At 71.3% G+C, this 55,812-nt stretch carries 55 protein-coding genes and 1 riboswitch (1 of these 56 only partly in view); of the genes, 23 read left to right on the plus strand and 32 right to left on the minus strand.

What is annotated here, in order from left to right; translation table 11 throughout:
* Both ABEA34_RS21700 and ABEA34_RS21705 read left to right on the plus strand, forming a co-directional pair.
* Positions 1-1,855 (plus strand): SbcC/MukB-like Walker B domain-containing protein (locus ABEA34_RS21700; RefSeq protein WP_345523780.1); only part of this gene is annotated, 1,855 nt, incomplete at its 5' end.
* A 9-nt stretch (positions 1,856-1,864) separates the two neighbouring features.
* On the plus strand, positions 1,865-2,623 hold the full coding sequence (locus tag ABEA34_RS21705; protein WP_345523781.1) for a class I SAM-dependent methyltransferase: 759 nt from the start codon (positions 1,865-1,867) through the stop codon (positions 2,621-2,623).
* Here the strand turns inward: ABEA34_RS21705 and ABEA34_RS21710 are convergent, their stop codons facing one another.
* On the minus strand, positions 2,624-3,100 hold the full coding sequence (locus tag ABEA34_RS21710) for a pyridoxamine 5'-phosphate oxidase family protein (protein ID WP_345523782.1): 477 nt from the start codon (positions 3,098-3,100) through the stop codon (positions 2,624-2,626).
* 35 nt (positions 3,101-3,135) lie between these two features.
* On the opposite strand from ABEA34_RS21710, the gene ABEA34_RS21715 reads away from it, so the two are divergent.
* The 5 genes from ABEA34_RS21715 (at position 3,136) to ABEA34_RS21735 (ending at position 8,448) form a co-directional block, all read left to right on the plus strand.
* Positions 3,136-4,656 carry a TldD/PmbA family protein gene (locus ABEA34_RS21715; protein ID WP_345523783.1) on the plus strand — a complete coding sequence of 507 codons (1,521 nt, stop codon included), beginning with the start codon at positions 3,136-3,138 and terminating at the stop codon, positions 4,654-4,656.
* 1 nt (position 4,657) lies between these two features.
* On the plus strand, positions 4,658-6,046 hold the full coding sequence (locus tag ABEA34_RS21720; protein ID WP_345523785.1) for a metallopeptidase TldD-related protein: 1,389 nt from the start codon (positions 4,658-4,660) through the stop codon (positions 6,044-6,046).
* A 280-nt stretch (positions 6,047-6,326) separates the two neighbouring features.
* Positions 6,327-6,869, plus strand: a complete 543-nt coding sequence (locus tag ABEA34_RS21725; protein WP_345523787.1) for a hypothetical protein — start codon at positions 6,327-6,329, stop codon at positions 6,867-6,869.
* Between the two features lie 77 nt (positions 6,870-6,946).
* The gene (locus ABEA34_RS21730) at positions 6,947-7,723 is read left to right on the plus strand and encodes an Ig-like domain-containing protein (RefSeq protein WP_345523789.1); all 777 of its coding nucleotides are present in this window, start codon (positions 6,947-6,949) and stop codon (positions 7,721-7,723) included.
* A 5-nt stretch (positions 7,724-7,728) separates the two neighbouring features.
* The gene (locus ABEA34_RS21735; RefSeq protein ID WP_345523790.1) at positions 7,729-8,448 is read left to right on the plus strand and encodes an Ig-like domain-containing protein; all 720 of its coding nucleotides are present in this window, start codon (positions 7,729-7,731) and stop codon (positions 8,446-8,448) included.
* On the opposite strand, the gene ABEA34_RS21740 is transcribed toward ABEA34_RS21735, so the two are convergent.
* From ABEA34_RS21740 to ABEA34_RS21800, 13 genes are all read right to left on the minus strand, one after another.
* Entirely contained in the window at positions 8,433-9,791 is a 1,359-nt protein-coding gene (locus ABEA34_RS21740; RefSeq protein ID WP_345523791.1) for a serine hydrolase domain-containing protein, read from the minus strand. The genes ABEA34_RS21735 and ABEA34_RS21740 overlap by 16 nt on opposite strands.
* Entirely contained in the window at positions 9,788-12,670 is a 2,883-nt protein-coding gene (gene gcvP / locus ABEA34_RS21745) for an aminomethyl-transferring glycine dehydrogenase (protein ID WP_345523792.1), read from the minus strand. The genes ABEA34_RS21740 and gcvP overlap by 4 nt, the downstream gene beginning before the upstream one ends.
* A gap of 70 nt (positions 12,671-12,740) precedes the next feature.
* A riboswitch (glycine riboswitch) is annotated at positions 12,741-12,840 on the minus strand.
* An 83-nt stretch (positions 12,841-12,923) separates the two neighbouring features.
* The gene (locus tag ABEA34_RS21750; RefSeq protein WP_345523793.1) at positions 12,924-13,514 is read right to left on the minus strand and encodes a MerR family transcriptional regulator; all 591 of its coding nucleotides are present in this window, start codon (positions 13,512-13,514) and stop codon (positions 12,924-12,926) included.
* Positions 13,515-13,691: 177 nt separating this feature from the next.
* Entirely contained in the window at positions 13,692-14,165 is a 474-nt protein-coding gene (locus tag ABEA34_RS21755) for a bifunctional nuclease family protein (protein ID WP_345523794.1), read from the minus strand.
* A 44-nt stretch (positions 14,166-14,209) separates the two neighbouring features.
* Positions 14,210-14,956, minus strand: a complete 747-nt coding sequence (ftsR, locus tag ABEA34_RS21760; RefSeq protein ID WP_345523795.1) for a transcriptional regulator FtsR — start codon at positions 14,954-14,956, stop codon at positions 14,210-14,212.
* A gap of 39 nt (positions 14,957-14,995) precedes the next feature.
* Complete coding sequence (locus ABEA34_RS21765; protein ID WP_345523796.1) at positions 14,996-15,514, minus strand: zinc-ribbon and FHA domain-containing protein; 519 nt, start codon at positions 15,512-15,514, stop codon at positions 14,996-14,998.
* A 109-nt stretch (positions 15,515-15,623) separates the two neighbouring features.
* The gene (gene gcvH, locus ABEA34_RS21770; RefSeq protein ID WP_345523797.1) at positions 15,624-16,010 is read right to left on the minus strand and encodes a glycine cleavage system protein GcvH; all 387 of its coding nucleotides are present in this window, start codon (positions 16,008-16,010) and stop codon (positions 15,624-15,626) included.
* A gap of 42 nt (positions 16,011-16,052) precedes the next feature.
* The gene (locus tag ABEA34_RS21775; RefSeq protein ID WP_345523798.1) at positions 16,053-16,817 is read right to left on the minus strand and encodes a DUF881 domain-containing protein; all 765 of its coding nucleotides are present in this window, start codon (positions 16,815-16,817) and stop codon (positions 16,053-16,055) included.
* Complete coding sequence (locus ABEA34_RS21780; protein ID WP_345523799.1) at positions 16,810-17,142, minus strand: small basic family protein; 333 nt, start codon at positions 17,140-17,142, stop codon at positions 16,810-16,812. Before ABEA34_RS21780 ends, ABEA34_RS21775 begins: the two co-directional genes overlap by 8 nt.
* Positions 17,139-18,008: a DUF881 domain-containing protein gene (locus ABEA34_RS21785; RefSeq protein ID WP_345523800.1), complete on the minus strand. Its 870-nt coding sequence runs from the start codon at positions 18,006-18,008 to the stop codon at positions 17,139-17,141. Before ABEA34_RS21785 ends, ABEA34_RS21780 begins: the two co-directional genes overlap by 4 nt.
* Positions 18,001-18,600, minus strand: coding sequence for a cardiolipin synthase ClsA (gene clsA / locus ABEA34_RS21790; protein ID WP_345523801.1), 600 nt, complete (start codon positions 18,598-18,600; stop codon positions 18,001-18,003). Before clsA ends, ABEA34_RS21785 begins: the two co-directional genes overlap by 8 nt.
* A gap of 85 nt (positions 18,601-18,685) precedes the next feature.
* Positions 18,686-19,738: a hemolysin family protein gene (locus ABEA34_RS21795; RefSeq protein ID WP_345523802.1), complete on the minus strand. Its 1,053-nt coding sequence runs from the start codon at positions 19,736-19,738 to the stop codon at positions 18,686-18,688.
* A complete protein-coding gene (locus ABEA34_RS21800; RefSeq protein WP_345523803.1) occupies positions 19,735-21,099 on the minus strand; it encodes a hemolysin family protein in 1,365 nt (454 codons plus the stop codon). Before ABEA34_RS21800 ends, ABEA34_RS21795 begins: the two co-directional genes overlap by 4 nt.
* Before the next feature lie 261 nt (positions 21,100-21,360).
* Between ABEA34_RS21800 and ABEA34_RS21805 the strand changes: the two genes are divergently transcribed.
* From ABEA34_RS21805 to ABEA34_RS21825, 5 genes are all read left to right on the plus strand, one after another.
* Positions 21,361-22,800 carry a DUF1800 domain-containing protein gene (locus ABEA34_RS21805; RefSeq protein WP_345523805.1) on the plus strand — a complete coding sequence of 480 codons (1,440 nt, stop codon included), beginning with the start codon at positions 21,361-21,363 and terminating at the stop codon, positions 22,798-22,800.
* A gap of 5 nt (positions 22,801-22,805) precedes the next feature.
* Positions 22,806-24,065 (plus strand): DUF1501 domain-containing protein, encoded by a 1,260-nt coding sequence (locus tag ABEA34_RS21810; RefSeq protein WP_345523806.1) that lies wholly within the window; start codon positions 22,806-22,808, stop codon positions 24,063-24,065.
* Positions 24,066-24,124: 59 nt separating this feature from the next.
* Complete coding sequence (locus ABEA34_RS21815) at positions 24,125-25,174, plus strand: NAD(P)H-dependent amine dehydrogenase family protein (protein WP_345523808.1); 1,050 nt, start codon at positions 24,125-24,127, stop codon at positions 25,172-25,174.
* Positions 25,175-25,662: 488 nt separating this feature from the next.
* Positions 25,663-26,919 carry an HNH endonuclease signature motif containing protein gene (locus ABEA34_RS21820; protein WP_345523810.1) on the plus strand — a complete coding sequence of 419 codons (1,257 nt, stop codon included), beginning with the start codon at positions 25,663-25,665 and terminating at the stop codon, positions 26,917-26,919.
* A gap of 52 nt (positions 26,920-26,971) precedes the next feature.
* Positions 26,972-27,148: a hypothetical protein gene (locus ABEA34_RS21825; protein WP_345523813.1), complete on the plus strand. Its 177-nt coding sequence runs from the start codon at positions 26,972-26,974 to the stop codon at positions 27,146-27,148.
* Here ABEA34_RS21825 and ABEA34_RS21830 read toward each other — a convergent pair.
* Together ABEA34_RS21830 and ABEA34_RS21835 are read right to left on the minus strand one after the other, a co-directional pair.
* A complete protein-coding gene (locus ABEA34_RS21830) occupies positions 27,145-28,251 on the minus strand; it encodes an NAD(P)H-dependent flavin oxidoreductase (protein ID WP_345523814.1) in 1,107 nt (368 codons plus the stop codon). The two genes, ABEA34_RS21825 and ABEA34_RS21830, sit on opposite strands and share 4 nt — an antisense overlap.
* Before the next feature lie 18 nt (positions 28,252-28,269).
* Positions 28,270-29,931: an acyl-CoA synthetase gene (locus ABEA34_RS21835; RefSeq protein WP_345523815.1), complete on the minus strand. Its 1,662-nt coding sequence runs from the start codon at positions 29,929-29,931 to the stop codon at positions 28,270-28,272.
* A 46-nt stretch (positions 29,932-29,977) separates the two neighbouring features.
* Here ABEA34_RS21835 and ABEA34_RS21840 point away from each other — a divergent pair, with 46 nt between their 5' ends.
* Entirely contained in the window at positions 29,978-30,781 is an 804-nt protein-coding gene (locus ABEA34_RS21840; protein WP_345523816.1) for a crotonase/enoyl-CoA hydratase family protein, read from the plus strand.
* Here the strand turns inward: ABEA34_RS21840 and ABEA34_RS21845 are convergent.
* Genes ABEA34_RS21845 through ABEA34_RS21870 form a run of 6 tightly spaced genes read right to left on the minus strand, consistent with a single transcriptional unit; the run spans position 30,778 to position 38,216 of the window.
* Entirely contained in the window at positions 30,778-31,740 is a 963-nt protein-coding gene (locus ABEA34_RS21845; RefSeq protein ID WP_345523817.1) for an acetylxylan esterase, read from the minus strand. The two genes, ABEA34_RS21840 and ABEA34_RS21845, sit on opposite strands and share 4 nt — an antisense overlap.
* Entirely contained in the window at positions 31,740-34,028 is a 2,289-nt protein-coding gene (locus ABEA34_RS21850) for a beta-glucosidase family protein (RefSeq protein ID WP_345523818.1), read from the minus strand. The genes ABEA34_RS21845 and ABEA34_RS21850 overlap by 1 nt, the downstream gene beginning before the upstream one ends.
* Complete coding sequence (locus tag ABEA34_RS21855; RefSeq protein ID WP_345523820.1) at positions 34,025-35,086, minus strand: LacI family DNA-binding transcriptional regulator; 1,062 nt, start codon at positions 35,084-35,086, stop codon at positions 34,025-34,027. The genes ABEA34_RS21850 and ABEA34_RS21855 overlap by 4 nt, the downstream gene beginning before the upstream one ends.
* A complete protein-coding gene (locus tag ABEA34_RS21860) occupies positions 35,083-35,919 on the minus strand; it encodes a carbohydrate ABC transporter permease (protein ID WP_345523822.1) in 837 nt (278 codons plus the stop codon). Before ABEA34_RS21860 ends, ABEA34_RS21855 begins: the two co-directional genes overlap by 4 nt.
* A 7-nt stretch (positions 35,920-35,926) precedes the next feature.
* Positions 35,927-36,907, minus strand: coding sequence for a carbohydrate ABC transporter permease (locus tag ABEA34_RS21865; protein ID WP_345523823.1), 981 nt, complete (start codon positions 36,905-36,907; stop codon positions 35,927-35,929).
* A gap of 19 nt (positions 36,908-36,926) precedes the next feature.
* Complete coding sequence (locus tag ABEA34_RS21870) at positions 36,927-38,216, minus strand: ABC transporter substrate-binding protein (protein ID WP_345523824.1); 1,290 nt, start codon at positions 38,214-38,216, stop codon at positions 36,927-36,929.
* A gap of 273 nt (positions 38,217-38,489) precedes the next feature.
* Between ABEA34_RS21870 and ABEA34_RS21875 the strand changes: the two genes are divergently transcribed.
* Positions 38,490-39,338 carry a phosphatase PAP2 family protein gene (locus tag ABEA34_RS21875; RefSeq protein WP_345523825.1) on the plus strand — a complete coding sequence of 283 codons (849 nt, stop codon included), beginning with the start codon at positions 38,490-38,492 and terminating at the stop codon, positions 39,336-39,338.
* Here the strand turns inward: ABEA34_RS21875 and fadD8 are convergent.
* The 3 genes from fadD8 to ABEA34_RS21890 are packed head-to-tail and all read right to left on the minus strand — an operon-like array spanning position 39,255 to position 42,722.
* Positions 39,255-40,859, minus strand: a complete 1,605-nt coding sequence (fadD8, locus tag ABEA34_RS21880; RefSeq protein ID WP_345523826.1) for a fatty-acid--CoA ligase FadD8 — start codon at positions 40,857-40,859, stop codon at positions 39,255-39,257. The genes ABEA34_RS21875 and fadD8 overlap by 84 nt on opposite strands.
* 36 nt (positions 40,860-40,895) lie before the next feature.
* Positions 40,896-41,666, minus strand: coding sequence for an NAD(P)-binding domain-containing protein (locus ABEA34_RS21885; RefSeq protein ID WP_345523827.1), 771 nt, complete (start codon positions 41,664-41,666; stop codon positions 40,896-40,898).
* A gap of 12 nt (positions 41,667-41,678) precedes the next feature.
* Positions 41,679-42,722, minus strand: coding sequence for an LLM class F420-dependent oxidoreductase (locus tag ABEA34_RS21890; RefSeq protein WP_345523828.1), 1,044 nt, complete (start codon positions 42,720-42,722; stop codon positions 41,679-41,681).
* Between the two features lie 58 nt (positions 42,723-42,780).
* Between ABEA34_RS21890 and ABEA34_RS21895 the strand changes: the two genes are divergently transcribed.
* The 5 genes from ABEA34_RS21895 to ABEA34_RS21915 all read left to right on the plus strand — a co-directional run bounded on the left by ABEA34_RS21895 (position 42,781) and on the right by ABEA34_RS21915 (position 46,929).
* Positions 42,781-43,734 (plus strand): Zn-ribbon domain-containing OB-fold protein, encoded by a 954-nt coding sequence (locus ABEA34_RS21895; protein ID WP_345523829.1) that lies wholly within the window; start codon positions 42,781-42,783, stop codon positions 43,732-43,734.
* Between the two features lie 10 nt (positions 43,735-43,744).
* On the plus strand, positions 43,745-44,797 hold the full coding sequence (locus ABEA34_RS21900) for a thiolase domain-containing protein (protein WP_345523830.1): 1,053 nt from the start codon (positions 43,745-43,747) through the stop codon (positions 44,795-44,797).
* 1 nt (position 44,798) lies between these two features.
* A complete protein-coding gene (locus ABEA34_RS21905; protein ID WP_345523831.1) occupies positions 44,799-45,962 on the plus strand; it encodes a thiolase domain-containing protein in 1,164 nt (387 codons plus the stop codon).
* A gap of 145 nt (positions 45,963-46,107) precedes the next feature.
* Positions 46,108-46,578 (plus strand): DUF5994 family protein, encoded by a 471-nt coding sequence (locus tag ABEA34_RS21910; RefSeq protein WP_345523832.1) that lies wholly within the window; start codon positions 46,108-46,110, stop codon positions 46,576-46,578.
* A 60-nt stretch (positions 46,579-46,638) separates the two neighbouring features.
* A complete protein-coding gene (locus tag ABEA34_RS21915; protein ID WP_345523833.1) occupies positions 46,639-46,929 on the plus strand; it encodes a helix-turn-helix domain-containing protein in 291 nt (96 codons plus the stop codon).
* A gap of 3 nt (positions 46,930-46,932) precedes the next feature.
* Here ABEA34_RS21915 and ABEA34_RS21920 read toward each other — a convergent pair whose 3' ends face one another.
* The 4 genes from ABEA34_RS21920 to ABEA34_RS21935 all read right to left on the minus strand — a co-directional run bounded on the left by ABEA34_RS21920 (position 46,933) and on the right by ABEA34_RS21935 (position 49,910).
* Positions 46,933-47,709 (minus strand): maleylpyruvate isomerase family mycothiol-dependent enzyme, encoded by a 777-nt coding sequence (locus tag ABEA34_RS21920; RefSeq protein ID WP_345523834.1) that lies wholly within the window; start codon positions 47,707-47,709, stop codon positions 46,933-46,935.
* A 7-nt stretch (positions 47,710-47,716) separates the two neighbouring features.
* Positions 47,717-48,340, minus strand: coding sequence for a ClpP family protease (locus ABEA34_RS21925; protein WP_345523835.1), 624 nt, complete (start codon positions 48,338-48,340; stop codon positions 47,717-47,719).
* Positions 48,337-48,948: a ClpP family protease gene (locus ABEA34_RS21930; protein WP_345523837.1), complete on the minus strand. Its 612-nt coding sequence runs from the start codon at positions 48,946-48,948 to the stop codon at positions 48,337-48,339. Before ABEA34_RS21930 ends, ABEA34_RS21925 begins: the two co-directional genes overlap by 4 nt.
* A gap of 62 nt (positions 48,949-49,010) precedes the next feature.
* The gene (locus ABEA34_RS21935) at positions 49,011-49,910 is read right to left on the minus strand and encodes an aldo/keto reductase (RefSeq protein WP_345523839.1); all 900 of its coding nucleotides are present in this window, start codon (positions 49,908-49,910) and stop codon (positions 49,011-49,013) included.
* Positions 49,911-49,947: 37 nt separating this feature from the next.
* Here ABEA34_RS21935 and map point away from each other — a divergent pair, with 37 nt between their 5' ends.
* Positions 49,948-50,718: a type I methionyl aminopeptidase gene (map, locus tag ABEA34_RS21940; RefSeq protein ID WP_345523840.1), complete on the plus strand. Its 771-nt coding sequence runs from the start codon at positions 49,948-49,950 to the stop codon at positions 50,716-50,718.
* Between the two features lie 12 nt (positions 50,719-50,730).
* On the opposite strand, the gene ABEA34_RS21945 is transcribed toward map, so the two are convergent.
* The gene (locus tag ABEA34_RS21945) at positions 50,731-51,972 is read right to left on the minus strand and encodes a cytochrome P450 (RefSeq protein WP_345523841.1); all 1,242 of its coding nucleotides are present in this window, start codon (positions 51,970-51,972) and stop codon (positions 50,731-50,733) included.
* 105 nt (positions 51,973-52,077) lie between these two features.
* Here ABEA34_RS21945 and ABEA34_RS21950 point away from each other — a divergent pair, with 105 nt between their 5' ends.
* Positions 52,078-53,241 (plus strand): steroid 3-ketoacyl-CoA thiolase, encoded by a 1,164-nt coding sequence (locus ABEA34_RS21950; protein ID WP_345523842.1) that lies wholly within the window; start codon positions 52,078-52,080, stop codon positions 53,239-53,241.
* Positions 53,242-53,269: 28 nt separating this feature from the next.
* Here ABEA34_RS21950 and ABEA34_RS21955 read toward each other — a convergent pair whose 3' ends face one another.
* Together ABEA34_RS21955 and ABEA34_RS21960 are read right to left on the minus strand one after the other, a co-directional pair.
* Entirely contained in the window at positions 53,270-54,151 is an 882-nt protein-coding gene (locus tag ABEA34_RS21955; protein ID WP_345523843.1) for an SDR family oxidoreductase, read from the minus strand.
* On the minus strand, positions 54,151-54,897 hold the full coding sequence (locus tag ABEA34_RS21960) for an SDR family oxidoreductase (RefSeq protein ID WP_345523844.1): 747 nt from the start codon (positions 54,895-54,897) through the stop codon (positions 54,151-54,153). Before ABEA34_RS21960 ends, ABEA34_RS21955 begins: the two co-directional genes overlap by 1 nt.
* A gap of 41 nt (positions 54,898-54,938) precedes the next feature.
* Between ABEA34_RS21960 and ABEA34_RS21965 the strand changes: the two genes are divergently transcribed.
* Both ABEA34_RS21965 and ABEA34_RS21970 read left to right on the plus strand, forming a co-directional pair.
* Positions 54,939-55,694 (plus strand): enoyl-CoA hydratase family protein, encoded by a 756-nt coding sequence (locus ABEA34_RS21965; protein WP_345523845.1) that lies wholly within the window; start codon positions 54,939-54,941, stop codon positions 55,692-55,694.
* Positions 55,691-55,812 carry the beginning of a CoA transferase subunit A gene (locus tag ABEA34_RS21970; protein ID WP_345523846.1) on the plus strand. It continues 760 nt past the right edge of the window, so only the first 122 of its 882 coding nucleotides appear in the window; it begins with the start codon at positions 55,691-55,693; its stop codon lies off the right edge, out of view. The genes ABEA34_RS21965 and ABEA34_RS21970 overlap by 4 nt, the downstream gene beginning before the upstream one ends.

The following is a 55,812-nucleotide window of genomic DNA, read 5'->3' on the forward strand; positions in this document are numbered from 1 at the left end:
CGAGGCCGAGGCCGCCCGCACCCTGCACGAGCGGCGCGCCCGCCTGGACGCGGCGTCGGCCGAGCAGGCCCGGCTGGCCGCCGCCGCCGACCGGCACGCGGAGGCGGTCGGTCGCCTCGACGCCGCCCGTCGCGCCGCGGCCGTCGTCCCGCTCCACCAGGTCGCGGTCCGCGCCCAACGCGCGCGGTCGGCCGCGCACACGGTCGTCCAGCGCCTCGAGGTCGCCGACCGGGCCGCCTTGGAGGCATCGCTGCGCGCGGCCGTCGACGACGCCGCTCGGGCGCGTGCCCTCCAGCCTCGCGTCGACCGCCTCAAGGCCGTGCGCGCCGAGGAGTCGACCTTCCGATCCCGCCGCACCCGCCTCGCCGCCGCGGCCGAGCAGGCCCTCGCCGAAGCGCAGACCCTGGTCGTCACGCTCACCGAGCAGGTCGCCACGGCCCGCGTCGCCCACGACGTCGCCCGCGAGGCCACGCTGCAGGCGCGGACCCGTGCGCTCGACGTACGCGAGGCGCGCTTGCACGGGATGGCCGCCGAGATGGCCGGTGGCCTCGTGGTCGGAGGCTCCTGCCCGGTGTGCGGGTCGTGCGAGCACCCCCACAAGGCCTCCCCCTCGGACGGCGCGCCGGACGAGGCCGCCGAGCGGGCCGCCCAGAAGGACGCCGACGACGCCGCGTCGACCGAGCACCTGCGCGACGTCGAGCTGCGCACGCTGACAGCGGAGCTCACCGCAGCGCAGGCGCGCGTCGGCCAGGTCCCTCCGGAGATCGCCACCGCCACCGGCGCGGTGGAGGCCTCCCTGGCCGCGCTCGCCGCCGAGGCGACCGGCCTCGAGGCCGACCTCGTCGACCACGACGAGAGCCTGCTGACGACGTACGCCGATCGCGAGCGCGCGGCCCGCTCCGGCCTCTCGGCACTCGACACCCTCGCGGCCGCCGAGACCACGCTGGCCGACGCCGAGCAGTCGCTCGCCACCGCTGTCGCCGAGTCCGGCTTCGGTGGCGCCGAGGAGGCCGTGGCGGCAGCTCTCGACCGACGCGCGTACGACGACCTGGCGCGACGCGTCGCGGAGCACGAGCGCCGGACGGCGGCGGTCGCCGCCGTCCTCGGGGAGGTGGGCGCCGACGAGGTCGCCGCGGCCGAGCTGCCCGACCTGCCGGGACTGACCGCGGCCCACCAGGCGTCGCTACGCCACCTGGGTGACGCCCGGGCACAGGAGACCGCGTGGTCGGCCCGCGCCGAGCGCCTGGCCCGCCTCGTCGTCGACCTCGACGCGGCAACCGCGGCCTGGCGCCCGCTGCACGACGACCTCGAGGTGGTCACCCGGCTGTCGTCGTTCGTCGAGGGCAAGTCCGCCGACAACCAGCTGCAGATGCGGCTCTCGGCGTACGTCCTCGCCTACCGGCTCTCCCAGGTCGTGGCCGCGGCCAACGAGCGCCTCGACCGGATGAGCGACCGCCGCTACACCCTGGAGCACACGGGACGCCGCGGCGCCGGCGAGACCCGCGGCGGCCTGAGCCTGCTGGTCCGCGACGACTGGTCCGGGGAGGCCCGCGACCCGGCGACCCTGTCCGGCGGCGAGACCTTCGTGGTCTCGCTCGCCCTCGCCCTCGGCCTCGCCGACGTCGTCACCCAGGAGGCCGGCGGAGCCGACCTGGACACCCTCTTCGTGGACGAGGGCTTCGGCGCCCTCGACGCCGACACCCTCGACGACGTGATGGACACCCTCGACTCGCTGCGCGACGGCGGCCGCGTCGTCGGGGTCGTCAGCCACGTCGCCGAGATGCGCGACCGGATCCCCACCCAGCTGCTGGTGGCGAAGTCGCGGGTCGGGTCGACGGTGGCGATCAGCCGCTAGATTGCAGGGGTGACGTTCCACGTCCCTGCTGACGCCTACGCCCGCTTCATGGGCCGCTTCTCCGAGCCTCTGGGCGTGGCCTTCGCCGACTTCGCCGGCGTCGCACCGGGCATGACCGTCCTCGACGTCGGCTCCGGTCCCGGGGCCCTGACCACCGAGCTCGTGCGCCGGGTCGGCGCGGCCCACGTCGCGGCGGTCGACCCGTCACCACCCTTCGTGGCGGCGCTGCGCGACCGGCTGCCCGAGGTCGACGTACGCACCGCTGCCGCCGAGGCGCTCCCGTTCGGTGACGGCGACTTCGACGCCACGCTCGCGGAGCTCGTCGTGCACTTCATGAGCGACCCGGTCGCGGGGCTGCGCGAGATGGCCCGGGTGACCCGCCCCGGCGGGGTCGTCGCCGCATGCGTCTGGGACCACGACGGCGGCGGCAGCCCCTTGAGCACGTGCTGGGACGTCGCCCGTGACCTGGACCCCGACGTCGTGGACGAGTCCGGACTGGCCGGTGCCCGCGAGGGCCACCTGGAGCAGCTCGCCACCGAGGCCGGGCTGGCCGACGTCGTCGGGACGCTGCTCACCGTCGAGGTCGAGTTCGCGACGTTCGACGAGTGGTGGGAGCCGTACACGTTCGGCATCGGTCCGCTCGGCGACTACATCCGCGGGCTCGGCGACGAGCGCCGAGCGGCGTTGCGGGCCCGCTGCGCCGAGGTGCTGCCGGCGGCGCCGTTCCGGATCACGGGCTCCGCCTGGGCGGTCCGGGCACGGGCCTGATCAGAGGTCGACCGACCCGTGGTCGGCGTCGAACGTGGCACCGGTCAGCTTGGTCTTGGCGAAGCTGATCAGCGACGCCACCTTGCTTCCCGGGGTGTCCCAGTACTCACCGTGCTCGACGTCCACCCGGATGAGCGTCGCGTTCGGGTCCTCGGGGCCGCCGGGAAGCCAGGCCTCGGCGAAGGTGTTCCACAGCTCCTCGAGCTTGGCAGCGTCGTCGACGACGGTCGCGGTGCCCGTCACCGCCACCCAGGAGTCGCGGGCCGAGAAGGTCAGCGAGACGGTCGGGTTGTGCTGGATCGCCCGCGTGTGGGCGGTGTCGCGCGCCGAGATGAACCACATCTCGGCAGAGGGCTCCACCTCCTGGCGGGCCATCGGCAGGCTGCGCGGACCGTCGACGCCGTACGTCGTGAGCATGGCGATCGGCATGTCGGACATGAGGTCGACGAGCTTCTTCTGGTCTTCGTTGTCGGTCATGTCCGGGCGGTACCCCATCGGATAGGTTCGACGCCATGGGCGCCCGTGTGCTTGATCCGACGTTCACCTCCCTCCCCTACCGCAGCCTCGGCGACGCCGCCCTGGCCCGGGCCGCGGAGCTCGGGGCCGCGCATGCGGACTTCCGCTTCGAGCGGGTGCGCTACCAGGAGCTCGGCGTCCGCGACGGCGTCCTGCAGGGCGCCAGCGACACCGAGGACCTCGGCTTCGCCGTCCGCGTCGTGCACGGCGGCGCCTGGGGGTTCGCCGCCGGCGTCGTGCTGAGCGCCGACGAGGCCGTCCGGGTAGCCGAGACCGCCGTCGCCGTGGCCCGGGTGGCCGCCGAGATGACCAGCCGGCCGGTCGAGCTCGCCGCGGAGCCGACGTACGCCGACGTCGAGTGGGTCTCCGCCTACGAGATCGACCCCTTCGACGTCTCCGTGGCCGAGAAGGCCGCGGTGCTCATCGACTGGACCACCCGGCTGCGCACCGGGGCGGCCGTCGACCACGCCTCCGCCCACCTGCTGCAGGTGCACGAGTGCAAGTACTACGCCGACCTCAGCGGCACCCGCACGACGCAGCAACGCGTCCGGCTGCACCCCGGGTTCGAGGCGATGGGCGCCGGCGCCGACACCTTCGACTCGATGGCCAGCATCGCCCCGCCCGTCGGCCGCGGCTGGGAGTACCTCACCGGCGGACCCGACAGCTGGGGCTGGGACGAGGAGATCGAGCAGGTCCCCGAGCTGCTCGCCGAGAAGCTCAAGGCACCGAGCGTCGAGGCCGGCACCTACGACCTGGTCATCCACCCGTCCAACCTGTGGCTCACCATCCACGAGTCGATCGGCCACGCGACCGAGCTCGACCGCGCGCTCGGCTACGAGGCCAACTACGCCGGCACCTCGTTCGCGACCCCCGACAAGCTCGGCTCGCTGCAGTACGGCTCCTCCGTCATGAACGTCACCGGCGACCGCACCGTCGAGCACGGCCTGTCCACGATCGGGTACGACGACGAGGGGGTCGCCACCCAGCGCTGGGACATCGTCAAGGACGGCGTCTTCCGCGGCTACCAGCTCGACCGCTCGATGGGCGCGATGCACCCGGAGCTCAACGACGCGCGCTCCAACGGGTGCGCGTACGCCGACTCCCCCGGCCACATCCCCATCCAGCGGATGGCCAACGTGTCGCTCCAGCCGGCAGCGGACGGACCCAGCACGGACGAGCTGATCGGACGGGTCGAGCGCGGCCTCTACGTCGTCGGGGACAAGTCCTGGTCGATCGACATGCAGCGCTTCAACTTCCAGTTCACGGGTCAGCGGTTCTACCGGATCGCCGACGGGGAGCTGGTCGGCCAGGTCCGCGACGCGGCCTACCAGGCGACGACCACCGACTTCTGGCGCTCGATGGAGGCGGTCGGCGGTCCGGACACCTGGGTCCTCGGCGGCGCCTTCAACTGCGGCAAGGCGCAACCGGGGCAGGTGGCGGCCGTCAGCCACGGCTGTCCGACGTCGCTCTTCCGCGGCGTCCGCATCCTCAACACCGTCGCCGAGGGAGGCAACTGAGATGGCCCTCTCCCCACAGAGCTTCGTGGAGCACGCGCTGAGGACGTCGATCGCCGACGACTGCATCGTGATCGTGCACGACAAGACCAGCGCCAACCTGCGCTGGGCCAACAACACCCTGACCACCAACGGGGTCATGCACGGCCTCGACGTCACCGTGATCTCCTTCGTCCGCGGCGCCGCAGGCGTGGCGACGGGCTCGGTCACCGGCACTGCGACCGACCAGGCCGGGGTGACTACCCTCGTCCAGGCCGCCGACGCGGCCGCCCGGGCCGGCTCCCCCGCCGAGGACGCGGCCGACCTCGTGCGCGACGCGGTCTCGGCCGACTGGGACGAGCTGCCGGTGCCGACCGACATCCACGTGTACGACGCGTTCGCCCCGGCCCTCGGCGAGGCGTTCGGCCGCGCGTCCGCGGCGGACCGGGTCCTCTACGGCTTCGTCAACCACGAGATCACGACGACGTACCTCGGCTCGACCACCGGGCTCCGGCTCCGCCACGTGCAGCCCACCGGCCACTACGCCTGCACCGGCAAGCCGACCGACCTGTCCTCCAGCGCCTGGGTCGGAGGCGCGACCCGCGACTTCGTCGGCGTCGACCCGCTCGCCCTCGACGCGGAGCTCGAGCGGCGGCTCGGCTGGGCCAAGCGACGCGTCGACCTGCCCGCCGGCCGCTACGACACGATCCTGCCGCCCAGCGCGGTCGCCGACCTGATGATCGACGCCTACTGGTACGCCGGCGCCCGCGTCGCCCACGAGGGCCAGTCGGTCTACAGCCGCCGCGGCGGCGGCACCCGCGTCGGCGACCGGATCGCGCAGGCGGGCGTCCAGCTGTTCTCGGACCCCGCGTACGACCCACTGCAGTGCGCGCCGTTCGTCGTCGCCTCCCAGTCCGGCAACGAGTCCTCGGTCTTCGACAACGGGCTCCCCCTCGGCCGCACCGACTGGATCCGCGACGGCGAGCTCACCGCGCTGCTCCAGACCCGGCACTCCGCGGGCCTGACCGGCCTACCGGTCACTCCGGCGATCGACAACCTGGTCCTCTCCGTCGACGGCGGTGCCGGCAGCGAGGCCGACCTGGTCGCCGGCACCGAGCGCGGCCTGCTGCTGACCTGCCTCTGGTACATCCGCGAGGTCGACCCGCAGTCCCTGCTGCTCACCGGGCTCACCCGCGACGGCGTCTACCTGGTCGAGAACGGCGAGATCACCGGAGCGGTCAACAACTTCCGCTTCAACGACAGCCCGGTCGACCTGCTCAACCGGTTCACGCACGCGTCGGCGACGGTGCCGAGCTTCAGCCGCGAGTGGGGCGACGACTACTTCTCGCGTACGGCGACCCCCGCGCTCCGGGTGCCGGACTTTAACATGTCGAGCGTCTCCCAGGCCCAGTAGCCCAGGTCCCGCAGCCTTCCTCCACGGTCACTCCTCGGCCGAACCGGCCGTCCGGCGTTCTCCTTCGCAGGGATACCCGGTTAACCGGGTATCCCTGAACTCCTCAGGCACTGCAGAGCCCCAGAAGTTCGTGGAGTGCCTGAGGAGTAGGCGACGTCAGCATCACGCCGCTGCCCGCTGGAGGAAATTCTCGCTTTCGGATGCAACCGGCCCCCGGGTCCGGGCGTATCCCGAGTGTTCGTCAGACCGACGACCACCTCACACAGAAAGCGACTCCGACATGCGCAGCACCCAGCTCATCACGGGCGCCCTGGCCGTCGCCGCGACCTCTGCCCTCATCGGGCTGGGCACGGCGCCGGGCATCGCCCAGACCCCCGACCCCACGGCCCCCGGCACCAGCCGCGAGACCGGCAAGCTCCTGGAGTGCACCGGCGCCGCCGGCGCCATCCCCGTGCGGGCCAACCTCTACCAGAACACCACCTACGGCAACTTCCTCGAGGTGCTCGTCCACGACGGCACCCCCGACGAGGCCGGTGCGTCCCGTGAGGCGGCGAAGCCGTTCGTGGTGAAGAACAAGGTCCGCGCCACGGCCAGGATCGCCGGCGAGAAGCTCGTCATCACCGGCACCGCGAAGCCGACCGGTGAGGTCCGCCGCGTCCACGACGTCGTCGAGGACGCCGGGCTGCGGATCGTGACGACCGGCAAGCACAAGCTGCTCAAGCCGATCCTCAAGGTCAGCTACGCCGGCCGGTCCGGCAGGCTCACGTGCGACAACGCGTTCGCCTTCAACCTGAAGGTGACGAAGACGTCCATCGTGGACTGACCGATAACCCCACCGACGAGGGCGTTGGTGCCATAGCGTCTCCCCGACCGACCTGTCTGTGCCCGGAACGGAGCCCCATGCGCACCAGCGCCCTCGTCCGCGTCGCCGCGGCCCTCACCGCCTCCCTGCTCGCGGCCCCACTGCTCGGCAGCTCGCCGTCGCACGCCGACGAGCCGGCGCTGCCGGTGGTGGTCGCCGACACGATCGCGCTCTACCCCGGACAGGTCGGCCAGGTCAACGTCCTCACCAACGACAGCTCGCCGGACGGCGACGACCTGGCGCTGTGCCGATTCCCCGAGCCCAGCCTCGTCGGCAACACGATGCCGGCGGTCGTAGCGACGGACGTGAGCTCGCTGGCTGAGCCGGGTGAGGTCATGGTCATGACCGCCCCGCGCGCACGCGGCACGCACGTCATCGACTACTACGTGTGCGACCACACCCACCTGGTCCCGGCCCAGCTCACGGTCGAGATCAAGGCCGTCGCCCCCGTCAAGGTGCACAAGGTCGCTGGCAAGCCGGGCCGCCTGGCGGTCACCAACAAGAACGACAAGGCGATCCGCTTCTGGTACGGCGACCGCCGGGCGGACAAGCCCGACGGCAAGGTCAGCATCCCGGCCGGAGCCACCCGGATGGTCGCCGTCCGGCGCCACACCATCGTGTGGATCGCCCTCATCGGCGGAAACCACGGCAAGGCGGCGCTGCTCAGCTCGCCCGGCATCGCCGGCCACGGCGTGGTCCGGGGTATCAAGCTGCGGCCCGGCACCGAGCTCCCGCGGCCTCCGAAGAGCAAGCCCGAGCCCGACTTCCGGTCGTCGGCAGGAGCGCGGTGGCTGCCTCGGGTCCGGCTGCCGTGAGGCCCGTGCGGCGCTTGGCCGTGTGCTCGACCCTCGTCACCCTGCTCGTCGGCGTGTTCGCGGTGGGAGTTGCCGAGGCTGACGTCCCGGCTCCGGTGGTCGTCAACGACTCCATCACCATGTGGCCGGGCTCCACCGACATGATCGACGTGCTCGCCAACGACACCGACCCGGCAGGCGGCGACCTCGCCTTCTGCCGGTTGCCGAAGCTCGCGTCGCCCGGGCCGATCCACGTCGCCGACGCGTCGATGTTCTCCAGCGAGATCGAGCCGGGCGATCTGCAGGTCAGCGCCGACGCGGGCGCTCGCGGCACGTACGAGGTGGACTACTACGTGTGCAACCACGACCACCTCACCCCTGCCACCCTGACTGTCGACATCCGACCCGTCGAGCCGGTCGACGTGGTGGCGGCGCCCCGTCGACCAGGTTGGCTCCGAGTCGACAACCACAACAGTCGGCGGGTCTTCGTGCTCATCCTCGACCGCGGTGGCTGCCGGATGGACGGCCACGGCTACGTGCCGGCGCACGGCTCCCGGTTGCTGCGCGCGCGCCACCACAGGATCACCTGGATCGCAGGCATCGGGGCCGGGGACGACGGAGGTGTCGCCGATCAAGGACGGCTCAACCGGGTCCCGCTCGACGGCCCGCCCGCGCCGAAGTCCCCGCCGGGCCACTTCTGCCAGTACTACTTCGGACGAGCGGTCGCCGGTCAGCCTGCTGGGTGACCACCCGGGATCGGCGCGTCCGGGTCGTACGGCGTCCGTGTGTAGATGAAGGTCGCGATGTCGAGGTGGCCGATGCTGCCGTCGGCGCGGCGTACGACGTGCAGCTCCTCGCCGGCGTGGTAGCCGGAGAGGCCGACCACCCGACCGTCGCGCACGGCGAAGCGGTAGAGCTCGACGCCGTTGCGGCGACCGACCAGCTCGGCCGCCTCCATCGTGAAGACGATCGGGGTGTTGCCCCAGTGCCACACACCGGGGACGCCGGCCAGCTCTGCCGGCAGGGCGGGCGACGGCGTCCAGGCCGGGGCGACCGTCGGCTCGCAGCGCTCGAGCTCCTCGAGCAGCTCGCCGACGATCGCGGCCGGTGAGTAGCCGACGGTGGCGTTGGCGAGCACGACACCGCCCACCCGCCGGCCACGGTCGACCAGGCAGGTCGCCAGGAAGCCCGGCATCGAGCCGGTGTGGCCCGCGAGCGTGCCCGAGCCCCCGGGGAAGAGCTGGAAGCCCAGCCCGTGCGCGTAGCGGACGCCGTCCTTGGGGTTGCCGGACTGGGGGCCGAACGCCTGCCGGAGCTCGTCCGCCGACAGCACGTCGGGGTGGCCGTCGAGCAGGAACGCCGCGTAGCGAGCGAGATCGGTGACCGTCGCCCACACCTGACCGGCCGGCGCCATCGCACCGGTGTCGGTCGCCGGCTCGGGCACCAGCGTGGACTCGTAGGGCTGCACCGACCAGCCCTGCGCGGCGGCCCCCTCCGGCAGGTACGACGTGCGCGTCATGCCGAGCGGAGCCAGGACCCGGGCCTCGACGGCCTCCCACCAGGTGGTGCCGAGGAGCTGGGCAGCGAGCTCACCGAGCAGCGCGTAGCCGAGGTTGGAGTAGTGGAACTCCTGGTGGGCCGGGAACACCGCGCCCGACCCGTCGTGGGCGGCCGCGAGCTCGTCCCAGCTCAGGCCGGCGGACCTCTCCCACCACGAGCCCGCCGGCTCGGACTGCATGCCCGAGCTGTGCGCGAGCAGCGTGCGCAGGGTCCGGTCGCCATATCCGATGCCGCCGGTCCCGACGTCGCCGAGGACGGTCGAGGCGGGATCGTCGAGGCCGATGCGGCCGTCGCGGACCAGCTGGAGCACCAGCACGGCGGTCATCGTCTTGGTGATCGACCCGATCCGGTACTGCACGTCCAACGGGTCGTGGCCGGGCACCGCCGGCTCGCCGTACGCGTCGAACCAGATCGGCTCGCCGTCGCGGACCAGTCCCGCCACGACCGACGGCAGCCGGCCGGTCGTCTGCGCGTGGGCGAGCCGGGCGCGCAGGCGCCGGGCGGTCAGGTCCGCGACGGGTGCGCTCACTCCGCGAAGGCTTCCAGGGGCGGGCACGCGCACACCAGGTTGCGGTCGCCGTACGCCTGGTCGATGCGGGCGACCGGCGGCCAGTACTTGTCGGGGTCGATGCCGGTCGGGAAGACCGCCTCCTCGCGGGAGTAGGCGCGCTTCCACTTGCCGACGAGCGCCCGCGACGTGTGCGGCGCACCCCGCAGCGGCGACTCCTCGGCCGTCCACTCCCCCGCCGCGACGCGGTCGATCTCACCGCGGATCGCGATCATGGCGTCGATGAACCGGTCGATCTCGGGCAGGTCCTCGGACTCCGTCGGCTCGACCATCAGGGTGCCGGCCACCGGGAACGACATCGTCGGCGCGTGGAAGCCGTAGTCGACCAGCCGCTTGGCGACGTCGTCGACCGTGACGCCGGTGTCCTTGGTCAGCCCGCGCAGGTCGAGGATGCACTCGTGGGCGACCAGCCCGCCGTGGCCGCGGTAGAGCACCGGGTAGGCCTCGCCGAGCCGGGACGCGATGTAGTTGGCCGACAGCACGGCGACCGCGGTCGCCCGGGTCAGGCCGGCCGCGCCCATCAGCCGGATGTAGGCCCACGAGATCGGCAGGATGCCGGCGGAGCCGTACGGCGCAGCGCTGATCGGGCCGATGCCCTCGCGCTTGTCCTGCTCGGGGTGCATGGCGTGCGAGGGCAGGTACGGCGCCAGGTGGGCGCGCACCGCGACCGGTCCGACGCCGGGGCCGCCGCCGCCGTGCGGGATGCAGAAGGTCTTGTGCAGGTTGAGGTGCGAGACGTCGCCACCGAACTCGCCCGGCTTCGCGAAGCCGAGCAGGGCGTTGAGGTTGGCGCCGTCGACGTACACCTGGCCACCGTGGTCGTGCACGATCGCGCAGAGCTCGCCGATGGTGTCCTCGTAGGCGCCGTGCGTCGACGGGTAGGTCACCATGATCGCGGCCAGGTCGTCGGCGTGCTTGTCGCACTGCGCGCGCAGGTCGTCGAGGTCGACGGTCCCGTCGGCACCGGACTTCACGACCACGACCTTCATGCCGGCCATCACCGCGGACGCGGCGTTGGTGCCGTGCGCGGAGCTCGGGATCAGGCAGACGTCGCGGTGGGTGTCGCCGTTGGCCCGGTGGTAGCCGCGGATGGCGAGCAGGCCGGCCAGCTCTCCCTGGGACCCGGCGTTGGGCTGGATCGAGACCCGGTCGTAGCCGGTGACCTCGGCCAGCCAGCCCTCGAGGTCGTTGACGAGCTGGCGGTATCCGGCGGCGTCCTCGGCGGGAGCGAAGGGGTGCAGGTCGGCGAAGCCCGGCAGCGACACCGGCTCCATCTCCGTGGTCGCGTTGAGCTTCATCGTGCACGAGCCGAGCGGGATCATCCCGCGGTCGAGCGCGTAGTCACGGGCCGACAGCTTGCGCAGGTAGCGCAGCATCGCGGCCTCGCTGTGGTGCGTGCTGAAGACCTCGTGCGTGAGGTAGGGCGTGGTGCGGACCAGCGCGTCCGGCAGGGCGTCCGCGGTCGCGGTGTCGACGGCGTCGAGGTCGACCCCCGAGATCGCGAAGGCCTTCAGCACGCTGCTGATCGTGGAGCGGGTGGTGAGCTCGGAGGTGGTGATGCCCACGGTGTCGGCGTCGACCAGCCGCAGCTGGAGGCCGTAGGTGCGGGCGGTGGTGACGACGTCCGCGGCGCGGCCGGTGACCGGCACGGTCAGGGTGTCGAAGAAGTCCGCGTGCTGCACCTCGATGCCGCCCTCGGCCAGGGCCGCCGCAAGGACGGCGGCGTACCGGTGGGTGCGGGTCGCGATCGAGCGCAGGCCCTGCGGGCCGTGGTAGACGGCGTACATCGACGCGACGACGGCCAGCAGCACCTGCGCGGTGCAGATGTTGGAGGTCGCCTTGTCGCGGCGGATGTGCTGCTCGCGGGTCTGCAGGGCCAGGCGGTACGCCGGGCGGCCTTCGGCGTCGACGGAGACGCCGACCAGCCGGCCCGGGAGGTGGCGCTCGAGGCCCGCGGCGACGGACATGTAGCCGGCGTGCGGGCCGCCGTAGAAGAGCGGGACGCCGAAGCGCTGGCTGGAGCCGACGACGACGTCCGCGCCCAGGACACCGGGCGCCTCGAGCACGGTCAGCGCCAGCAGGTCGGCGGCGACGACCGCGAGGGCGTCGCGCTCGTGCGTCTGCTCGATGACCTTCCGGGGGTCGAGCACGCGACCGGAGGCACCGGGGTACTGCACGAGCACCCCGCTCAGCCCGGACTCGAGCACCGACTCCGGCAGCCCGTCGCTCAGGTCGGCGACGACGACCTCGATCCCCATCGCCTCGGCGCGGGTGCGGACCACGTCGATCGTCTGCGGCAGCGCGTCCGCGTCGACCACGAACGGGCCGGCCGCCTTGCGGTTGGCGCGGCGTACCAGCGTCATCGCCTCGGCGGCCGCGGTGCCCTCGTCGAGCAGCGACGCGTTGGCGGTCGGCAGGCCGGTGAGGTCGCCGACGACGGTCTGGAAGTTGAGCAGCGCCTCGAGCCGGCCCTGCGAGATCTCCGGCTGGTACGGCGTGTACGCGGTGTACCAGCTCGGGTCCTCGAGCACGTTGCGGCGGATGACGGGCGGCGTGATCGTGCCGTGGTAGCCGAGCCCGATCATCGGCTCGCCCGGCCGGTTCTGGTGCGCGATCGCGCGCAGCTCACGGGCGGCGGCCTCCTCGCTCAGCGGCGAGGGCAGGTCGAGCGACTCGGTGACCCGGATCGCCCCGGGGACCGCTGCATCCATGAGGGCGTCGAGCGAGTCGAACCCGAGTCGGTCCAGCATCGTCGCGACGTCGGCCTCGCGGACGCCGATGTGGCGTTCGACGAACGGCAGCGCGCCGTCGAGGTCGGTCAGGGTGGGGTGGTCTGACATCTGGTGGGCTCCTCGAAGATCGTTCGGGTGCCTCCCCCTCTGTCACGCCACCGTTGGCGCTTCAGAGTGCCTGACCCGCACGGTCCGTTGGCCTGAGAGGTTCCGGGGAGGAATTGCCCCTTCGGCGCCCCGGCCTGCGCGAGCACCGAGGACTCTCCCGTGCAGGAGTGTCAGCACGACCAACCTACCAAGGAGCCCACAACGAACGACGACCCGCCCGATGTGTCGGGCGGGTCGTACGTCGGAGTCTGGGTCAGCTGATCTTGCGCGCCCGGCGCGCGGCGAGCTCGTCGCCGGCCAGCGGCTCCGCCTCGACCTCGGCGGTGCGCTCGGACGGGAGCTCGGCGAGGGTGCCCTCGATCTCGTTCCAGACGCCGCCGATGGCGATGCCGAACACGCCCTGGCCGCCCTGGAGGAGGTCGATGATCTCCTCGTTGTTGGTGCACTCGTAGACCGAGACGCCGTCGCTCATCAGGGTGACGCGGGTCAGGTCCTCGGTGCCACGCGCCCGCAGGTGCTGCACGGCCGTGCGGATCTGCTGCAGCGAGATCCCGGCGTCGAGCAGGCGCTTGACGACCTTGAGCAGCAGGATGTCCTGGAAGGAGTAGAGCCGCTGCGAGCCGGAGCCCTTGGCGCCCCGGACGGTGGGCTCGATCAGGCCGGTGCGGGCCCAGTAGTCGAGCTGGCGGTAGGTGATGCCCGCGGCGTTGCACGCCGTCGGGCCGCGGTAGCCGGTGTCGCTGGGCAGCGGAGAGACGTCGTCGGTGAAGAGCAGACCCTGCTCCTCGGCCTCCTGGGCAGCGAGCGCCGCATTGACGTCCGGCTGCTTCTCGTTCTCTTCCACGCGGTCCTCCGGGGGCTACTCCGTCGATCGTAACTCTCCGGGGAAGGTGCCGATCGGCCCACCGGAGCGGGTCTCACAGCGTTGGAGTTACAACAGAGACAGTTCAAGGTAGGCCCGGTGGGCGGACCCGTCAAAGACCTGGGCGGCGTGTCGCAACCCTCAACCTCACGTTGAGGGTTAGCCCTGAGGGGCGTCGAAGTCCTCGGGGGTGACCTGGTCGAGGAACTCGCGGAACTTCTCGACCTCGTCCTCCTGCTCGGCGGGGACGGCGAGGCCGGCCTCGTCGAGCACCTCGTCGGCGCAGACGATCCGGGTGCCGGTGCGCAGGGCGAGGGCGATCGAGTCGGAGGGGCGGGCACTGACCTCGGCGCCCGAGCCGAAGACCAGGTTGGCGAAGAAGACGCCGTCCTTGACCTCGGTGATCTGAACCTCGGTCAGCTCGTTGCCGGTCGCCTCGAGGACGTCCTTGAGCAGGTCGTGGGTCAACGGCCGCGGGGGGACGACGCCCTGCTGGGCGAAGGCGATCGCGGTGGCCTCCACCGCACCGATCCAGATGGGCAGGTAGCGGTCCCCCGACACCTCCCGCAGCAGCACGATCGGCTGGTTGGAGGGCATCTCGACCCTGACTCCCAAGACATCGACTTCGCGCACGTCGTTCACCCTACTCCGGGGTGGAAGGGGTTCGCGGAGGGCGATCAGGAGCTGCGGAGCCCGGACTTGACCAGGGTGGCGTGCAGCCGCACCGACAGCGCTGCGATCTCGCTGACGGTCTCCTCGGCGCGCGCCTTGGCGGCGGCGTCGCGGCCGCGCTTGTCCGGCGCGACGACCTGCTCGACCAGCCCGACCTCGCGGTCCGCCGAGGTCTTGAAGGCGCGAAGGTGGCGCGGCTCGAAGCCGAAGTCGGCGAGCTCACGGGCGGTCTGGACGATCACCAGCGCGTCGGTGTCGTAGTGGCCGGTCCGCGAGGGCGCGACCAGGCCGAACTGCTCCAGCTCGGCGAGCAGCTCCTCGGAGATCTCGGCGATCTTCACCAGCTCGCGCCGCGAGAGCCGGACGTTGTCGCGGCGCAGGAAGGACTCGGGGCTCGGCATGCCGTCGGCGGCGAGCGCCACGGTGGGCACGGTCGGCACCACCGGGTCGATCGGCGGCGGCTCGAGCCCGCGGTCCATCGCGTCCAGGTGCTCGCCGATGACCCGGAGCGGCAGGTAGTGGTCGCGCTGCATCCGCAGCACGTAGCGCAGCCGGTCGACGTCCTCGGCCGCGAACTTCCGGTAGCCGGCGGCGGTGCGCTCGGGCTTGATCAGGCCCTTGTCCTCGAGGAACCGGATCTTCGGGATGGTGATCCCGGGGAAGTCCGGTCGGAGCCGGTCGAGGACCTCGCCGATGTTCATCCGGGCGCGCGAGGGCGACGGGCCCGCGGCCGAGCCGGTGACGGCACTCATCGGGCGGCGCTCATCTCGCAGGGCCCCACGTGCGGCGGGTCACCCGTCCGTGCGCCCCGAGAAGAAGACCAGGCGGAACTTGCCGATCTGCACCTCGTCCCCGTCGTTGAGCCGGACCCGGTCGATCCGGTCGCGGTTGACGTAGGTGCCGTTGAGGCTGCCCACGTCGCTCACCGTGAACGAGTCGCCCTGGCGGTGGAACTCGGCGTGCCGACGCGACACCGTGACGTCGTCGAGGAAGATCTCGCTCTCGGGGTGCCGGCCGGCGCTCACGACGTCCTGGTCGAGCAGGAACCGGCTCCCGGACCCGGGGCCGCGCTGGACGACGAGGAGGGCGTGCCCGCTCGGCAGGGCGTCGACCGCGGCCGCGTCGACCGCGTTGAGCTGCCGGTCGGAGGTCTCGGCCTTGTCGGCGGCGCCGATCGAGATCGTCGCGGTGGACTCGCCGGACGGCTCGGCGTCGGGGACCGGCTGGGCGGTCTGGAGCCGGTTGCCGCACTGCGCGCAGAAGCGTGCGTCATCAGGGTTCTGCGTGCCACACACTGTGCAGAACGGCATCGGTCAGTCCTTCGTCGGTCGGCAGAACCCTCAGGGGTCGGTAGAGGGTGAAGGTTGCCCCGAACCTATCAGCCAGCAGGGCGCGATCAAGTGGACTCGCGGCGAGACGTCAGGCGTCGAGGGAGGCCTCGTACGTCGCGGCGTCCATCAGGCCCTCGGGCGCGGCGTTGCCCGACGGCACGACCTCGAACAGCCAGCCGCCGCCGTACGGGTCGGTGTTGACGAGCTCGGGGGTCGCGTCCAGCGTTTCGTTGCGCGCGACCACCTCGCCGGAGACCGGGGCGTAGATGTCGCTGACCGACTTCGTCGACTCGAGCTCGCCGCAGGTGGAGCCGGCCTCGACCGTGTCGCCGACCTCGGGCAGCGAGACGTAGACGATGTCGCCGAGGGCGTCCTGGGCGTACTCGGTGATGCCGATCCGCACCGAGCCCTCGTGCTCCCCGGGCTCGCGGACCCACTCGTGCTCGGTGGTGTACTTCAGGTCGTCGGGGTACACGGGATCTCCTCGGGTCGGGTGCGGACTGCGCCAGCGGTGAGGTTACTGCGACGAGTCGGGCTGGGCGTACTCAGGCGTGCGTGGAGTGACGACCGCCTCGATGTCGAGCGACGACAGCTCGTCCACGTCGACCGTGGCGCCCTCGTCCTCGAACTGGTCGCGCGGGCCCTTCGGGAAGTCGATCGCCCCGTGCAGCGTGCCCGGCTCGCCGATGACGTCGATGACGTACGGCGAGCTCACCAGCCGGCCACCCACGCGGATGCCGCCGATGGCGTCCTCGAACGCGGTCTGCGCGACGACGCGCACCTTGCCGTTGATCTGGATCGACTCGGCGCCGGCGGTCCGCAGCTCCTGGACCATGTCGACCATCGCGTCGACGTCGACGGTGCCGTCGGTCTCCGTGACGGTGACCCGGATCCCGGGGCCGGTCACCGGGACGATCCCGGCCATGATCGACAGGTTGGTCTCCTGCTCCTCCGCCTGGGCGAGCGCCGCCTCCCGCGCACCGGTGCTCGAGCGCAGGTCGTCGCGGGTGCGCTCGAGGCGAGCGATCTCGGCCTCGGCGCGCTGGGTGGTGCCGGCGAGGCCGTTGAGCATGTCGATGAGGTCCTGCTCCCGCAGGCTGGCGTAGGTCTTGTCGACGTTGGTGAAGCGCACCTGCGTGACCGCGGCGTACCCCAGCAGGGCGAGCAGCACGGCGACGACGACCTGCTCCCTCGACGGCCGGAGCATCGCGCGGCGCAGCCGGTCGCGGCCGCTCGGCGTCGTCGGCGGCTCCTCCTGCTGCTCCTCGTCGATCTCAGGCATGGAAGATGTGCCGCCTGATCGCCGCGACGTTGGAGAAGATCCGGATGCCGAGCACGACGATGACGCCGGTCGAGAGCTGACCGCCGACGCCGAGCTTGTCGCCGAGGAAGACGATGCCGGCCGCGATCACGACGTTGCTGATGAACGAGACGACGAAGACCTTGTCGTCGAAGATCCCGTCGAGGTACGCGCGCAGGCCTCCGAAGACCGCGTCGAGCGCGGCCACGACGGCGATGGGGAGGTACGGCTCCAGCCCCAGGGGCACGTCGGGCTGGAAGATCACTCCCAGCACGATGCCCGCCAGCAGCCCGAGTGCTGCGATCACGGCGCGGTCTCCTTCCCGTCGGGGCGACGGTTGTCATCGGCGGTGCCCTTGACCGCGTGGCGCGGCTGTCGCAGCGTCGCCGCCGGCAGGTCGAGGTGGTCGACAGTATCCATCGTGACGTCGAAGCCGAGCGCTTCGGCCGTGTTGTCGAAGGCGAGCCCGGTCGAGGTGTCGATGAGGTCGGCCTCCAGGGTGCGGTTGTCCCCGATGGCGGAGACGACGTACGGCGGGGACAGCGGGGGCGCGCTGTTGAGGTTGATCGCTGGCCCCGAGTTGAAGAGCGCGGAGCGGGCGGTGAGCCGCTTGCCGTTGATGGAGATCGCCTCGGCGCCGGCCTCCCAGAGGCCGTTCACCAGCAGCGCGAGGTCCTGGGCGCTGACCGCCTCGCCGTTGGGGGCGTCGTCGACGGTGATCACGAGCCCCGGTCCGGTCACGGCTCCGAAGCCGGACTGCGCGGCCATCCGCTCGACCCGGTTGCTGACCGCGCGCTCGGAGGCGGTGGCCGTGTCGTAGGCGGTCTGCTGCCGGACGTTGCTCTCCCGGAGCCGCACGATCCGGCTCTGGAGCTCGGCGGACTGGGCCCGGCGGTCGTCGATCTGCTGCAGCAGGGACTCACGGTTGGCGCTGTCGACGCCGGCGTGGGCTGACGTCTGCACGGCCGCGACGGTGACGATGAGGCCGAAGGCACCGACGACCACGGCGGCCGTCCACCGGCCGCGGCGCCCGACGGCGGCACCGGATCCCTCACGGCTGGCGGCGGCCCGCTGCTGGGCGACGTGCTGGTAGTCCTGGTCGAGCGACTCCTGGGTGATCAGGGTCAGGAGCGGGGTCCGGGCGCGGTCCGGGAGCGGCGGCGCCTCAGGCATCGGGCACCGCCCGTCGGCGTTCGGTGGTGCGCAGCAGGGTGCGCACCTGCCAGGCGTACAGGACCCCGGCCCACCAGTAGAGCCCGATCCCCCACAGGGCGAAGGCCCAGCCGAACACCTCGGCCAGGGTCGCGACGGTGCCGTCCCCGTCGCCGAGCAGCAGCAGGGGGAAGGCGTAGAGCAGGTTGAACGTCGCCGCCTTCCCGAGGAAGTGCACGGGCAGCGCGCTGTAGCCGCGCGTGCGCAGCAGCGGCACGAGGCCCCACAGGAGCAGGTCACGCAGCGGCAGGGACAGAGCCGCCCACCACGGGATGATGTCGCGCAGCGCCAGCCCGACCACGACGGCGAGGATGTAGAGCCGGTCGGCGACCGGGTCGAGGATCTGGCCGAGCACGGACGTCTGGCCCAGCTTGCGGGCGAGGTAGCCGTCGAGGAAGTCGGTGATGCCCGACAGCATCAGCACCCCGAGCGCGAGGAGGTCCTCCTCGGGCCCCAGCACCAGCCACAGGAACAGCGGTACGCCGGCCAGCCGCAGCATGCTGAGCAGGTTGGGCAGCGTCCACACGCGATGGCGCGTCGAGTCGTCTCCCACGTGTTCCTGCGCTTCTTCCTGGGGGCCTGCCGAGGCACACCTTAGCCGCCGCCCGACGTCGGCTCCGACTCCCCCGCGCGGTGCGTCAGACGGGTTCGTCGAGGTGGGCCGCGTCGCGGATCTCGCCGACGAGCTCCTCGATGACGTCCTCGAGGGTGGCCAGGCCGAGCGTGGCCCCGGTCGTGGCGTCGACGACCCGCGCCATGTGCGCGCCGCGGCGCTGCAGCGTCTCGAGCACGTCGTGCAGCGGCGACTCGGCGGTGACCGGCGCGAACGGCCGGATCCACTTGTCCTCCACCGCGCGCGTACGCCGGGCGGGGTCGGTCTCCAGGACGTCCTTGATGTGCAGGTAGCCGACCAGCTCACCGTCGTCCGCCGCGACCGGGAAGCGGCTGTAGCCGGTGGCTGCGCACACCGCCTCGACGTCCGCGACCGAGGAACCTCGGCGGACGGTGGTCAGGGAGTCGGGGGTCATCAGGACCGCGGACACGGTCTTCTCGGTGAAGCCCAGCGCGCCCGCGAGCCGGCCGTACTCGTCCGCCTCGAGGAGTCCCTCGCCGTGCGACTCCTCGACGAGCGCGGCGACCTCCTCGCGGGTGAACGTCGAGCTCACCTCGTCGGTCAGCCGGGCGCCCAGCGACCGCAGCACGACGGAGGCGACGGCGTTGATCACCACGACGATCGGGCGCAGCACCGTGACGATGCCCCAGATCGGCGGGCCCAGCAGCAGCGCGGCCCGGTCCGGGCCGGCCAGGGCGATGTTCTTCGGGATCATCTCGCCGAGCACCACGTGCAGGTAGACGACGACCATCAGCGCGATCACGAACGACACCGGGTGCAGGAAGTCCTCCGGCACGTGGGCGGCGTGCAGGATCGGCTCGACGAGGTGCGCGACGGCGGGCTCGCCGACGGCACCCAGGACGAGCGAGCACACCGTGATGCCGAGCTGGTTGACCCCGATCACCAGCGAGATGTTCTCCATCGCCTTGAGGGTCGTGCGGGCCATCCGGGACCCGGCCTCGGCGCGGGGCTCGATCTGGGTGCGCCGGGCCGACACCAGGGCGAACTCGGCGCCGACGAAGAACGCGTTGCCGAGCAGCAGGAGGACGGCGAGGCCGATCGCGGTGGCGCTGTTCACTTCTCCCCCTCGCCGTCGTCGGCGGTGGCTCCGTCGAGCAGCCGGAGGGTCAGCCGGTCGATGCGGAGCCCGTCCATGCCGTCGACGGTCAGGACGGCGAGCTGCTCGCGCGGCTCGTCGGGATCGGAGCGGTCGGGCACCCGGATCTCGGCCAGGTCACCGACGGCCGGCACCCGGCCGAGCACCTGCAGCACCAGGCCCGCGATCGTGTCGTAGTCCTCGTGGTCCGGCAGGTCGATGCCGGTGAGGTCCTCGACCTCGTCGGGTCGCAGCAGGCCGGACAGCGACCAGGTGCCGTCGCCGTGCCGGCGCGCGTTGGCGCTGAGCCGGTCGTGCTCGTCGGAGATGTCGCCGACGATCTCCTCGACGACGTCCTCGAGCGTCACGATGCCGGCGAACCCGCCGTACTCGTCCATCACGACCGCCATCTGGAAGCCGTCCTCGCGCAGCAGCGCGAGCAGCGGGTCGAGCCGCAGCGAGTCCGGCACCACGGTCGGACGCACCATGAGGTGCTTGACCTTGGTGGTCGACCGCTCGTGGACCGGCAGCGCGACGGCGTGCTTGACGTGCACGGTGCCGACGACGTTCTCGTCGCCGTCGAGGACGGGGAACCGCGAGTAGCCGGTCGCGCGCGCCTGCTCGATCACGGCGAGGGCACGGTCGTTGCCGTCGAGGCTCGTGGTCCGCACGCGCGGCGTCATGATCTCGCCGGCGGTGCGGGTGCCGAACTCCACCGAGCGGCCCATCAGCTCCGCCGTCTCGACGTCGAGGGTGCCGAGGGTGGCCGAGCGCTGGACGAGCGAGGCGAGCTCGGTCGAGCTGCGCGCCGAGCGCAGCTCCTCCTGCGGCTCGATGCCGAGGCGTCGTACGAAGGCGTTGGCGGAGCCGTTGAGCACGCGGATCGGGCCGCGCATGACCGCGGTGAAGCCGCGCTGGAAGCGCTGGGTCGCGCGGGCGACCTCCATCGGCTTCGCGAGCGCGAGGTTCTTGGGGACCAGCTCGCCGAAGATCATCGTGAGGATGGTGCCGACGGTGAGGCCGATGCCGACCGCGACCGGCGTGATCGCCCCGGCCGGCACGCCCGCGCTCTCCAGCGGACCGTCGATCAGGTCGGAGATGGCCGGTTCGGCCAGGTAGCCGATGGCCAGGTTGGTGATCGTGATGCCGACCTGGGCACCGGAGAGCTGGGTGGAGAGGCTGCGCAGCGCCTGCTGGACGCCCTTCGCGCCCGAGTCACCGGTCGCGGCCGCCTGGTCGACCTTGTTGCGGTCGACGGTGACGAACGAGAACTCGGCGGCGACGAAGACGCCGCAGGCGACGATCAGCAGCAGCGCTGCGACCAGCAGCAGCCACGCGGTCATGAGTGCTCTCCCCCCTCAACGAGCCGGGGGTGACGTTGGTCGAGGGAGAGCTGGGGACTTTGAGAGCCGTCCATGGCTGGGGCGTCGGGTCCTCACGGGTGATGGGCTGGACCGGAGCATCGTACCGGCGCGCGGGTGGCGTGGACATTCGTCGCTTGCGGTGACCCGACGGCCTTGTGCGACTACCGTTGCTCCAGACCGCGGATCGCGCTCCTCTCGGGAGGGCACCGACACCTGCGACGACGTGGAGACGCCCAGCGCATGTCCGTCCTCAGAGCACGCGACCGCCACCTCGTCGGCCGCTTCTCGTACGGCGTCACGCCCGAGCTCGCGCGCGACGTGCGCCGCGCCGGTGGTGCGCACGCCTGGTTCGAGCGCCAGCTCGCGCCCGGTCGGGTCACCGACCACGGTGCCGATCGGCTGCGGAGCTGGTGGCCGAGCCTCGACCGCGGCCCTACCGACCTGTGGCGGCGCCAGATCAAGGAGATCGAGGGCGGCTGGGAGGTGATGGCCGACTACCAGCGGTGGGTCCTGCTGCGCCGGATGCAGTCACGACGCCAGCTGCACGAGGTGATGACCGAGCTCTGGGAGAACCACTTCAACGTACCGGTCAACGGCGACGCCCAGTTCACGTGGCGCGTCGACTTCGGCGACACCATCCGCGACCACGCACTGGGACGGTTCGACCGGCTCCTGCAGGCGGTCGTCACCCACCCGGCACTCCTGATCAGCCTCGACAACGTCAGCTCCACCAAGGCCTTCCCCAACGAGAACCTCGGCCGGGAGCTGCTCGAACTGCACACCGTCGGTCGCGGTGCCTACGACGAGCACGACGTGAAGGCCTCGGCGCGCATCCTCACCGGCTGGACCGTCGACATGTGGAACACGTTCAAGGCCGAGTACGACGAGGAGCGCCACGACCGCGACCGCGTGAAGGTGATGGGCTTCAAGGCCGCGAACACCAAGGCCGACGGACGTCAGGTCGCCCGCGACTACCTCCGGTACCTGGCCCACCACCCCGCCACCGCCCGGCACGTCGCCCGCAAGCTCGCGGTGAAGTTCGTCCGGGACGACCCGTCGCCGCAGCTCGTCAACCGGCTCGCCCACGTCTACCTGCGCCACCAGACGGACCTTCGCCCGGTGCTGCGCGCGCTGGTCGGGACGCGCGAGTTCCAGCGCGCGGCCGGCGCCAAGGTCCGCGACCCCGGTGAGGACCTGGTCGCGTCGTACCGAGCCCTCGGGGTCCGGGTCAGCCGCCCGCCCGCCGGCAAGCACGGTGAGGCGTACGCCGCCAACCAGCTGCTGTGGCAGGTGTCCGGGATGGGCATCACGCCCTTCGCCTGGCCCCGGCCCGACGGGCAGCCGATCGACAACCGCTCCTGGGCGTCCCCTGCCCGGCTGATCGCGTCCATGGGCGTGCACCGGAGCCTCGCCGGCGGCTGGTGGCCGTCCGACGGAGCGCACTACCGCAAGCCCGCTGCCTGGCTGCCGAGGCGCAACGTCCGGTTCGACGCACTCGTCGACTCCATGTCCCAGCGCATCCTGCACCGCCGGTCGACTCCACGACTGCTCAAGGCGTGCTGCGAGGCCACGGGGTGCAAGCCCCACGAGCGGATCACCGACGACCATCCGCTGGTGCAGTGGGGCATGCACCAGCTGCTCAGCGTCTTCCTCGACTCCCCCACCCATCTGACCCGGTGATGACGATGACCTCGCAGTCCACCCGCCCCTCCCCCGAGCCCTGCTGTGCGGAGTTCGCCGCCGTCTCCCGCCGCGGCCTCTTCTCGGGCGCTGTCGCGCTCGCAGGCGCCACGACCTTCGTCGGCTCGGCGGCCGTCACCACGTCCGCGTCCGCCGGCTCACCGGCGCCTGCGGTGCTCGTGGTCGTGTCGCTGCGCGGCGCCGCCGACGGCCTGTCGCTCGTCGTGCCGCACGCCGACCCGGCCTACCACCGGGCCCGGCCCAGCATCGCCGTACCGACCGACCGCCTGCTCGCGCGGGACGCGACGTTCGGGCTGCACCCGGAGCTCGCGCCACTGCTGCCGATGTGGACCGCGGGGACCCTGGCGGCCGTCCACGCGACCGGTCTCCCGGCGCCCAACCGGTCCCACTTCGCCGCGATGGAGGCGGTCGAGGACGCCGACCCGGGCTCGGCGGCGCGGAGCGGGTGGCTCAACCGCCTGATCGGGACCACGTCGGGCAGCTCGCCGCTGCAGGGGTTCAACCTGGCCGGCGGCGTGACCCCGACCTCGCTCTACGGACCTGCCCCGACCATGTCGGCCGGCTCGGTCGACGACGTCCAGCTGCCCGGCGAGGACGACGGAGACCACGGCCGACGTCGGCGGTCGTTGCGGACCCTGTGGGACCACGACCGCTCGGCGCTGGCGCGCGGGATGCGGTCGACGTACGCGGCCGTCGACGAGTTCGGCCCCGCCAAGGCCGCCGCCGACCACAGCTCGAGCTACCCCAAGACCGACCTGGGTGGCGCGCTGGCCGAGGTCGCTCGCGCCATCCGCGGCAACGTGGGGATCGAGGTGGTCACCGTCGACCACGGCGACTGGGACATGCACTCCGGCATGGGGTCCGCCGAGCGCGGCTGGATGGTCGACAACGCGCGCGAGCTCGCCGGCGCCATCGCCGCGTTCTTCGGCGACCTCGGCGACCAGGCGGACAAGGTGACGCTGGTGACGATCAGCGAGTTCGGTCGCCGGGTCGTCGAGAACGCCAGCCAGGGTCTCGACCACGGCTACGGCAACGTGATGTTCGTGGCGGGCGCCGGGGTGAAGGGCGGGCGCTACTACGGCACCTGGCCCGGGCTCGGCACCGGGGACGACGCCGACGTGCTGGTGACGACGGACTACCGCAGCGTGCTCGCCGAGATCGTCGCGAAGCGGTTCGGGGCCTCGACGGCCAAGGTCTTCCCGCGCTTCTCCCCCGAGTCCGTCGGCGTGATGACGTCGCTCTGAGGCTCGTCGTGCCCTCCCACCCGTAGACAAGAACACGTTCTAGTTGCGACAGTGACGCCGTGCGCGTCATCCAGTGGGCCACCGGCAGCGTCGGCAAGGCCGCCATCGAAGGCATCCTGCTCCACCCCGACCTCGAGCTGGTGGGCTGTTGGGTCCACTCCGACAGCAAGAACGGGGTCGACGTCGGCGAGATCCTCGGGATCGAGCCGATCGGCGTGGCGGCGACCAGCAGCATGGACGAGATCCTGGCGATGGACGCCGACTGCGTCCTCTACTCGCCGCTGATCCCCAACCGCGACGAGGTCGCCGCGATCCTGCGCTCCGGCAAGAACGTCGTGACGCCGGTGGGCTGGTTCTACCCGACCGAGCGCGACGGCGCGAAGCTCGCCGCCGCCTGCACCGAGGCCGGCACCAGCCTGCACGGCACCGGCATCAACCCCGGCGGCATCACCGAGCTGCACCCGCTGATGTTCTCCGCCTTGTCCTCGGCGGTGACGTTCGTCAGGGGCGAGGAGTTCTCCGACATCCGCACGTACAACGCGCCCGACGTCGTACGCCACATCATGATGTTCGGCGGCCAGCCCGACGAGGCGATGGGCGGCCCGATGCTCGGTCTGCTCTCGGGTGGCTTCATCCAGTCGATCCAGATGTGCCTCGACGCGCTCGGCTTCTCCGACGACGCCGAGATCCGGACCTCCCAGGAGGTCGCGGTCGCGACGGCGCCGATCGACACCCCGATCGGCGTGATCGAGCCCGGCCTGGTGGCCGGCCAGCGGTTCGTCTGGGAGGCCTTCGTCGGCGAGACCTGCGTCGTCCGCATCGCCGTCAACTGGCTGATGGGCGAGGAGAACCTCTCACCGGCGTGGGACTTCGGGCCCGAGGGCGAGCGCTTCGAGGTCGAGGTCCAGGGCGACCCCAACACCTTCGTCACCATCAAGGGCTGGCAGCCCGAGACGGTCGCCGAGGGCCTGGTGCGCAACCCCGGCGTGGTCGCCACCGCGATGCACTGCGTGAACTCGATCCCGTACGTCGTCGCCGCGCCCCCGGGCATCCAGACCTACCTGGACCTGCCGCTCATCGCCGGGCGAGCACACCCCGATCTGAGCTGACCGAGCTCAACGCGTCGTCGACGTGCGCGACCTGCACCAGCAGGCACAACGCCGACCCCGCCACCACGACCAACGTGGCTACCGCATGCAGCAATGACTTCATCCTGCATCACCCCCCAGTGACCTCTGCTCACCAGAGTGCCACCGCGCCCGGCCGAATCCAGGTCAGTAGCGCAGCCTTGCGGGAACGCAGCAGCGTTCTTGCACGCACCTAGCGGAACGCCGAGTCTCGGTGGTCGAGGAGGACCGCCAGGCCCGTCTCGAGACCACGTCCGACTGTCCGTTGGCTGCGGGTTCGCGCGGGTCGGTCGCCGTTAGGCAGCTACGCCGGGTACGGCGGGCGGTGGGTTGCGGTCGCCGCCCGGCTTTCCGGTCGCCGAGTCCACGCCACGATGACCCGCCAAAGAATTTTTCGAGAGTGTCCACATCCCGGTCAAACAAGGGGTTCTGAGCACCTCAATGTCGGTGGCGAGTGCTTGGCTAGACCCATGAGCGAAGGCCAGAACACCACCGGAACCGGGGAGTCGTACGACTCCCCGGACCAGGTGCTGGCCGCGCTCCACGCCAACCACCAGGTCCTCGCAACTGCCGAGGTCGACCGGCTCCACCTTGCCGTTGCGTGGGCGGTGATGAACCCCGCCGACACGATCGATGACGCCGCGACCGTGGACGGCACTCAGGGCGAGCTCGCGGTCGCCGGACCTGGTGCGCCGTTGGTGGCGGAGTTCTGCGTCGGTGACCTCGCGTTGGCGTTGGGGATGTCGACCGACGCCGGCCGGACCTACCTCGGTGACGCGGTCGAGATCCGCTACCGGCTCCCGAAGATCTGGGCCGCGGTCACCGCGGGTCGGGTGCAGGTGTGGAAGGCGAGGAAGATCGCGCAGGCCACCAAGCCCTTGTGCCGGGACGGTGCGCGTCACGTCGATGCCCACCTCGCCCATCACCTCCGCCGGTGCTCGTTCGCGCAGATCGACCGGGCCGTCGAGGATGCCATCCGCCGGTTCGACCCCGACCTCGCGGAGAAGCGGCGCCGGGAGGCCGCCGACGAGCGGTGCCTGGATGTCGACCTGGACCAGGTGTCGTTCAACGGCACCGTGCACGTCGACGGGGAGCTCGACCTGGCCGATGCGATCGACTTCAACGACGCGATCGCCGCCGGCGCCAAGGAGCTCGCCGACCTCGGCTCCACCGAGTCCCTCAACGTGCGTCGGTCCATGGCCGCCGGCGCGCTCGCCCGCCGCGAGCTCACCCTCGACCTCACCACGGAAGCGCGGCCGGCCCCGCGGAAGCGAGAGCTCGTCATCTACGTCCACCTGTCCGACGCCGGTGTCGCCGGTGTCGAGAACACCCGGTCCGCCGTGTCGGTCGACCAGGTCAAGGGCTGGTGCGCCGGCACCAACACGAAGGTGGTCGTCCGTCCGGTCATCGACCTCAACGAGCACCTGTCGACGGACGCCTACCGGCCCACCGAGACGATGCGCGAGCAGGCGGTGCTGACCAACGCCACCTGCGTGTTCCCGCACTGCACGAGACCAGCACGGCCCGCCGACCTCGACCATCTCGAGAACTTCGACGGCACCAACACCGAGTCCGTCAACCTCGCACCCCTGTGTCGGGGTCACCACCGCTACAAGACCCACGGCGGCTGGACCGTCCGACGGACCGGACCGACCACGTTCACCTGGACCACCCCGTACGGGTACTCCTACGCCTGGGACACCACCCACACCCGACATACCCACTGACCACACCCCGCCGGCACCGCCGGCGGGGCCTTTGTCGTGCGAGAGTCTCCTCATGGCATTCGCGGGCCTCGTCGTGCTGCTGGTCGTCGTGCTCGCCGGCCTGGTTGCCTTCGCCGCCCTGACAGCGCTCGGCGAGCGGCGCAGAGGTGGCAGCCCCGCGGTCGCATTGGTCGCGGGCGTGTTCTTCCCGTTGACCTGGATGGCCTGGTACGTGCGGGACGCGCGCTAGCGGATCGTGTTGAGCCGCTCGACGGTCGCCTCGAACTCGGCGACGAGGTCGGCCATCACGTCGGCGACGGGTCGGACCTCGTTCATCCGGCCGACGATCTGCCCGATCGGCATCGAGATCACGTCGGGGTTGTTGGAGGCGCTGATCCGGTTGTGGGCCTCGGCGACGAGCAGGTTCTGGAGCGGCATCGGGAGCGGCGCGGGTGCGCCCTCCTCCGCCCAGGCCTCGGTCCACTTCGTCTTCAGCAGGCGCGCGGGCTTGCCGGTGTAGACGCGGGTGCGGACCGTGTCGGAGGACGTCGCCCGGGTGAAGGCGGTCTCCCAGGCCTCGGAGTTGGCGGCGCCCATGAGCTGGTACTCCGTCGTCCCGAGCCAGATGGAGCCCATCCAGGCGCCCTGGGCACCGAGGGCGAGCGAGGCGGCGATCTGGCGGCCGGAGCCGATGCCGCCGGCGCCGAGCACGGGCACGTCGGGCCCGATGGCGTCGACGATGTCGGGCTGGAGCACCATGCTGGCGACCTCGCCGGTGTGGCCGCCGGCCTCGTAGCCCTGGGCCACGATGATGTCGACGCCGTTGCGGACGTGCGAGAGCGCGTGCTTGGCGGCGCCGGCGAGGGCGGCGACCTTGATGCCGTGCTCGTGGCACTTCTCGATGACGTCGACGGGCGGCGAGCCGAGCGCGTTGGCGATCAGCACCGGCCGGTGCTTGAGCGCGACGTCGAGGTGCGAGCGCGCGACGGAGTGCAGCCAGCCCAGGACGCCCTCGCGGCCCTCACCCTCCGGGAGCGGGGGTACGCCGAGCTTGAGCAGCGTCTCGTCGACGAACTTCTTGTGCTCCTCCGGGATCATCGCGCCCAGGTCGAGCGACGTGCCCTCGGTCGGGATCTTCATCGGCATCACGATGTCGACGCCGTACGGCTTGCCGTCGGTGTTGTCGTCGAGCCAGGTCAGGACCCGCTCGAGCTCCTCGGTGTCGTTGAACCGGACGCAGCCGAGGACACCGAGGCCACCGGCGCGCGACACGGCCGCGGCGACGTGCTCGGACGGGGTGAACGCGAAGATCGGGTACTCGATCCCGAACTCGTCGCACAGAGGGGTACGCATGTCTCTACTTTCCCGAGGTCAGACGGAGGTGGGGTCGACGGTCGCAGCCTTCGCCGCGAAGCCCGCGAGCGCGAGCTCCTTGGCGGCGGGGTACTGCGCCTTGCCGGCGGCGTTGCGCGGCACCTCGTCCACGAGGGTCAGCGTGCGCGGCAGCTTGTAGCCGGAGAGGTGCGCACGCAGGTAGGTGCGCAGCTCCTCGAGCTCGAGGGTCGCGCCCTCGCGCAGCTCGACGACCGCGGCGACCGCCTGGCCGTACTTCTCGTCGGGCACGCCGACGACGAGGACGTCGTACACGGCCGGGTGTCCCTTGATGGCCATCTCGACCTCTTCGGGGTAGACCTTCTCGCCGCCGGTGTTGACGCAGTTGGACCCGCGACCGAGCAGCGTGACGCGACGCCCCTCCTCGATCCGGGCGAAGTCGCCGGGCACCGAGTACCGCTCGCCGTTGATCTCGAGGAACGTCGCCGCCGACTTCACGGGGTCCTTGTAGTAGCCGACCGGCACCGAGCCGCCGCGGCCGAGGCGACCGACCTTGCCCACGTCGGTGTCGGGGTCGAGGAACTCGTTGTTCTCGTCGAGCACCACCCCGCTCGACGCGAGACCGACGACCGGGCCGTCCGTGCTGATGTTGTTGGCGTCGGCCATGCCCATGCCCTGGAAGCCGGTCTCGGTCGCGCCGACGGAGTCGGTGAAGATCGAGTTCGGGAAGGCCGCCATCCAGCGCGCCTTGACCTGCGGGCTGAAGATCGCGGCGCTGCTCGAGATCGCGACCAGGTTGGAGGCGTCGTACGGCGTGCCGGTCGCGGCCTTGGCCTCGTAGGCCTCGATCAGCGGGCGGGCCATCGCGTCGCCGGTCATGAAGATCAGCTGGATCTTGTCGGCCTCGATGATCTCCCAGGTGCGCACCGGGTCGAACTTCGGCTCGACGACCGTCAGGTGGCCGGCGAAGAGGTGCATCAGCAGGCCGGACTGAGCGCCGCCGTGCATCAGCGGGCTGAGCGGGAAGGTCGCCATCCGCGGGGCGGTCGCCTGGCTGGACTGGGAGAACTCCTCCAGCTCCTCGCCGGTGTAGAAGTCGGTGCCGCCACCGAGCACGCGCCACCAGTCCTCCTGGCGCCACATGACGCCCTTCGGGAAGCCGGTGGTGCCGCCGGTGTAGATGATGTGGATGTCGTCGGGGCTGCGCTCACCGAAGTCGCGCTCGGCGCTCTGCCCGGCGATGGCGTCGTCGTAGTGCACCCCGCCGTACGACGAGAAGTCGGACTGGTCGTCGGGGTCGAGGGCGTCGTCCACGACGATCGCGGTCCGCAGCTTCTCGTGCTTGTCCCAGATCGCGGCCACCAACGGCGCGTAGGACCGCTCGTGGATCACCGCGACCACGTCGGCGTTGTCGAAGAGGTAGTTGAGCTCGCCCTCGACGTAGCGGTAGTTGACGTTGATGTTGACAGCCCGGATCTTGGTGACCGCGAGCACGGCGACGACGTGCTCGATGCTGTTCTTGGCGTAGATCGCCACGTGGTCGCCCGGTCCCACCCCCTGGGACTGCAGGTAGTGAGCGAGCCGGTTCGCGTCGGCCTCCAGCTCGGCGTAGGTCACGACCCGGTCGCCTACCTTGAGGGCAGGGTTGTCGGGCGCGGCGTCGACGGCGTGTTCGAAGAGATCAGCGATGTTGTGAGCCACGCCGCGAGACTAGAACACGTTCTTGTTCTTGGCTAGGCTCCCCGCCATGACCGACGCCGAGACCGAATCCCAGCCCCACTGCCTCGTCGAGCAGGACGGCCACAAGCTCATCGTCACGATGAACCGTCCGGAGTCCCGCAACGCCCTCTCCGGCGAGATGATGGCGATCATGGAGGAGGCCTGGGACCGGGCCAACAGCGACGACTCGGTCCGGGTCGTGATCCTGACCGGCGCCGGCGGCTACTTCTGCGCGGGCATGGACCTCAAGGCCGCCACCAAGCGGTCCCCGGACGAGAGCTTCAAGTCCGGCTTCGACCCGCGGGTGATCAAGGGGCTCCTCAAGGGCTTCCGGCTGACCAAGCCGCTGATCGCCGCGGTCGAGGGCCCGGCCATCGCCGGCGGCACCGAAATCCTGCAGGGCACCGACATCCGGATCGCCGGCGAGTCCGCCCGCTTCGGCGTCGCCGAGGCCCGGTGGAGCCTCTACCCGATGGGTGGCTCCGCCGTACGGCTCCCCCGGCAGATCCCGTACACGATCGCGATGGACCTCCTGCTGACCGGCCGCGCCATCAAGGCGCCGGAGGCCAAGGAGATCGGCCTGATCGGGACCGTCGTCCCCGACGGCGAGGCGCTCGCCAAGGCGCACGAGATCGCCGACCTGATCTGCGCCAACGGCCCGCTCGCCGTCCAGGCGATCCTCAAGACCGTCCGCGACTCCGAGGGCAAGCACGAGGAGGACTGCTGGGCCGACGACGCCGAGGTCGGCAAGGCCGTCTTCGCGTCCGAGGACGCCAAGGAGGGTCCGCGGGCGTTCGCCGAGAAGCGCGCGCCGCAGTTCCAGGGACGCTAGAGGCTCGCTGCGAGCCACGCCAGCTGGCGGGTGCGCTGGAACGCGTCGCCGCCCTCGTGGTCGTTGTAGGCGTAGACCTCGATCTCCTTCGGTCCGCCGTAGGAGTTGTACGCCGCGAACACGGTCGACGGCGGACAGGTGAGGTCCATCAGCGCGACCGACCACAGGGACGGGGCCGACGCCAGGCGACCCAGCACGGCGACGTCGAAGTAGGACAGTGTCGCGAAGGCCTGCTCGACCCGGTCCCGGTGCGCCGCGAGGTAGCGCACCAGCTCGAGGTAGGGCTCGGTCTGGGCGACGGACGCGGCCCGCCGGAAGTCGCACAGGAACGGCACGTCCGGCAGCACGGCGGCCACGGAGGAGGGGGCCAGGGCGGCAACGGAGGTCGAGATCCCGCCGCCCTGGCTCCCTCCCGCCACGGCCACCCGAGAGGGGTCCACCCGCTCGTGCCCGCGCAGCACCTCGAGCGCGGCCACGGCGTCGGCGTAGACCCTGCGGTAGTAGTAGGTGTCCGGCGCCTCGATGCCCCGGGTGAGGAACCCCGGCTGGGCCGGGCCGGAGCCGCCCGGGTCGCCGGTGGCCCCGGTCGTCCAGCCACTCCCCTGGCCTCGCGTGTCGACGACGAGGTGCGCGTAGCCCGCGCTCGCCCAGAAGACGTGCTCGTGCGGCAGCCCGCGGCCGCCGTTGTAGCCCTGGTACTGCACCACCCCGGGGAGTACGCCGGGCCGCAGCGGCTCGGCCGGCAGGTGCAGCCAGGCGCGGACCGGGTGGTCGTCGAAGCCGGCCAGCGTGACGTCGTACGTCTCCACGGTGACGAGCCCGGACTCCACCCGCTCCAGCACCGGCGGCGTCCGGCCGATCCGCGCCAGCGTGCCGGCCCAGAACTCCGCGAGGTCGCCCGGGACCGGCAGGTCCGGCCGGTAGACCCGCGCCTCCTCCAGCGACAGGTCGTAGTGCATCAGCCGAGCTCGACCCGCACGACCGGCTCCAGGACGCGCTCGACGCCCACGACGCGGCTCGGCCCGACCAGCTCCAGGGCGACCACCTCGCGGATGTCCGTGCTCGACGCCCCGACCCACAGCTCGACCTCGCCGGGCTCGACGATGCGCACCAGGTCGCGGCCGGTGAAGGACGTGAGGTCGGCGGACAGCGTGAACGACACCCGGGCGCTCCGCCCGACCGCGAGGTCGATCCGCGCCGCGCCGACGAGTGCCTGGACCGGGCGCACCACCGAGGCCGACCGGTCGTGGAGGTAGACCTGCACCACCTCGGACACGTCCCGGTCGGCCTCGTTCGCGAGCTGCACCACGAGCTCGCAGGTGCCGTCGGTCCCCCACATCGGACCCGACGACGCCGACACCCCGCCCCAGGTGGCGGTTGCGTACGACAACCCGTGGCCGAACGCAAAGAGCGGCGTCGGGTCCACGACGCTCACCTCGTTACGGCGGCCCAGCGAGGAGGCGAGGTACGTCGAGGGCTGGGTCGACCCGGCCCCGGGGAAGCTGACCGGCAGCCGGCCGGACGGGTTGACCCGCCCGCTCAGCACGTCGGCGATCGCCTGCGCCCCCTCCTCGCCCGGGAAGAACCCGCAGACCAGCCCGGCCAGCCGGTCGACCTGGCGGCTGAGGTCGTAGGGGCGCCCGACGAGCAGCACGGCCACGACCGGGGTGCCGGTCGCGAGCAGCGCCTCGAGCAGCTCCTCCTGGCGACCCGGGAGGTCCAGGTCGGGGACGTCGCAGCCCTCGCCGGACGTGCCCTTCCCGAACAGGCCCGCCTGGTCGCCCAGCACGACCACGCAGACCTCGGCGGCCGCGGCCACCGCGGCGGCGGCCTCGATGTCGGCGTCCTCGCCGCCGAGCACCGGGCAGCCGAGGGCGTAGGTGACGTCGTACGTCTCCGCGAGCACCTCGCGCACCGTGCGGATCTCGACCCCGTCCTCGACGCCGGGGTGGTGCACGAGGACGTGCAGCGGGAACGAGTAGCAGCCGAGCATCGCCTCCGACGTGTCGGCGCGGGGACCGATGACCGCGATCGGGGCGCCCGCGGCGAGCGGCAGGCTGCCGTCGTTGGCGAGCAGCACCACCGAGCGACGGGCCAGCTCGAGCGCCACGGCGCGGGACTCCGGAGGGTCGAGGTCGACGTCGGTCACCTCGACCGGCGCCCAGTCGGGGTCGAGCAGGCCGAGCTCGCACTTCTGGCGCAGCACCCGGAAGAGCGCCCGGTCGATCACCTTCTCCTCGACCAGCCCGGCGGCGAGGGCCGCGAGCAGCGGGTCGCCGAAGGCGTTCGTCGAGGGCAGCTCGACGTCGATCCCGGCCTCCAGGGACAGGGCCGCCGCCGCACCGAGGTCGTCCGCCACGTGGTGCAGGGTCTGCAGGAAGGCGACGGAGAAGTAGTCGGAGGCCACGGTCCCGGTGAAGCCGAGCCGCTCGCGCAGCAGGGTGGTCAGCAGGTCGGCGTCGGCAGCGGCGGGGACGCCGTCGATGTCGGTGTAGGAGTTCATCACCGATCGGGCGCCGGCCCGCAGCGCCATCTCGAACGGCGGCAGGATCACGTCGGCGAGCTCGCGCGGTCCCATGGAGACGGGCCCGAGGTTGCGAGCGGCCCGGGACGCGGAGTAGCCCAGGAAGTGCTTGAGCGTCGAGACGACGCCGCCGTCCTCCAGCCCGCGCACGTACGCACTGGCCATCATCCCGATGAGCATCGGGTCCTCGCCCAGGGTCTCCTCGACCCGACCCCACCGCAGGTCGCGGACGACGTCGAGCACCGGCGCCAGCCCCTGGTGGATGCCGAGGCTGCGCATCGCCCCGGCGATCTGTCCCGCCATCCGCTCGACCAGCGCGGGGTCGAAGGACGCCGCCCAGCACAGCGGCGAGGGATAGATCGTGGCCCGCCAGACCGCGAGACCGGTGAGGCACTCCTCGTGGGCGAGGGCGGGGATGCCGAACCGGTTGGCCGCCATCACGCCCCGCTGCCGGTCCGCGAGGATCTGCAGGCCCTCGGCCGGCTCCAGCGGACCCGTGCCGAACGTGCGGGTGAGCTGGCCGAGACCGTCCTCGATCACCTCCTCCCACGACGGCAGCGGGCCGACGCTCTCGCGCAGCATCGGCGCCATGCCGCCCGCCCCGGGCTCCAGCCACCACACTCCGGAGAGCTGGGCCACCTTCTCCTGCACGGTCATCTGCGAGACCAGGTCGGCGACCCGGTCGTCGACGTGGGCAGTGGGGTCCCGCCACAGCGAGGTCATTGGGCAGCTCCTGGTGCAGCAGTCGTACGCCGGGGAACCAGCGTGGTCTCGAGGGTGACGTGGGTGTCGTCGACGACGTGCCCGGCGATCAGCGCGACGAGCATGGCGATGGCGTCGTGCCCCATCTGGCGCATCGGCTGCTGCACGGTGGTCAACGGCGGGTGGGACAGGGCCGACTCGGGGATGTTGTCGAAGCCCACGACGGACAGCTGCCGCGGCACGTCGACGCCCAGCTCTGCGGCGACCTCGAGCGTGGCCAGGGCCGAGATGTCGTTGGCCGCGAAGATCGCGGTCGGCGGCTCGGGCAGCCGGAGCAGGGTCCGGGCCGCGTCGCGGGCCTGCTCGGGGTCGAACGCGCCGTCAGCGAGCAGCGTCTCGTCGACCGGTACGCCGGCGGCTGCGTGCGCCTCGCGGTAGCCGCGCTCGCGCAGCTGCGCCGAGACCAGGTCGGCGCGGCCGGTCACCATGCCGATGCGGCGGTGGCCGAGGCCGAGCAGGTGGTCGACCCCCATCCGGCCTCCCTGGAGGTTGTCGGAGGCCACCGTCGGGAGGCTGGACCGACCGGTGTGCGGGTCGACCGCGACCACCGGGCCGTCGTACTGCACGTCGGTGACGGTCGGCGTCACCAGGACGGCCCCGTCGACGAGGGTCCCCATCACCCGGGAGAGGTAGCGGCGCTCCCACCCGACGTGCTCGTCGAACCGACCGCCGGCGGAGTAGGCCACGAGCTCGTAGCCCGTGCCGCGGATCGCGTCGGCCGCCCCCTTGAGCACCTCGGTGCTGAACGGCTCGAAGTCGGCGACGAGCAGGCCGATCACGTTGGTGCGGGTGTTGCGCAGGCTCCGGGCGACCAGGCTGGTCTCGTAGCCGAGGCGGTTGATCACCTTGCTGACGTGGTCGAAGGTCTGCACGGACACGCCGTACCGCCCGTTCATCACCTTGGACACGGTCGACACCGAGACCCCGGCCTCGGCCGCGACCTGCTGCATGGTGACGCGGCTGCCCGACCTGGGGAGGTTCGGCTCCTCCACGATGCTGTGCTCCACGTCGCCCGTCATCCCTTCACCGCGCCCTGCAGCCCGCTGACGATCCGACGCTGCATCGCGAGGAACAGGATCAGGGCCGGGATCATCGCCAGGGTCGTGAACGCCAGCACCCCGGCCGTGTCGGACGAGTGCTCGCTCGAGTAGTCCGCGACACCGAGCGGCAGCGTACGCATGTCGTCCTGCAGGAGGAGCAGCGGCAGCAGGTAGGCGTTCCACGAGGTCACGAACGCGAGGACGCCCACGGTGACCAGCGCCGGCACGGAGAGCGGGATCACCAGCCGCCAGAAGATGCCGATCCGGGACGCGCCGTCCATCAGGGCCGCCTCCTCCAGCTCCTTCGGGATGGCCATCAGGAAGGGCCGCAGGATCACCACCGTGATGGGCAGCGCGAACGCCGCCTGCGGCAGCGCGACCCCCCACCAGCTGTTGGCCATGTGCAGGTCGCGGGTGACGAGGATGAAGAGCGGGATGATCGCCACCGCCGCCGGGAAGAGCAGGCCGAGGACGAAGACCATGAAGAGTGGCTCCCGCGCCTTGAACTGGTAGCGCGCGAGCGGGTACGCCGCCATCACGCCGAACAGCACCGCGACCGCCGTGGTGATCAGCGCGACGATCGACGAGTTCAGCGCGTAGCGCCAGAAGGCCTCTTTGGTCAGCACCGCGGTGTAGTTGGAGAAGACCCAGGGGTCCGGCAGGCCGGAGGGGTCCCGCGCCAGCTGCTCGTTGCTGCGGAAGCCCCCGAGGGCGCCGTACACGACGGGCCCGAGGGTGACGATGACGGCGACCAGCGCGAGCAGGTAGACCAGCAGGCTTCCCGACCCGAAGGGCCGTGCGCGTCGGATCATGTCCGCCTCACCTCTCCACAGCGGTGTCGCGCCGCAGCACGAACACCTGGTAGACGAGCGCCATCAGGAAGCCGATCACGAAGAGGATCACGGAGGCGGCACCGGCGATGCCGTAGTTGTGGCGGCCGGTGCCCTGGTTGACCAGGTACGTCGCCATCGTGGTCGTCGCGTTGGCCGGGCCACCGCCGGTCAGGATCCAGACCATGTCGAAGAGCTGCAGCGAGCCGATCATCGACAGGAAGCACCAGGTGCGGATCGTCGGCCCGAGCAGCGGGATCGCGATCCGGCGCTGGACCTGCCACCAGCTCGCGCCGTCGAGCTGCGCCGCCTCGTACAGGTCGGTGGGCACGCCCTGCAGGCCCGCGAGGAAGAGCAGGATCGCCAGCCCGAGGTACTTCCAGGTGAGCACCACGAAGACGGTGGCCAGCGCGAGGTTCGGCGTCCCGAGGAAGCCCTGCTCGGGCGGGGTCAGCCCGACCGCGCTGATCAGACCGTCGATGACGCCCGACTCCGGCTGCAGCAGCTGGTACCAGACGACGCCGGCGATCACCTCGGCCACGACGTACGGCACGAAGACGATGGTCCGGATCAGGCCGCGGCCACGGATCTTGCGGTCGAGCAGCAGCGCCACGGCCAGGCCGAGCGGCAGCTGGATCACGATCGACGCGAACACGATGATGAAGTTGTGCGTCACCGCGTCGGTGAAGACCTCGTCGGTCAGCACGTAGCGGTAGTTGTCGATGCCGATGAAGTCGTCCATCGGGCCGAAGCCCTTCCACCGGTAGAACGACATCCGGACCGCCGCGACCACCGGCCAGACGACGAAGACCGTCATCAGCGCCAGCGCCGGCGTCACGAAGAACGCGATCTCCAGGCGCTGTCGCCATCCCGACCCGACGGGCCGGGGGGCCACCCGGCGCACTGCGCGCGGGGTGGCCCCTCCGAGAGGTGCGGACGCCGTGGAGGTGTCGACGTCCTCATCGATCACGGTCAGCTCACCGCTCCCGTCACTTCTCGGCGTCCGCGGCCTGCTGCGTCGTGTCGACGACGTCCTGCGGGGAGGCGTCGCCCGCGAACAGCAGGGCGATCTCGTCGTTCATCGCACCGCCGATCGAGGCACCGAAGGCCGTGTCGAAGTACAGCTGGACGAACGGCGCGTCGTCACGGGCCTTGAGCACGCCGGCCAGGGCCGGGTCCTTGACGGAGCCGTTCGCCGCCGGGTTGGTCGGCAGACCCATGTCGTTGGACGCGAAGCCCTCCTGCACCTTGTCGGACAGCAGGTACTTCACGAAGTCGACCGCCTCGTCGGGGGCCTTCTCGGAGACCGCCCAGGCGTCACCGCCGCCGAGTGCGTCGGCCGGGTCGCCCTGACCGCCGTCGACCGCCGGGAAGGGGAACCACCCGGTCTTGTCGCCCAGGCCCTTGCCGTCGTCGGTGAGGCCCTGCATGACGCCGGGCTCCCAGTGGCCCTGCATCTCCATCGCGACCTTGCCCGTGGCGAGCAGGCCCGACGCGGAGGTCGCACCCTCCTGCGCCTTCGTGGTCAGGAAGCCCTTGTTGAAGGGATCCGTCGCGAGCAGGGCCTTGACGTCGTCGCCGGCCTTCACGAAGCACGGGTCGGAGAAGTCCAGGCTGGTGACCGCGTCCTTGAGGACGTCCTCGGGGCACTCGCGCAGCGCGGTGTAGTACCAGTAGTGCGCCGCCGGCCACTTGTCGCCGGCGCCCACGGACATCGGCGTGATACCGGCGTCCTTGAGCTTGGCGATGTCGTCGAACCACTCGTCCATCGTGGTGGGCGGCGCCGTGATGCCGGCCTGGTCGAAGAGCTCGGTGTTGTACCAGACCCCGACCACCCCGAGGGAGAACGGCAGCGCGTAGGTCTTGCCGTCGATCTGCCAGCCGCCGACGGAGCCGCCGATCTTGCCGATCTCCTCGGACGCCGAGTCCGAGATGTCCTTGACCATGCCGGCGTCGACGTGGTCGGCCAGCTCGCCGCCGCCGCGCTCCATGTAGATGTCGGGGATGTCCCCGCTCTGGAACGCCGCGTCGAGCTTGTCGACCATGTCCTCGTGCGCCATGGCGCTGATCTTGATCTTGACGCCGGGGTGGTCGGCCTCGTAGTCCTTGGCCACCTGCTCGTAGTAGCCCATGCCGGGCTGGTTGTTCGAGTTGTGCCACCAGGTGATCGTGGTGCTGCCACCGCTCTCGTCCGACGAGTCGTCGCTGCCACAGGCGGCGAACGCCAACACGCCGGCGCAGATCGCGGCGATAGCCGCGCTGCGAGTCTTCGACCTCATAGGGAAACCCTTCCGTTCGGCGTACGCCGCGTGCGACGTACGTCACACATGACCGGAAAGGTGTCACCGCCGGACGGGCGTGTCAATCGTTGTCGATAACGTTTTCCATCGTTTGGGCATTTTCGAAACAAACGACGGTGGGAGCGCGCTCACGAGACCCATTCGGGAGAGAAGCGTCCGCAATGTCTCCGCCTCGTCGGCGGTTCCGGTGGCACGTTCGACAGCGCCTGACAGAATCCCCCTGTGCCGTGGCCGACCTGGGATCAAGCTGCAGTGGCTGCTCTCGTCAGCGGACTGGTGTGGCTCGTCGTACGCCTCTGGCCGACGCGTGCGACGCCGCACGTCGAGCCGGCGGCCGCCGAGTTCGCGCTGATCGCGTCGCTGTACGCCCTGTGGCGGCTGGCCCGGATGCTGCCGATCGCGTCCACGCACGGCGCGATCGCCCGGGCGCACGACATCGCGTCCTTCCAGGACTGGCTGCACCTGCCGTCCGAGCTGACCCTCCAGCGCTACGTCATGGACCACGACCGCATCGCCGACCTCACGACCTGGTACTACGCCACGGTCCACGTGCCGGCCCTGATCGCGTTCCTGATCTGGCTCTTCGTCCGGCACCGCGACAAGTACAAGCACTGGCGCACCGGGCTCGCGCTCATCACGGCGTGGTGCCTGGTCATCCGCTTCGTCCGGGTGGCTCCGCCGCGCTTCCTGCCCGATCTCGGCTACGTCGACATGGGCCAGCAGTACGGCATGTCGGTCTACGCGACCGACCCCACGACCGGAGTGTCGGACCAGTTCGCCGCGATGCCATCGATCCACGTGGCGTGGGCCGCCGTCGTGTCCTTCGGCATCGTCGCCGCGAGCACCAGCCGCTGGCGCTGGGTCTTCCTGCTGCACGTCGTCCTGACCATGCTGGTCGTCTCGGCGACCGGCAACCACTGGTGGATGGACGGCATCGTCGCGATCGCCCTGCTCGCCGGGTCCCTCGCGGCCGACACCGCCATCCGCGGTTACTTCCAGCGGCGCGCCGAGGCCGCCTCAGCCGACGGCGCGGTCACCGGTCCAGAACTGAGCCCGCAGGGCCTTCTTGTCCGGCTTCCCGAGCCCGGTCAGGGGCAGTGAGTCGGCGACGATCACCTGCTTGGGCGACTGCACCGAGCCCTTGCGGTCCTTGACCATCTGCTGGATCTCGCTCGTCATGGTCGCGATCGACTCCTCGTCGCGCGGCGCGTCGGAGCGGAGCACGACGATCGCGGTGACCGCCTCGCCGAACTTCTCGTGCGGCGTGCCGATCACGCCGACCTGGGCGATCGCCGGGTGCTCGGCCACGACGTCCTCGACCTCGCGCGGGAAGACGTTGAAGCCACCCGTCACGATCATGTCCTTGGTGCGGTCGACGATGTACCAGAAGCCGTCCTCGTCCTCGCGAGCCACGTCGCCGGTGTGCATCCAGCCGTCGCGGAAGGTCTCGGCGGTCTCGTCGGGCAGCTTCCAGTAGCCCCCGGCCAGCAGCGGGCCGGCGACGCAGATCTCGCCCGGCTCCCCCACCGGGACCTGCTTGCCGTCCTCGTCGAGGAGGGCCGTCCGCACGAAGGCGGACGGCCGGCCGCAGGAGGCGAGCCGGCGGTCGTCGCCGCTGACGTGGTCCTCCTTGGACAGGTAGGTGATCGCCATCGGCGCCTCGGACTGCCCGTAGTACTGGGCGAAGATCGGGCCGAACCGGTCGATGGCCTCCTTGAGCCGCACCGGGTTGATCGCGGAGGCGCCGTAGTAGACGGTCTCCAGCGAGGACAGGTCCCGCGTCTTCGAGTCGGGGTGGTCCATCAGGGCGTAGAGCATCGACGGCACCAGCATCGTCGCCGTGATCTTCTGCTCCTCGATCGTCCTCAGCACCTCGGCCGGGTCGAACTTCGAGAGCACGTAGAGGCAGCCGCCCTTGAGGACGGTGGGCACGAAGAAGGCCGCGCCGGCGTGCGACAACGGCGTGCACATCAGGAAGCGCGGCGACTCGGGCCACTCCCACTCCGACATCTGGATCTGGGTCATCGTGTTCATCTGGCGGGAGAGACCGATGACCCCCTTCGGCTTGCCGGTGGTCCCGCCGGTGTAGGTGATCGACACGACGTGGTCGGGGTCGAGCGTCACCGCCTCGAGCGGGATCGGGTCGAACGACGCTGCCGCGGCCGCCAGGTCCTGACCCACGTGGGCGAGTTCCTCGGGCACCGGCCCGATCGTGAGCACCTTCTCCAGCTTCGGGCACTTCTCGAGCAGGCCGAGCACCCGCTCGACGAACATCGGCACCGGGTCGATGGTGATCGAGGTGATCTCGGCGTCGTTGATGACGTACGCGTGGTCGTCGAGCGAGCCCAGCGGGTGCAGCGAGGACCGGCGGTGGCCCTGGGTCTGCCCGGCCCCCAGGATGAAGAGCACCTCGGGCCGGTTCAGGGCGAGCAGCGCCCCGGCCGTGCCGCGGCCGGCGCCGAGCGCCTCGAAGGCCTGTGCGTACTGGCTCATCCGTTCAGCGGCCTGCCCACCGGTGATCGTGGTGTCGCCGAGGTACATCACCGGCTTGTCCCGGTGCCGCTTGAGAGCGGACACCATGAGGTGGCCGTTGTGGGTACCGACTCGCATCTCGTCCGTCATGCGCCCGAGACTAGAACGTGTTTCAGTTCGGGGCAATCACCCTGCGGTGATCCGGGCGAGGACGGCATCGAGCCCGTCGCGCACCGCGTCGTACACCCCGGCCGTGCCGAGGTCGCGGGCGAACTGCTCGTTGAGCCCGCCCGGGGTCGAGTGCGCCTGCGCCAGGGCGGTGAAGTCCGCTCCCGGTGCGCCGAGCTCCACCGACAGGGCCGCGAAGGTGTTGGCGACGTAGCGACGCGCCTCCGGCCCCGGGATGCCGCGGCCGGACAGCCAGTCCGCGACGGCGCCGAGGTAGCCGAAGTACGCCGCGACCGTCGCCGAGGCGGCCGCGACCGACTCGTAGGCCAGCTCGTCCTGGATCACCAGGCTGCCGCCCAGCCGGCCGAAGAACTCCTCGACGGCAGCGCCGCCGGGATGCACCGGCGTCACGCTGTCGCGGGACGCGACCGCGGGCAGCGGCACGCTGCGCGCCACCTCGCGGGCCGGGGCGACGACCTCGCTCAGGTGGGCCAGGTCGAGACCGGCGACGGCACTGACGACGGACTGGTCGGCGCGAAACGTCAGGCCGGCCAGGCTCTCGGCGGCGTCGCCTGGCAGCAGGCAGACGACGACCACGTCAGCCGCGTCGACGACCCCCTGGTTGTCGGTGGCGACGCGCACCGTCGGCAGCCGGCCCGCCAGCTCGGCCGACCGCTCCGCGCCGCGCGGCGAGAGCACGACCTCCGGCGCGTCGGTCACGCCGTCGCACAGGCCCACGACCATCGCCGCAGCGATCGATCCGACACCGATGAAGCCATAGCTCGTCACCGGGCAACTCTGTCACGCCAGGAGCTCGGCCACCGACCGGATCTCGTCGGCGGACCGGGCGCTCAGCAGCAGCGTGGTCACGCCGGTCTCCTCCCACTGGGCGACCCGCTCCTTGACCTCGCCGGCGGTGCCGACGATGTGCATGTCGTCCACGAGCTCGTCGGGGATCAGCGCGGTCGCCTTGTCCTTCTCGCCGTTGAGGTAGAGCCGCTGCACCTCGGCAGCCAGGTCCTCGTAGCCCATCCGCACGAAGACCGCGTTGTGGAAGTTGGCGTCCTTGGCGCCCATCCCGCCCATGTACAGCGACACCGACGGCTTGATCGCGTCCAGGACGAGCTGCTTCTCCTCGGCGTCCTTCACCACCTGGAGGTGGCAGGTCGCCGCGATCTCGAAGTCGTCGCGGCTACGTCGGGCGCCCGGTCGCGCGAAGCCCTCGTCGAGCCAGGGGCGGTACATCGCAGCCGACTTCGGCGTGTAGAAGATCGGGATCCAGCCGTCGGCGATCTCGGCGGTCAGCGCGACGTTCTTGGGACCCTCGGCGCCCAGCCAGATCGGCACGTCCCCGCGCAGCGGGTGCACGATCGGCTTGAGCGGCTTGCCCAGACCGACGGAGTTCTCCCCGCGGAAGGGCAGCGGGTAGTGCGGGCCGTCGTTGGTGACCTTGTCCTCGCGGGCCAGGACCTGGCGGATGATGTCGACGACCTCGCGGGTGCGCGCCAGCGGCTTGCCGAACGGCTGGCCGTACCAGCCCTCCACCACCTGCGGGCCGCTGACGCCCATGCCCAGGATGACCCGGCCGTTGGACAGGTGGTCGAGCGTCAGCAGGTGCATCGCGATCGAGGTCGGCGCCCGACCGGACATCTGGATGATCGAGGTGCCGAGCTTGATCCGGGAGGTCTCGCGGCCCCACCAGGCCAGCGGGGTGAACGCGTCGCTCCCCCACGCCTCCGCCGTGAAGATCGCGTCGAAGCCGGACTCCTCGGCGGCGGCGACGAGCTCGCCCACTCCCTCCGGAGGCTGGGCCCCCCAGTAGCCGAGCTGTAGACCGAGCTTCATTCGTCTCTCCTGTCGTCGGGTGCTTGCCCGATCTTAGAACGTGTTCTAGTTTCGGACCATGACACGAACACTGTCAGCACCGGTCACCGTAGCGTTCGACTACACCCGCTCGACGGGACCCGTCATCGGACGGTTCCTCACCGGCCTCCGCGACGGCGTCGTCGTCGCGGGCCGGACGTCGGGTGGTGAGGTCGTCGTACCCCCGCTGGAGTACGACCCGGACACCCACGACCAGACGAGCGACTTCGTCGAGGTCGCCTCGGTCGGGACGGTCACGTCCTGGACCTGGGTGCCCGAGCCGGTGAAGGACCAGCCCTTCGACCGGCCGTTTGCCTTCGCGCTGGTCACCCTCGACGGGGCCACCCGGCCGTTCTTCCACGCGCTCGACGTGGCGTCGCCCGACGAGGTGAGCACCGGGATGCGGGTCCAGGTCCGATGGGCCGCCGAGCGCACGGGTGCGATCACCGACATCGAGTGCTTCGAGCCCGCGACCGACGCAGGCCCCACCGGCGTGGAGGCCCTCGGCGACAACCCCGTCACTGGTGTCATCACCCCGGTCTCGCTCGACTACCTGTACGCCGCCTCGCCCGAGGAGTCCGCGTTCTACCGCGGCCTCAACGAGGGCCGCATCCTCGGTCAGCGCTGCCCCACCTGCTCCAAGGTCTACGTCCCGCCGCGCAGCGCCTGCCCCGCCGACGGGACGCCGACCGCCGAGGAGGTGGAGGTGTCGCAGACCGGCACGATCACCACCTTCTGCATCGTCAACGTGCCGTTCCTGGGACAGAAGATCGTCCCGCCGTACGTCTCGGCGTACGTCCTGCTCGACGGCGCCGACATCGCCGTCCTCCACCTGATCCTGGGAGTCCCCGCCGACGAGGTCCGGATGGGCATGCGGGTCAAGGCGGTCTGGAAGCCGCGCGAGGAGTGGACCTACTCCCTGGAGAACATCGACCACTTCGAGCCGACCGGCGACCCCGACGCGGACTACGACACCTACCGGCACCACCTCTGAGGGGCGAGAGATGAGAGACGTTGCGATCGTTGGGTTCGCCCAGCGGCAGATGGAAGAGTTCGACGGGTCGCCCACCTGCGTGGAGCTGCTCGTGCCGCTCTTCGCCGAGTGCTACGAGCAGACCGGCTGGAACCGCCACGACATCGGCTTCTGGTGCTCGGGGTCGTCCGACTACCTCGCCGGGCGCTCGTTCTCGTTCGTGTCGGCCGTCGACGCGATCGGCGTGATCCCGCCGGTCAACGAGTCCCACGTCGAGATGGACGCCGCCTGGGCGCTCTACGAGGCCTGGCTGAAGATCCAGACCGGCGAGGTCGACACGGCCCTGGTCTACGGCTTCGGCAAGAGCTCGGCCGGCGTGCTGCGCCGTACGCTCGCGCTACAGCTCGACCCGTACACGATGACGCCGCTGTGGCCCGACACCGTCTCCCTCGCAGGCCTGCAGGCCCGCGCCGGCATCGACGCCGGCACCTGGGACGAGCGGGCGATGGCCGAGGTGGTCAACCGCTCGCTCACCGACGCGGAGAAGAACGAGTACGCGATCCGCAAGGGCGGCTCGTCGGTCGACGAGCTCCTTGCCCGGCCGATGTACGCCGACCCGCTGCGCAAGCACGACTGCGCGCCGGTCACCGACGGGGCGGCCGCCATCGTGCTCGCGGCCGGCGACCGGGCCCGCTCGGTCTCGGACCGGCCGGCGTGGATCTCCGGGATCGCCCACAACGTCGACCCGATCAGCATGGGCAACCGTGAGCTGACCCGCTCCCCCTCCACCGCCGCCGCGGCCGCGGGCCTCGACCTCACCGGGGTCGAGGTCGCCGAGCTGCACGCGCCGTTCAGCCACCAGGAGCTGATCCTGCGCAGCGAGCTCGGTCTCGCGGACGACGTGGCGATCAACCCGTCAGGCGGCGCGCTCGCCGGCAACCCGATGTTCACCGGGGGTCTGATCCGCTTCGGCGAGGCCGCCAAGCAGGTCTGGAGCGGCAACGCCGACAAGGTGCTGGCGCACGCGACCAGCGGGCCGGCGCTCCAGCAGAACCTCGTGACCACCCTGGAAGGAAGGTCCTGACATGGCCAAGCAGCCAGCAGCCGTCGTCGGCATCGGTCAGACCCACCACCGCGCGAAGCGCCAGGACGTGTCGATGGCCGGCCTCTGTCGCGAGGCCATGGACCGGGCGCTCGCCGACGCCAACATGTCGCTCGACGACATCGACGCGATCGTGGTCGGCAAGGCGCCGGACCTCTTCGAGGGCGTGATGATGCCGGAGCTCTACCTCGCCGAGGCGCTCGGCGCGGTCGGCAAGCCGCTCCTGCGCGTGCACACCGCCGGGTCCGTCGGCGGCTCGACCGCCATCGTCGCCTCGTCGCTCGTGTCCTCCGGGGTGCACAAGCGGGTGCTCACCGTGGCCTTCGAGAAGCAGTCGGAGTCCAACGCGATGTGGGCGCTGTCGGTGCCGCTGCCGTTCAACATGCCGGTGCACGCCGGCGCGGGCGGCTACTTCGCGCCCCACGTGCGGTCCTACATCCGCCGCTCGGGCGCCCCGACGCACGTGGGCGCCATCGTGGCCGCCAAGGACCGGCAGAACGCGCTGAAGAACCCCTACGCGCACCTGCACAATCAGGACACGACGGTCGAGTCGGTGCTCGCCTCGCAGATGCTCTGGGACCCGATCAGGTACGACGAGACCTGCCCGTCCTCCGACGGCGCGTGCGCCTTGGTGATCGTCGACGAGGACACCGCCAAGGCCTCGCCCAACCCGGCCTGGATCCACGGCACCGTGATGCGCTCCGAGGCCACCTCGGCGGCCGAGCGCGACCAGGTCAACCCGCAGGCGTCGCGCGACGCCGCGGCGTACCTCTGGAAGACCGCGGGGATCAGCAGCCCGATCGACGAGATCGACATGGCCGAGATCTACGTGCCGTTCTCGTGGTTCGAGCCGATGTGGCTCGAGAGCCTCGGCTTCGCCGCCGAGGGCGAGGGGTGGAAGCTCACCGAGTCGGGCGGCACCGCCATGACCGGCGTGCTCCCCGTCAACTGCTCGGGCGGGGTGCTCTCGTCCAACCCGATCGGCGCCTCCGGGATGCTCCGCTTCGGCGAGGCAGCCCTCCAGGTCCGCGGCGCCGCCGGCGAGCACCAGGTCGACGGCGTCCGCAAGGCGCTCGGGCACGCGTACGGCGGCGGCTCGCAGTTCTTCGCGATGTGGGTCGTGGGGGCGGAGAAGCCGAGCAACTGACGGGAGCGAGTCTCACCTGACGGGACCCGGCCCAGCCGGCAGGCACGGCCCGGAGCGGCGTCCGGTCGTACGGCGTACGGTGGGGACTGCAGCCGCGTGCGGGCACCCCTCCGGGAGTCCCCCGTCGGCCGGGAAGGCGGACGGCATGGCGACGTCGTACGGCGCACAGCCCTCCTCCTCGACGCGCGCCCCGCTGCGCCTGAGGATCAGTGACCGGCCCGGGCTCGACACCCTCGACGGCGGCTGGTGGCCGCAGAGCCGCGACCTCGCCGTGGAGCTGGCCGACCTCGCCGACCACTTCCCGCCGGCGTTCGGCAGCGTCCAGCACGCGGTCTACTCCCCGCCCGACTGGGACTCGACCCCGCGACGGATCGCGGTCCACGGCGGCCACGTCGAGCTCGACTCGGTGCCGCAGGACGACACCCACGTGGTGCTGCTGCGGACCTCGCAGCGCCTGACCCTGAGGCTGCTCGTCGTCCCGCACGACTTCTCGGACGGCCAGGGCGCCGAGGCGCTGCTCGCGGCCGCCACCACGGGCTACGCCCACTCCGCCGGCTCGCTCCTGGAGACCGTCACCAACGAGCTCGACGTCGACCCGAGCGACCACTGGGCCTGAGCCCGTTCGCCGCTGGCGAACGCGCCACCGCACGGCGCTCCCGCGGCCTATCGTCGGATCATGGGTGACGTCGTCGCATTCCCGTCCCGTCCGGAGCCGCTCTGGCGCGAGGCCGTGGGCCACGAGCTGCGCGAGGAGCGGCGTACGGCGGAGCGCACGCTCGCCGACGTCGCGTCGGACGCGGGCGTGTCGACGCAGTACCTCTCCGAGATCGAGCGCGGTCTCAAGGAGCCCAGCTCGGAGGTGCTCGGCGCGGTCGTCGGCGCGCTCGGGCTGCGCCTGGTCGACCTGACCACGCGCGTCAGCCGGCGACTGACCCGGATCTCCGGGCCGGTGGCGCTGGCGGCCTGAGGCTCAGTAGCCCGGGAAGACCTTCCGCAGGTCGTCCAGGCTGACGTTGCCGGTGACCTCGACGCCCGCCGGCGTGAACTCCGGCTTGAGCCGGCCCGTCAGCAGCCGCGCGGCCGCCTCGGCGGGGCCGGTGAACGTCGCGGTCGGGTCGGCCAGGTCGGTCGTGACGGTGACGGCGTCGGCGACGGTGATGCCCCCTCCGGGGACGGTCACGCGGGCCTCCTCGGCGAGCTGGTCGGGCTTGGCGGCGAAGCCGAGCAGGAAGCCCAGCGGCCCGGCGTACAGCTCCAGCAACAGGGCGGCGGACTCCGGCTCGATGCCGGCCGCGGGGTCGAGGCCGACCCGCACGTCCCAGGCGTGGGCGGCGACCTCGTTGAGCCGCATGCCGACCGCGACCACCAGCGGGACCGGCTCGGGTAGGAAGCCCATGTCGACCGTCAGGTCGGCGCGCTGCTCCGCGGTCAGGCCCTCGACGACGTCGAGGTAGCGGCTGTCGTGCTCGACGAAGCCGGCCGCCTGCTCGAGCGGGCTCGAGCCGTCCCAGCGCGCCCAGACCGACTGGTTGTCCTCGGCCTCGACCGGGAGCCCGGCCGCGGTCGCGATCGGCTTCGTGGAGATCTCCGCGCCGCTGCCGAGGTGCGACAGCGCCTGGGCGACCGTCCACTCGGACGCGCCGCTGGGGCCGGTCAGCCGTCCCTCGTCGAGATCGGGGACCAGGGCAGCAAGGGCATCGTGGTTGGTGCGCAGGGCCGCGATCGCGCGGTCGACGAGTTCAGTCATGTCCGCCCTAACCGATCCGGCGCTCCCGTTCTTCCGGGAGGGCCTTCCGGCTGTCCAGGATGCTGTCGACGATGCCGTAGGCGACCGCGTCCGCAGCGGACAGCACGAGATCGCGCTCGGTGTCCTCGCGCACCTGCTCGACGCTCCGGCCGGTGTGGTGCGCCAGGATCTGCTCCATCTCGGCGCGGATCCGGGCGATCTCCTTCGCCTGCAGCGCCAGGTCGGGCAGCGTGCCCTGACCGCCTCCCGACGGCTGGTGCAGCACCACGCGGGCGTGCGGGAGCACCGTACGGCGACCGGGCGCACCGGCCGCGAGCAGCACGGCCGCCGACGACGCCGCCTGGCCCACGCACGCCGTACCGACCTCCGGCCGGATGAACTGCATCGCGTCGTAGATCGCCAGCATCGAGGTGACCGAGCCGCCGGGCGAGTTGAGGTAGAGGTTGATCGGCGCGTCCGGGCTCTCCGACTCCAGGTGCAGCAGCTGCGCGATCACGACGTTGGCGACACCGTCGTCGATCTCGGTGCCGAGGTAGATGATCCGGTCGGTCAGCAACCGGCTGTAGATGTCGACCGCGCGCTCGCCCCGGTGCGTCTTCTCGATCACGCTCGGGATCGTGTACTGACTCATGCCGACACCCCGAACGTCGCGGCCGGGCGGCTCGGGTTGATCGCGCTCAGGTCGCTGAGCACCTGGTCGACGAAGCCGTACGCCTGCGCCTGGTCGGCGGTGAACCACCGGTCGCGCAGGGAGTCACGCTCGATGACGTCCCGCGGCTGGCCCGTGTGCTCCGCGATCAGGCCGATCAGGACGCCCTTGACGTGCTCGAGGTTCTCGGCCTGGATCTCGATGTCGATGGCGGTCCCCCCGATGCCGGCGGAGCCCTGGTGCATCAGGATCCGCGAGTGCGGGAGCGCGTAGCGCTTGCCCGGCGTACCCGCCGAGAGCAGGAACTGCCCCATGCTCGCGGCGAGGCCCATCGCCAGGGTGCTCACGTCGTTGGGGATCAGGCGCATGGTGTCGTAGATCGCGAGCCCGGCGCTGACGCTGCCGCCGGGCGAGTTGATGTAGAGGCTGATGTCGCGGTGCGGGTCCTCGGCCGAGAGCAGCAGCAGCTCGGCACAGAGCCGGTTGGCGATGGCGTCGTCGACCTCCTGCCCGAGCACCAGGATGCGCTGGTGCATGAGGCGGGCGGTCAGCTGGTCGTCGAAGGGTCCGATGGACGGTGGCTGGGTCATGCCACCAGCGTTCGTCGCCGCACGCCGTCAGGGAAGCGGATCCGCTGCCAGCAGATCCGCCGTCAGCTGATGTCCAGCTGCACGGACGCGAGGGCGGAGTCGAGCTGCTCCAGGCTGCTGACCCCGACGATCGGCTTCCAGCCCTTCGCCAGCATCCAGGCGAGCACGACCTGGGAGGCGGGTACGCCGTGGTCCGCGGCGATCCGGTGCAGGCTCGCGAGCCGGGCGGTCGTGCCGGGGTGGTCGTAGGCCTCCGGGAACGGCCGGTCGGCCCGGTCGAAGCTGCCTTGCACCAGGGGGCTGTAGACCCAGAGCTCCAGCTCGGGCTGCACGTCGAGGTAGTCGACGGTCTCGTCGGTGACGAACCCGAACCGGTGGTCCTTGCCCGGCACCTGCGCACCCGGCCGCGGGTCGACGTACGACGTGGTCAGCTGCAGCGCCGTGAAGGGCTCGACCCCGAGCCGGTCGGCGATGGCACGGGCGCGCTCGACCCGCCAGGTGGGGTGGTTGGAGACGCCGAGACGCCGGACGACGCCCCGCTCGACCAGCGACCCGAACGCGGCCACCGTCTCCTCGAGGTCCGTCGAGCGGTCCTCGCCGTGGGCCCAGTAGAGGTCAATGGCGTCGACCCCGAGGCGCTCCAGGCTGCGGGCGGCCTCGCGCTCGATCACGGCAGCCGACAGGCCTTCGGTGCCGCCGTCGTCGGTCGGCTCCACGCCGACCTTGGTGGCGATCACGAGCTCGTCGCGCAGACCCGGGTTGGCGGCCAGCCAGCGGCCGAGCAGCGCCTCGCTCTGGCCGCCGTGGCCGGTGTCCGACGTCCAGAAGGAGTAGCAGTTCGCGGTGTCGAGGACCCGCCCGCCGGCCTCGACGTACCGGTCCAGCAGGGCGTACGACGTCGCCTCGTCGGTGCGGGTGCCGAAGTACATGGTGCCGAGCACCAGCCCCATCTCCAGGTCCATGCGCTCACCCTACGGACGACGTCGATAGGGTCGTTTCATGATCGAGCTCCGCACCCCTGCCCAGATCGAGCAGATGCGCCCCGCCGGGCGCTTCGTCGCCGACGTGATCACTGCTCTCGCCGCGAAGGCCGACGTCGGGGTCAACCTGCTCGAGCTGGACGAGCTCGCTCACCAGATGATCCGCGACCGCGGTGCGGAGTCCTGCTACATCGACTACCACCCGTCGTTCGGCGCCTCTCCCTTCGGCAAGGTGCTGTGCACGTCGGTCAACGACGCCGTGCTGCACGGACTCCCCCACGACTACGTGCTGGAGGACGGCGACCTGCTCTCGGTCGACTTCGCGGCCAGCGTCGACGGCTGGGTCTCCGACTCCGCGCTGAGCGTCGTGGTCGGCAACGCGCGCCAGGAGGACCTCGACCTGATCGAGGTGACCGGGCGCGCGCTCGAGGCGGGCATCGCCCAGGCGCGGCCCGGCAACCGCCTCGGCGACATCTCGGCGGCGATCGGCGACGTGGCCCGCGGGGTCGGGCTCGGCGTCAACCTGCAGTTCGGCGGCCACGGTGTCGGCCGCACCATGCACGGCGACCCGCACGTGCCCAACGACGGTCGCCCGGGGCGCGGGCTGAAGCTCAAGCCCGGCCTGGTGATCGCGATCGAGCCGTGGTTCCTGCACACCACCGACGAGATCTACACCGACAAGGACGGCTGGACGCTGCGCAGCAAGGACGGCTCCCGGGGCGCGCACATGGAGCACACCGTCGCCATCACGGCAGACGGCCCGCTGGTTCTCACCGAGCGGGCCGCCTGACGTACGTACGCCTCAGGCGTACTTGGTCTGCAGGTCCTTGATGCCGTTGATCCACGAGTGCCGCAGCCGCACCGGCTCCGCCAGCTTGGAGATGTCCGGCGCGTGGTCGGCCAGGGCGTCGAAGATCACCCGGATCTCCTGCCGGGCGAGGTTGGCGCCCAGGCAGTAGTGGGCGCCGTGGCCACCGAACCCGAGCTGCGGGTTGGGGTCGCGCAGGATGTTGAACCGGTGCGGGTCCTCGAAGACGGTCTCGTCGAAGTTGGCGCTGGCGTAGAACAGCGCCGCCCGCTCGCCCTTCTTGAACGTGTGGCCGCTGACCTCGACGTCGTTGAGGGCGGTGCGCTGGAAGACGTTGACCGGCGTACCCCACCGGACGACCTCGTCGACCATCGTCGCCGGCCGGTCCCGCTTCCAGATCTCCCACTGCTCCGGGTTGTCGAAGAACGCGTTCATGCCGTGCGAGATCGCGTTGCGCGTGGTCTCGTTGCCGGCCACCGCCAGCAGGATCACGAAATAGCCGAACTCGTCGTCGTTGAGACCTCGCTCGCCCTTGTGGGCCTGGATCAGCTTGGTGATGAGGTCGTCGCGCGGGTTGGCCTGGCGGTCGGCGGCGAGCATCATCGCGTAGCCGAGGATCTCGGCGGCAGCGACGTCGTTGTTGCCCGCGTAGTCCGGGTCCTCGCCGGCGAGCATCTGGTTGGACCACTCGAAGAGCTTGTGCCGGTCCTCCTGCGGTACGCCGATCAGGTCGGCGATCGCCTGGAGCGGGAGCTCGGCGGCGATCTCCTCGACGAAGTTGCCGGTGCCCCGGGAGACCGCGTCCTTCACGATGGACGCCGCCCGCTGGGTCATCGTGTCCTCGAGCTCGGCGATCGAGCGCGGGGTGAAGCCTCGGGAGATGATCGCGCGGGTCTGCGTGTGCTCCGGCGGGTCCTGGTTGATCAGGATGACGCGCTGGAGCTCGATCTGACCGCGGTCCATCTCGCCGGGAAAACGGATGATCGCCCCGTTCTCGGACGTGGACCAGTTCTTGCTGTCCTTCGAGATCGCCGAGACGTCCTCGTGCCGGGTGACGGCCCAGTAGCCGGTGCCCGACTCCTCGGCGAAGCCGCTGCGCTGCTCCCAGGGCTGCTCGATCCAGTGGATCGGCGAGCTCTGGCGGGCGAGCCGGAAATCGTCGTACGGGACTGACTTCTCGTTCAGGTCAGGGTCGGTGAAGTCGAACCCTGCAGCGAAGAGGTCGGTTGCGGTCACGGGGGCTCCTATTGGATGTGGAACACGTTCTAGTGGCCCAGGTTACATACCGAAGGTAGGTGAGGGAAGGTTGTACACGACAAGAACGTGTTCTAGTTTTGTCCCATGGGCACTCCTGTGATCATCGACGCCGTCCGCACCCCCCTCGGCAAGCGGAAGGGATGGCTGGCCGGCGTGCATCCCGCCGTCCTCATCGGGCACGCGATGAGCGAGGTGCTCGCCCGCTCCGGGATCGACTCGGACCTGGTCGAGCAGGTCGTCGCCGGCTGCGTCACCCAGGCCGGTGAGCAGTCCAACGGCATGGTGCGCCGCGCCTGGCTGCACGCGGGTCTCGCGCAGCACACCGGCGGGACGATGGTCGACGCCCAGTGCGGCTCGGGCCAGCAGGCCGCCCACATGATCAACGACATGGTCGCGGCCGGGACCATCGAGATCGGGATCGCCGCGGGCGTCGAGGCGATGTCGCGCATCCCGCTGGGCGCCAACGTGCCCGCCGGGACCGGCGACCCCCGGCCCGACGACTGGTCGATCGACATGCCCAACCAGTTCGAGGCGGCCGACCGGATCGCGAAGAACCGCGGGCTGTCGCGCGCCGACCTCGAGGCGTTCGGCCTGGCGTCGCAGCAGAAGGCGCGCATCGCCGTCGACGAAGGTCGCTTCAAGCGGGAGATCGCCGCCGTCACCGCGCCGGTGCTCGACGCCGAGGGCAACGCCACGGGCGAGACCCGCGTCGTCGACGCCGACCAGGGCCTGCGCGACACCACGCTCGAGGGGCTCGCCTCGTTGAAGCCGGTGCTGCCCGAGGGCCTGCACACCGCCGGCACGTCGTCCCAGATCAGCGACGGTGCCTCCGCCGTCCTCATCATGGACTCCGACCGCGCCGCTGCCCTCGGTCTCAAGCCCCGCGCCCGGATCGTGTCGCACTGCCTGGTCGGCTCCGACCCGTACTACCACCTCGACGGCCCCATCGCGGCGACCCAGAAGGTGCTCGACCGCACCGGCATGGCGATCTCTGACTTCGACCTCTTCGAGGTCAACGAGGCCTTCGCGTCGGTCGTCCTCTCGTGGGCCGGCCAGCACCACGTGGACCTGGACCTGGTCAACGTCAACGGCGGCGCCATCGCCCTGGGCCACCCCGTCGGCTCCACCGGCACCCGCCTGATCACGACGGCCCTGCACGAGCTCGAGCGCCGCGACCAGACCACCGCCCTGATCTCCATGTGCGCCGGCGGCGCCATGGCCACCGGGACGGTCATCGAGCGGATCTGAGGCGCAGCCGGGGCCGGGCGGCCCCGAGCTACGCCCCGTACACCGGCTCCGGCGCAGGACCGGCGGCGAGCAGCTCACGCAGGGCCGGCCCGACCTCGGCCGCCTCCCACCGGCGGCCGAGGTCGAGCGCGGGTCCGTGGCGCCAGCCGAGCTCGACGGTGACCTGGCCGCCGTCGATCTCGATGACGCGGCCGGTGACGTCGCCGGCCTCGACGGAGGCGAGCCAGGCGACGATGGGCGAGTTGTCCTCGGGGAGGGCCATGGCCGAGGTGTCGAAGGCGCCCTCGGTCATCCGGGTCCGGGCCACCGGGGCGATCGCGTTGACGGTGACGCCGTACCGGCCCATCTCCTGGGCGGCGACGAGCGTCATGCCGGCGATGCCGGCCTTGGCGGCGGAGTACGTCGTCTGGCCGACCGAGCCCTGGAGTCCGGCGCCCGACGACGTGTTGATGACCCGGGCCGCGCGCTGGCGTCCCTCCTTGGCCTCGGCGCGCCAGTAGGCACCCGCGTGCCGCAGGGGCGCGAAGTGACCCTTGAGGTGCACGCGGATCACCGCGTCCCACTCCTCCTCGGCCGTGTTCACCAGCATCCGGTCGCGGACGAACCCCGCGTTGTTGACCAGGATGTCCAGGCCGCCGTACGTCGTGATGGCCTGCTCGACCATGGCGGCCGCCTGCTCGAAGTCGGCCACGTCGGCGCCGTTGACGACGGCCCGTCCACCAGCCGCCTCGATCTCGGCGACCACCGACTCGGCCGGGGTCTCCCCCGTCCCCTCACCGGACAGCGAGACGCCGAAGTCGTTGACGACCACGGCCGCACCGTGGCGCGCGAGCTCGAGCGCGTGCGCCCGGCCGATGCCGCGGCCGGCGCCGGTGACGATCGCGACGCGACCTTCGAGAAGCTTGCTCATCAGAGTCCCTTCTGGACCAACAGGAAGGCGGGTGTCTCTCCCCCGCCGTGACAGGCGACGGTCGCGCCGGAGACGTACGACGCCAGCTCGCTCGCCAGGAAGGCCGCGACGTTCCCGACCTCGTCGGGGCGCGCCATCCGACCGATCGGGATCGTGCGCTCGATCGCGGCGACCGAGGCGTCGTCGCCGTAGTGGTCGTCCGTCTGCTCGGTGCGGCACAGGCCCACGTCGATCGCGTTCACCCGCACCTTCGGCGCCCACTCCATCGCCAGCGACGTCGTCAGCGAGTCGAGGCCGGCCTTCGCCGCGCCGTACGCCGCGATGGTGGGTGCCGGGCGGCCGGCCGAGATCGACGAGATGTTGACGATCGCGCCGCCGGAGTCCTGCTGCTGCATCACCGCGTTGGCGGCCTGCGCGCAGAGCAGCGGCGCGAGCAGGTTGAGGCCGACGATCTTCTCGTGGAAGCGCGCCGACGCGGTCGCCGCGTCGGTCGCGGGCGCTCCCCCGGCGTTGTTGACCAGGATGTCGAGGCGATCCAGCGACGCCACCAGCGCCTGCACGGCCTCGGCGTCCCGGACGTCGCAGACGTGGTGCGTGGTCCCCGGCACCGGCTCGACCGCCGTGCGCGAGCACGTCACGACGGTGGCACCGGCCGCGAGCAGGGCCTGGGTGATCCCGAGACCGATCCCGCGGGTGCCGCCCGTGACGAGCGCGACTCGTCCGGACAGGTCGATCGACAGCGCCATGCTGCTACCCTACCAAGCACTTGCTTGGTTAAGGAGAGACCGTGCCGATCACTTCCGAACTCCGCCCGGACGGCATCCGGGTCGTGACGATGGACGCGCCACCGGTGAACGCCCTCACCGTCCAGGGCTGGTACGACGTCGCAGCGGCCCTCGACGAGGCCAGCGGTGACCTGCAGACCCATGTGGTGGTGCTGCGGGCCGAGGGCCGCGGCTTCAACGCGGGCGTCGACATCAAGGAGATGCAGCACACCACCGGGTTCGACGCCCTGATCGGCGCCAACAAGGGCTGCTTCGCGGCGTTCAAGGCGGTCTACGAGTGCGCGGTGCCCGTCGTCGCCGCGGTCAACGGCTTCTGCCTCGGCGGTGGCGTCGGCCTGGTCGGCAACGCGGACTGCATCGTGGCCAGCGACGATGCCTACTTCGGCGTGCCCGAGGTCAAGCAGGGCGCGCTCGGCGCGGCGACCCACATGGCACGACTCGTGCCACAGCACATGATGCGCACCCTCTACTTCACCGCCCGCACGATCAAGGCGGCCGACCTGGTGCAGTTCGGCAGCGTGCTCGAGGTGGTCCCTCGCGACCAGCTCGACGACGCCGCCCTGAAGGTCGCCGGTGAGATCGCGGCCCACGACACCCGGGTGATCCGGGCGGCCAAGGAGTGCCTCAACGGGATCGACCCGATCGACGTCAACAAGAGCTACCGGTTCGAGCAGGGCTTCACCATGGAGCTCAACCTCGCCGGCGTCAGCGACGAGCTGCGCGACACCTTCGCGGGAACGGACAAGGCACAGAAGTGACCAAGGGACCACGCGACAAGCAGCTCTCGATCGACGAGGTCGTCGGCGAGCTGCGGGACGGCATAACCATCGGCATCGGCGGCTGGGGTCCGCGGCGCAAGCCGATGGCCCTCGTCCG

The sequence above is a fragment of the Nocardioides conyzicola genome (assembly GCF_039543825.1).
In the GTDB taxonomy this organism is placed as follows: Bacteria; Actinomycetota; Actinomycetes; order Propionibacteriales; family Nocardioidaceae; genus Nocardioides; species Nocardioides conyzicola.

Coding starts and splice junctions, on each gene's coding strand:
- ABEA34_RS21955 (WP_345523843.1), bottom strand. CDS start 54,151: ATGAGCAAGCTTCTCGAAGGTCGCGTCGCGATCGTCACCGGCGCCGGC.
- ABEA34_RS21820 (WP_345523810.1), top strand. CDS start 25,663: ATGAGCGAAGGCCAGAACACCACCGGAACCGGGGAGTCGTACGACTCC.
- ABEA34_RS21870 (WP_345523824.1), bottom strand. CDS start 38,216: ATGAGGTCGAAGACTCGCAGCGCGGCTATCGCCGCGATCTGCGCCGGC.
- ABEA34_RS21725 (WP_345523787.1), top strand. CDS start 6,327: ATGCGCAGCACCCAGCTCATCACGGGCGCCCTGGCCGTCGCCGCGACC.
- ABEA34_RS21935 (WP_345523839.1), bottom strand. CDS start 49,910: ATGGACCTGGAGATGGGGCTGGTGCTCGGCACCATGTACTTCGGCACC.
- ABEA34_RS21915 (WP_345523833.1), top strand. CDS start 46,639: ATGGGTGACGTCGTCGCATTCCCGTCCCGTCCGGAGCCGCTCTGGCGC.
- ABEA34_RS21785 (WP_345523800.1), bottom strand. CDS start 18,008: ATGCCTGAGGCGCCGCCGCTCCCGGACCGCGCCCGGACCCCGCTCCTG.
- ABEA34_RS21895 (WP_345523829.1), top strand. CDS start 42,781: ATGACACGAACACTGTCAGCACCGGTCACCGTAGCGTTCGACTACACC.
- ABEA34_RS21840 (WP_345523816.1), top strand. CDS start 29,978: ATGACCGACGCCGAGACCGAATCCCAGCCCCACTGCCTCGTCGAGCAG.
- ABEA34_RS21855 (WP_345523820.1), bottom strand. CDS start 35,086: ATGACGGGCGACGTGGAGCACAGCATCGTGGAGGAGCCGAACCTCCCC.
- ABEA34_RS21930 (WP_345523837.1), bottom strand. CDS start 48,948: ATGACCCAGCCACCGTCCATCGGACCCTTCGACGACCAGCTGACCGCC.
- ftsR (WP_345523795.1), bottom strand. CDS start 14,956: ATGAGTGCCGTCACCGGCTCGGCCGCGGGCCCGTCGCCCTCGCGCGCC.
- map (WP_345523840.1), top strand. CDS start 49,948: ATGATCGAGCTCCGCACCCCTGCCCAGATCGAGCAGATGCGCCCCGCC.
- ABEA34_RS21900 (WP_345523830.1), top strand. CDS start 43,745: ATGAGAGACGTTGCGATCGTTGGGTTCGCCCAGCGGCAGATGGAAGAG.
- ABEA34_RS21715 (WP_345523783.1), top strand. CDS start 3,136: ATGGGCGCCCGTGTGCTTGATCCGACGTTCACCTCCCTCCCCTACCGC.
- ABEA34_RS21710 (WP_345523782.1), bottom strand. CDS start 3,100: ATGACCGACAACGAAGACCAGAAGAAGCTCGTCGACCTCATGTCCGAC.
- ABEA34_RS21720 (WP_345523785.1), top strand. CDS start 4,658: ATGGCCCTCTCCCCACAGAGCTTCGTGGAGCACGCGCTGAGGACGTCG.
- ABEA34_RS21810 (WP_345523806.1), top strand. CDS start 22,806: ATGACCTCGCAGTCCACCCGCCCCTCCCCCGAGCCCTGCTGTGCGGAG.
- gcvP (WP_345523792.1), bottom strand. CDS start 12,670: ATGTCAGACCACCCCACCCTGACCGACCTCGACGGCGCGCTGCCGTTC.
- ABEA34_RS21805 (WP_345523805.1), top strand. CDS start 21,361: ATGTCCGTCCTCAGAGCACGCGACCGCCACCTCGTCGGCCGCTTCTCG.
- ABEA34_RS21850 (WP_345523818.1), bottom strand. CDS start 34,028: ATGACCTCGCTGTGGCGGGACCCCACTGCCCACGTCGACGACCGGGTC.
- ABEA34_RS21950 (WP_345523842.1), top strand. CDS start 52,078: ATGGGCACTCCTGTGATCATCGACGCCGTCCGCACCCCCCTCGGCAAG.
- ABEA34_RS21730 (WP_345523789.1), top strand. CDS start 6,947: ATGCGCACCAGCGCCCTCGTCCGCGTCGCCGCGGCCCTCACCGCCTCC.
- ABEA34_RS21960 (WP_345523844.1), bottom strand. CDS start 54,897: ATGGCGCTGTCGATCGACCTGTCCGGACGAGTCGCGCTCGTCACGGGC.
- ABEA34_RS21920 (WP_345523834.1), bottom strand. CDS start 47,709: ATGACTGAACTCGTCGACCGCGCGATCGCGGCCCTGCGCACCAACCAC.
- ABEA34_RS21765 (WP_345523796.1), bottom strand. CDS start 15,514: ATGCCGTTCTGCACAGTGTGTGGCACGCAGAACCCTGATGACGCACGC.
- ABEA34_RS21775 (WP_345523798.1), bottom strand. CDS start 16,817: ATGCCTGAGATCGACGAGGAGCAGCAGGAGGAGCCGCCGACGACGCCG.
- fadD8 (WP_345523826.1), bottom strand. CDS start 40,859: ATGACGGACGAGATGCGAGTCGGTACCCACAACGGCCACCTCATGGTG.
- ABEA34_RS21910 (WP_345523832.1), top strand. CDS start 46,108: ATGGCGACGTCGTACGGCGCACAGCCCTCCTCCTCGACGCGCGCCCCG.
- ABEA34_RS21830 (WP_345523814.1), bottom strand. CDS start 28,251: ATGCGTACCCCTCTGTGCGACGAGTTCGGGATCGAGTACCCGATCTTC.
- ABEA34_RS21905 (WP_345523831.1), top strand. CDS start 44,799: ATGGCCAAGCAGCCAGCAGCCGTCGTCGGCATCGGTCAGACCCACCAC.
- ABEA34_RS21860 (WP_345523822.1), bottom strand. CDS start 35,919: ATGATCCGACGCGCACGGCCCTTCGGGTCGGGAAGCCTGCTGGTCTAC.
- ABEA34_RS21890 (WP_345523828.1), bottom strand. CDS start 42,722: ATGAAGCTCGGTCTACAGCTCGGCTACTGGGGGGCCCAGCCTCCGGAG.
- ABEA34_RS21845 (WP_345523817.1), bottom strand. CDS start 31,740: ATGCACTACGACCTGTCGCTGGAGGAGGCGCGGGTCTACCGGCCGGAC.
- ABEA34_RS21825 (WP_345523813.1), top strand. CDS start 26,972: ATGGCATTCGCGGGCCTCGTCGTGCTGCTGGTCGTCGTGCTCGCCGGC.
- ABEA34_RS21800 (WP_345523803.1), bottom strand. CDS start 21,099: ATGACCGCGTGGCTGCTGCTGGTCGCAGCGCTGCTGCTGATCGTCGCC.
- ABEA34_RS21925 (WP_345523835.1), bottom strand. CDS start 48,340: ATGAGTCAGTACACGATCCCGAGCGTGATCGAGAAGACGCACCGGGGC.